Origin of the sequence: Corynebacterium sp. H130, assembly GCF_037572395.1 — a bacterium.
Taxonomy (GTDB): Bacteria; Actinomycetota; Actinomycetes; order Mycobacteriales; family Mycobacteriaceae; genus Corynebacterium.
Genome location: NZ_JBBHLA010000005.1, coordinates 173015 through 230044, shown reverse-complemented (window position 1 = coordinate 230044; position 57030 = coordinate 173015). Strand labels below are relative to the sequence as shown.

The 57030-nt window shown below is 58.5% G+C and carries 54 protein-coding genes and 3 tRNA genes (1 of these 57 running past the window's edge); 17 read left to right on the top strand and 40 right to left on the bottom strand.

All coding sequences use genetic code 11. The features are described 5' to 3' along the window. Positions 1 to 141: 141 nt before the first annotated feature. The 3 genes from WG939_RS10930 to WG939_RS10920 all read right to left on the bottom strand — a co-directional run bounded on the left by WG939_RS10930 (position 142) and on the right by WG939_RS10920 (position 1895). Positions 142 to 405, bottom strand: a complete 264-nt coding sequence (locus tag WG939_RS10930; RefSeq protein ID WP_339985679.1) for a hypothetical protein — start codon at positions 403 to 405, stop codon at positions 142 to 144. A 76-nt stretch (positions 406 to 481) separates the two neighbouring features. Further along, the gene (locus tag WG939_RS10925) at positions 482 to 1219 is read right to left on the bottom strand and encodes a DDE-type integrase/transposase/recombinase (protein WP_339985788.1); all 738 of its coding nucleotides are present in this window, start codon (positions 1217 to 1219) and stop codon (positions 482 to 484) included. A gap of 367 nt (positions 1220 to 1586) precedes the next feature. Further along, positions 1587 to 1895 carry a hypothetical protein gene (locus tag WG939_RS10920; RefSeq protein ID WP_339985677.1) on the bottom strand — a complete coding sequence of 103 codons (309 nt, stop codon included), beginning with the start codon at positions 1893 to 1895 and terminating at the stop codon, positions 1587 to 1589. Positions 1896 to 2171: 276 nt separating this feature from the next. On the opposite strand from WG939_RS10920, the gene WG939_RS10915 reads away from it, so the two are divergent. The 5 genes from WG939_RS10915 (at position 2172) to WG939_RS10895 (ending at position 5731) form a co-directional block, all read left to right on the top strand. Beyond that, a complete protein-coding gene (locus WG939_RS10915) occupies positions 2172 to 3062 on the top strand; it encodes an ABC transporter substrate-binding protein (RefSeq protein ID WP_339985674.1) in 891 nt (296 codons plus the stop codon). Positions 3063 to 3076: 14 nt separating this feature from the next. Beyond that, positions 3077 to 3982, top strand: coding sequence for an amino acid ABC transporter permease (locus WG939_RS10910; protein ID WP_339985672.1), 906 nt, complete (start codon positions 3077 to 3079; stop codon positions 3980 to 3982). Positions 3983 to 3986: 4 nt separating this feature from the next. After that, positions 3987 to 4751 carry an amino acid ABC transporter ATP-binding protein gene (locus WG939_RS10905; RefSeq protein WP_339985670.1) on the top strand — a complete coding sequence of 255 codons (765 nt, stop codon included), beginning with the start codon at positions 3987 to 3989 and terminating at the stop codon, positions 4749 to 4751. Between the two features lie 114 nt (positions 4752 to 4865). Beyond that, entirely contained in the window at positions 4866 to 5390 is a 525-nt protein-coding gene (locus WG939_RS10900) for a TetR/AcrR family transcriptional regulator (RefSeq protein ID WP_339985668.1), read from the top strand. Then, positions 5387 to 5731 (top strand): DoxX family protein, encoded by a 345-nt coding sequence (locus WG939_RS10895; protein WP_339985666.1) that lies wholly within the window; start codon positions 5387 to 5389, stop codon positions 5729 to 5731. Before WG939_RS10900 ends, WG939_RS10895 begins: the two co-directional genes overlap by 4 nt. A gap of 71 nt (positions 5732 to 5802) precedes the next feature. On the opposite strand, the gene WG939_RS10890 is transcribed toward WG939_RS10895, so the two are convergent. The 8 genes from WG939_RS10890 to WG939_RS10855 are packed head-to-tail and all read right to left on the bottom strand — an operon-like array spanning position 5803 to position 13092. Further along, on the bottom strand, positions 5803 to 6543 hold the full coding sequence (locus WG939_RS10890) for a sulfite exporter TauE/SafE family protein (protein WP_339985664.1): 741 nt from the start codon (positions 6541 to 6543) through the stop codon (positions 5803 to 5805). A gap of 11 nt (positions 6544 to 6554) precedes the next feature. After that, positions 6555 to 7028: a pantetheine-phosphate adenylyltransferase gene (gene coaD / locus WG939_RS10885; RefSeq protein WP_339985662.1), complete on the bottom strand. Its 474-nt coding sequence runs from the start codon at positions 7026 to 7028 to the stop codon at positions 6555 to 6557. Further along, positions 7019 to 7597, bottom strand: coding sequence for a 16S rRNA (guanine(966)-N(2))-methyltransferase RsmD (gene rsmD / locus WG939_RS10880; protein ID WP_339985659.1), 579 nt, complete (start codon positions 7595 to 7597; stop codon positions 7019 to 7021). The genes coaD and rsmD overlap by 10 nt, the downstream gene beginning before the upstream one ends. Next, the gene (locus WG939_RS10875) at positions 7594 to 7806 is read right to left on the bottom strand and encodes a biotin/lipoyl-containing protein (protein WP_339985657.1); all 213 of its coding nucleotides are present in this window, start codon (positions 7804 to 7806) and stop codon (positions 7594 to 7596) included. The genes rsmD and WG939_RS10875 overlap by 4 nt, the downstream gene beginning before the upstream one ends. Positions 7807 to 7815: 9 nt before the next feature. Beyond that, complete coding sequence (locus tag WG939_RS10870) at positions 7816 to 9930, bottom strand: ATP-dependent DNA helicase RecG (RefSeq protein ID WP_339985655.1); 2115 nt, start codon at positions 9928 to 9930, stop codon at positions 7816 to 7818. Between the two features lie 2 nt (positions 9931 to 9932). Then, positions 9933 to 11489, bottom strand: coding sequence for a DAK2 domain-containing protein (locus tag WG939_RS10865; RefSeq protein WP_339985653.1), 1557 nt, complete (start codon positions 11487 to 11489; stop codon positions 9933 to 9935). Between the two features lie 11 nt (positions 11490 to 11500). Next, positions 11501 to 12130 (bottom strand): uracil-DNA glycosylase, encoded by a 630-nt coding sequence (locus WG939_RS10860; protein ID WP_339985651.1) that lies wholly within the window; start codon positions 12128 to 12130, stop codon positions 11501 to 11503. Positions 12131 to 12132: 2 nt separating this feature from the next. After that, entirely contained in the window at positions 12133 to 13092 is a 960-nt protein-coding gene (locus WG939_RS10855; protein WP_339985649.1) for a thiamine-phosphate kinase, read from the bottom strand. Between the two features lie 41 nt (positions 13093 to 13133). Here WG939_RS10855 and WG939_RS10850 point away from each other — a divergent pair, with 41 nt between their 5' ends. Beyond that, entirely contained in the window at positions 13134 to 14063 is a 930-nt protein-coding gene (locus tag WG939_RS10850; RefSeq protein WP_339985647.1) for a DUF3515 domain-containing protein, read from the top strand. Between the two features lie 263 nt (positions 14064 to 14326). On the opposite strand, the gene WG939_RS10845 is transcribed toward WG939_RS10850, so the two are convergent. Together WG939_RS10845 and WG939_RS10840 are read right to left on the bottom strand one after the other, a co-directional pair. After that, positions 14327 to 15397 (bottom strand): D-alanine--D-alanine ligase family protein, encoded by a 1071-nt coding sequence (locus WG939_RS10845; protein ID WP_445227903.1) that lies wholly within the window; start codon positions 15395 to 15397, stop codon positions 14327 to 14329. Between the two features lie 13 nt (positions 15398 to 15410). Continuing rightward, complete coding sequence (locus WG939_RS10840; RefSeq protein ID WP_445227902.1) at positions 15411 to 16391, bottom strand: NAD(P)H-dependent glycerol-3-phosphate dehydrogenase; 981 nt, start codon at positions 16389 to 16391, stop codon at positions 15411 to 15413. Positions 16392 to 16556: 165 nt separating this feature from the next. On the opposite strand from WG939_RS10840, the gene WG939_RS10835 reads away from it, so the two are divergent. Further along, on the top strand, positions 16557 to 17567 hold the full coding sequence (locus WG939_RS10835; RefSeq protein ID WP_339985642.1) for an NUDIX hydrolase: 1011 nt from the start codon (positions 16557 to 16559) through the stop codon (positions 17565 to 17567). A 13-nt stretch (positions 17568 to 17580) separates the two neighbouring features. Here WG939_RS10835 and leuD read toward each other — a convergent pair whose 3' ends face one another. Continuing rightward, positions 17581 to 18168 (bottom strand): 3-isopropylmalate dehydratase small subunit, encoded by a 588-nt coding sequence (gene leuD, locus WG939_RS10830; RefSeq protein WP_339985640.1) that lies wholly within the window; start codon positions 18166 to 18168, stop codon positions 17581 to 17583. Between the two features lie 9 nt (positions 18169 to 18177). Continuing rightward, the gene (gene leuC, locus WG939_RS10825) at positions 18178 to 19596 is read right to left on the bottom strand and encodes a 3-isopropylmalate dehydratase large subunit (protein ID WP_339985638.1); all 1419 of its coding nucleotides are present in this window, start codon (positions 19594 to 19596) and stop codon (positions 18178 to 18180) included. 82 nt (positions 19597 to 19678) lie between these two features. Between leuC and WG939_RS10820 the strand changes: the two genes are divergently transcribed. The 3 genes from WG939_RS10820 to WG939_RS10810 all read left to right on the top strand — a co-directional run bounded on the left by WG939_RS10820 (position 19679) and on the right by WG939_RS10810 (position 22354). Continuing rightward, positions 19679 to 20392, top strand: a complete 714-nt coding sequence (locus tag WG939_RS10820; protein WP_339985636.1) for an IclR family transcriptional regulator — start codon at positions 19679 to 19681, stop codon at positions 20390 to 20392. 76 nt (positions 20393 to 20468) lie between these two features. Then, a complete protein-coding gene (locus WG939_RS10815) occupies positions 20469 to 21650 on the top strand; it encodes a WHG domain-containing protein (RefSeq protein ID WP_339985634.1) in 1182 nt (393 codons plus the stop codon). An 11-nt stretch (positions 21651 to 21661) separates the two neighbouring features. After that, positions 21662 to 22354, top strand: coding sequence for an NAD-dependent deacylase (locus WG939_RS10810; protein WP_339985632.1), 693 nt, complete (start codon positions 21662 to 21664; stop codon positions 22352 to 22354). A 445-nt stretch (positions 22355 to 22799) separates the two neighbouring features. Here the strand turns inward: WG939_RS10810 and WG939_RS10805 are convergent. After that, a tRNA-Glu gene (locus tag WG939_RS10805) sits at positions 22800 to 22872 on the bottom strand. 683 nt (positions 22873 to 23555) lie between these two features. Here WG939_RS10805 and WG939_RS10800 point away from each other — a divergent pair. After that, a complete protein-coding gene (locus tag WG939_RS10800) occupies positions 23556 to 24077 on the top strand; it encodes a hypothetical protein (RefSeq protein ID WP_339985630.1) in 522 nt (173 codons plus the stop codon). Here the strand turns inward: WG939_RS10800 and WG939_RS10795 are convergent. From WG939_RS10795 to gltX, 4 genes are all read right to left on the bottom strand, one after another. Then, positions 24074 to 25267: an NAD(P)/FAD-dependent oxidoreductase gene (locus WG939_RS10795; protein WP_445227908.1), complete on the bottom strand. Its 1194-nt coding sequence runs from the start codon at positions 25265 to 25267 to the stop codon at positions 24074 to 24076. The genes WG939_RS10800 and WG939_RS10795 overlap by 4 nt on opposite strands. A gap of 149 nt (positions 25268 to 25416) precedes the next feature. Further along, positions 25417 to 25489, bottom strand: a tRNA-Glu gene (locus WG939_RS10790). Between the two features lie 37 nt (positions 25490 to 25526). After that, positions 25527 to 25598: transfer RNA gene (locus WG939_RS10785), tRNA-Gln, on the bottom strand. A gap of 373 nt (positions 25599 to 25971) precedes the next feature. Beyond that, complete coding sequence (gene gltX / locus WG939_RS10780; RefSeq protein WP_339985626.1) at positions 25972 to 27444, bottom strand: glutamate--tRNA ligase; 1473 nt, start codon at positions 27442 to 27444, stop codon at positions 25972 to 25974. Positions 27445 to 27479: 35 nt separating this feature from the next. On the opposite strand from gltX, the gene WG939_RS10775 reads away from it, so the two are divergent. Further along, positions 27480 to 28583: an isochorismate synthase gene (locus WG939_RS10775; protein WP_339985623.1), complete on the top strand. Its 1104-nt coding sequence runs from the start codon at positions 27480 to 27482 to the stop codon at positions 28581 to 28583. On the opposite strand, the gene WG939_RS10770 is transcribed toward WG939_RS10775, so the two are convergent. The 11 genes from WG939_RS10770 to WG939_RS10720 all read right to left on the bottom strand — a co-directional run bounded on the left by WG939_RS10770 (position 28552) and on the right by WG939_RS10720 (position 41897). Beyond that, a complete protein-coding gene (locus WG939_RS10770) occupies positions 28552 to 29112 on the bottom strand; it encodes a class I SAM-dependent methyltransferase (RefSeq protein WP_339985621.1) in 561 nt (186 codons plus the stop codon). The genes WG939_RS10775 and WG939_RS10770 overlap by 32 nt on opposite strands. Before the next feature lie 321 nt (positions 29113 to 29433). Next, positions 29434 to 30225, bottom strand: a complete 792-nt coding sequence (locus WG939_RS10765) for a fumarylacetoacetate hydrolase family protein (protein WP_339985619.1) — start codon at positions 30223 to 30225, stop codon at positions 29434 to 29436. A gap of 18 nt (positions 30226 to 30243) precedes the next feature. Continuing rightward, positions 30244 to 30819, bottom strand: coding sequence for a 3'-5' exonuclease (locus WG939_RS10760; RefSeq protein WP_339985617.1), 576 nt, complete (start codon positions 30817 to 30819; stop codon positions 30244 to 30246). Further along, positions 30816 to 32666: a DUF294 nucleotidyltransferase-like domain-containing protein gene (locus WG939_RS10755; RefSeq protein ID WP_339985614.1), complete on the bottom strand. Its 1851-nt coding sequence runs from the start codon at positions 32664 to 32666 to the stop codon at positions 30816 to 30818. Before WG939_RS10755 ends, WG939_RS10760 begins: the two co-directional genes overlap by 4 nt. A gap of 9 nt (positions 32667 to 32675) precedes the next feature. After that, complete coding sequence (locus tag WG939_RS10750) at positions 32676 to 33683, bottom strand: 3-isopropylmalate dehydrogenase (RefSeq protein WP_339985784.1); 1008 nt, start codon at positions 33681 to 33683, stop codon at positions 32676 to 32678. A 50-nt stretch (positions 33684 to 33733) separates the two neighbouring features. Continuing rightward, complete coding sequence (locus WG939_RS10745; protein ID WP_339985612.1) at positions 33734 to 34780, bottom strand: GTP-binding protein; 1047 nt, start codon at positions 34778 to 34780, stop codon at positions 33734 to 33736. A gap of 251 nt (positions 34781 to 35031) precedes the next feature. Beyond that, a complete protein-coding gene (gene serA / locus WG939_RS10740; RefSeq protein ID WP_339985610.1) occupies positions 35032 to 36624 on the bottom strand; it encodes a phosphoglycerate dehydrogenase in 1593 nt (530 codons plus the stop codon). Positions 36625 to 36801: 177 nt separating this feature from the next. After that, the gene (locus WG939_RS10735) at positions 36802 to 38349 is read right to left on the bottom strand and encodes an MBL fold metallo-hydrolase (RefSeq protein ID WP_445227907.1); all 1548 of its coding nucleotides are present in this window, start codon (positions 38347 to 38349) and stop codon (positions 36802 to 36804) included. A gap of 141 nt (positions 38350 to 38490) precedes the next feature. Beyond that, on the bottom strand, positions 38491 to 39495 hold the full coding sequence (gene ilvC / locus WG939_RS10730; RefSeq protein ID WP_339985607.1) for a ketol-acid reductoisomerase: 1005 nt from the start codon (positions 39493 to 39495) through the stop codon (positions 38491 to 38493). A 27-nt stretch (positions 39496 to 39522) separates the two neighbouring features. Then, the gene (ilvN, locus tag WG939_RS10725) at positions 39523 to 40041 is read right to left on the bottom strand and encodes an acetolactate synthase small subunit (RefSeq protein WP_339985605.1); all 519 of its coding nucleotides are present in this window, start codon (positions 40039 to 40041) and stop codon (positions 39523 to 39525) included. Continuing rightward, positions 40041 to 41897 (bottom strand): acetolactate synthase large subunit, encoded by a 1857-nt coding sequence (locus WG939_RS10720; RefSeq protein ID WP_339985603.1) that lies wholly within the window; start codon positions 41895 to 41897, stop codon positions 40041 to 40043. Before WG939_RS10720 ends, ilvN begins: the two co-directional genes overlap by 1 nt. A 454-nt stretch (positions 41898 to 42351) precedes the next feature. On the opposite strand from WG939_RS10720, the gene WG939_RS10715 reads away from it, so the two are divergent. Genes WG939_RS10715 through WG939_RS10705 form a run of 3 tightly spaced genes read left to right on the top strand, consistent with a single transcriptional unit; the run spans position 42352 to position 46003 of the window. After that, positions 42352 to 42846 carry a PH domain-containing protein gene (locus WG939_RS10715; protein ID WP_339985601.1) on the top strand — a complete coding sequence of 165 codons (495 nt, stop codon included), beginning with the start codon at positions 42352 to 42354 and terminating at the stop codon, positions 42844 to 42846. A gap of 53 nt (positions 42847 to 42899) precedes the next feature. Then, complete coding sequence (gene ilvD / locus WG939_RS10710) at positions 42900 to 44741, top strand: dihydroxy-acid dehydratase (RefSeq protein WP_339985599.1); 1842 nt, start codon at positions 42900 to 42902, stop codon at positions 44739 to 44741. A gap of 11 nt (positions 44742 to 44752) precedes the next feature. Continuing rightward, entirely contained in the window at positions 44753 to 46003 is a 1251-nt protein-coding gene (locus WG939_RS10705) for a glycosyltransferase family 87 protein (protein WP_339985597.1), read from the top strand. Here WG939_RS10705 and WG939_RS10700 read toward each other — a convergent pair. Further along, complete coding sequence (locus tag WG939_RS10700; protein ID WP_339985595.1) at positions 45987 to 46850, bottom strand: DoxX family protein; 864 nt, start codon at positions 46848 to 46850, stop codon at positions 45987 to 45989. The two genes, WG939_RS10705 and WG939_RS10700, sit on opposite strands and share 17 nt — an antisense overlap. A gap of 79 nt (positions 46851 to 46929) precedes the next feature. Beyond that, the gene (locus tag WG939_RS10695; protein ID WP_339985592.1) at positions 46930 to 47799 is read right to left on the bottom strand and encodes a LysR family transcriptional regulator ArgP; all 870 of its coding nucleotides are present in this window, start codon (positions 47797 to 47799) and stop codon (positions 46930 to 46932) included. Positions 47800 to 47916: 117 nt separating this feature from the next. Between WG939_RS10695 and WG939_RS10690 the strand changes: the two genes are divergently transcribed. Then, positions 47917 to 48576, top strand: coding sequence for a LysE/ArgO family amino acid transporter (locus tag WG939_RS10690; RefSeq protein WP_339985590.1), 660 nt, complete (start codon positions 47917 to 47919; stop codon positions 48574 to 48576). Between the two features lie 54 nt (positions 48577 to 48630). On the opposite strand, the gene WG939_RS10685 is transcribed toward WG939_RS10690, so the two are convergent. The 5 genes from WG939_RS10685 to WG939_RS10665 form a co-directional block, all read right to left on the bottom strand. Next, positions 48631 to 49587, bottom strand: coding sequence for an LPXTG cell wall anchor domain-containing protein (locus tag WG939_RS10685; protein ID WP_339985588.1), 957 nt, complete (start codon positions 49585 to 49587; stop codon positions 48631 to 48633). Positions 49588 to 49821: 234 nt separating this feature from the next. After that, complete coding sequence (locus WG939_RS10680; protein WP_339985586.1) at positions 49822 to 50787, bottom strand: hypothetical protein; 966 nt, start codon at positions 50785 to 50787, stop codon at positions 49822 to 49824. Between the two features lie 76 nt (positions 50788 to 50863). After that, positions 50864 to 52357 (bottom strand): Asp-tRNA(Asn)/Glu-tRNA(Gln) amidotransferase subunit GatB, encoded by a 1494-nt coding sequence (gatB, locus tag WG939_RS10675; RefSeq protein ID WP_339985584.1) that lies wholly within the window; start codon positions 52355 to 52357, stop codon positions 50864 to 50866. 711 nt (positions 52358 to 53068) lie between these two features. Further along, positions 53069 to 54100, bottom strand: a complete 1032-nt coding sequence (locus WG939_RS10670) for a 6-phosphofructokinase (RefSeq protein ID WP_339985582.1) — start codon at positions 54098 to 54100, stop codon at positions 53069 to 53071. A 48-nt stretch (positions 54101 to 54148) separates the two neighbouring features. After that, positions 54149 to 55492: a DHA2 family efflux MFS transporter permease subunit gene (locus WG939_RS10665; RefSeq protein ID WP_339985580.1), complete on the bottom strand. Its 1344-nt coding sequence runs from the start codon at positions 55490 to 55492 to the stop codon at positions 54149 to 54151. Positions 55493 to 55521: 29 nt separating this feature from the next. Between WG939_RS10665 and WG939_RS10660 the strand changes: the two genes are divergently transcribed. Further along, on the top strand, positions 55522 to 55848 hold the full coding sequence (locus tag WG939_RS10660; protein WP_339985578.1) for a hypothetical protein: 327 nt from the start codon (positions 55522 to 55524) through the stop codon (positions 55846 to 55848). Here WG939_RS10660 and WG939_RS10655 read toward each other — a convergent pair. Next, the gene (locus WG939_RS10655) at positions 55834 to 56679 is read right to left on the bottom strand and encodes an ABC transporter substrate-binding protein (protein WP_339985576.1); all 846 of its coding nucleotides are present in this window, start codon (positions 56677 to 56679) and stop codon (positions 55834 to 55836) included. The two genes, WG939_RS10660 and WG939_RS10655, sit on opposite strands and share 15 nt — an antisense overlap. Before the next feature lie 112 nt (positions 56680 to 56791). Then, positions 56792 to 57030, bottom strand: the final stretch of a protein-coding gene (locus tag WG939_RS10650) for an ABC transporter ATP-binding protein (RefSeq protein WP_339985573.1). It continues 499 nt past the right edge of the window; 239 of the gene's 738 nt are visible here — the last part of the coding sequence; the start codon falls outside the window, past its right edge; its stop codon occupies positions 56792 to 56794.

Below are 57030 nucleotides of genomic sequence, written 5' to 3'. Positions count from 1 at the left end.
GAGTTTATCGATGAACATGGGGTTGACACCCATGTGGGACCCGACTCGCACTGGTTCACCCCGGCGTCGAAGAACGCCCCGCCCAATCATCGTTTATGCCCCGCAGCAGTAGGCCGCGCAGGGAAAGAATGAGTAGAACGCTTAGTTCTTCCCGCGTGGTGAGCAATCGTTTTGTGCCCCTGCCGGATCATTTGCTTCATACACTTCCCGCAGGGTATGGCCCTTGACGGTGAAGCCGACGAAGATGTCTTCCATGTCTTGTAGAGTCAGGGTAAAGTTCTCAATAGTATTCGAGTTGTGCATCGATTCTGCTATTTCGGAGCGTGTAGTCTCATTTGCACCACCAAAACTCTGAAATTCCAGGTGAAGGACAGCTATCTTCCGCCGAGTGCCCTCGTTGCGCATGACACCACCGTAGAAACTTTCCGTGCAAATTCACCAAAGCGGTGGTTGCCAAAGAGTTGTGACCCGTTGATGGGTCTTAAGAGACATCGGCCAGTTGGTGCAGATGTCTGGGTTCTAGTGTAGTGGCGGGTTGTTTGCCGATGTTGATTCCTACTGTGTGTGGTGGTGGGCATAGTCCGTATTTCGATGGTCGACGTTCTGGGTGCTTGGCGTAGTAGGGTGCGTATTTGCTCACTCTGGTATCAAGGATTTCTTCCCAGGATCCATCAAAGACTTGCTGGGGTGTGAACCCATTGAGGCCTCGGTGGCGGTCCTTGAAGTTGTATTCGTTGATGATGTTTCCGATTGTGGCGACAGCGTCGTCCATCGTCGGGTACACCTCGCGCGCCCACCGGTGATGCTTGATCGTGCGGTGCGAGGCCTCTTCAAATGCATTGTCGTTAGACACATTCGGCCTGATTAACGACAATGACACGCCTCGGTAGGCCAGGAGGTCCTTCATGGTGTTGCTGGTCATGACCTTGCCATTGTCGGTATGAACAACCTGGACTTTCTTGCCTGACTTGCCAAGATCATCAATAGCTTTTGCGATCAGGGCATTGGCGAGTTGTTGTTTTTGAACATGCTGGATGGTCCATGCCACGATTTTTCGGGAATATAGATCCAACACCGTGTACAGGTGCAGCCCTTTACCGAAATAGCTTTGTGGCAACCACGTAATATCCCAACACAACACCTGCCCAGGGCCAGTGGCACTGACCTGCGGGATAGGCCGGGGACTACAGGATCTAACGCCTCGTGCACATGGCCTCATGGTTTGCTGCTTCGCGATCCGATAAAACGTACGCAAAGATGCCAACAACTCATCCGGCCCATCAAGATGGTCATAGAAGACCCGGTGCACCGACTTCCCTCGACAATCCCTTCTTCAATGAGCTCGCCGATGGCAGCGGTGTCTTGCTGATCGATCTTCCGCCGATCTGCTGATCGCGTCTGCTGCGACATGCACCTGCGTGGGTGGTGGCGATAACGCCATGTTGTTTTCGCGCACCCAGCAAGCTGCAACGCGCGCCGTTGCGACAGGCCTACGTCAATGAGCTCGTTGATCAACGACGTATCACAAGCAAGGAAATCACTGTGTGCCGCCATGTCACCAGGGGCAAGGCGTCGGCCACCTCGCATTAGTCCTCGGAAAGGCTTTGCAAGGTGGCGATAGCTTTTCCCAAAGCTTCAGCAGCCTCCTGGTTAGCATGGGCTCGCCGGCGTAGCGCCTCGTTCTGCTTTTTCAACTCAGCGTTTTCTTTCAACAGACGCTTGATGTCATTGGCTTCATCGGTGCTCATAACTACAGTCTGACGCGGCCTGAGCCCGGTGTCGATGTCACCAGCGATCATCTGATCCCGCCACTTGTAGATTGTGTTGGGACTAATACCCAAATCGCGGATGTACTGCCCCCGCTGACTATGCTTCAGCGAGTAATACATTGCCACATGAAACCGCTTCTCCTCAGACGAAAACACCCGAGGCGGCTGAGCTGCAACAGTCGGCCCGAAAGGACTCAAAATTGCAATCCTCTCAGTAGTGAGTGGGGCACAACTTCACTGGCAAACGGGGAGGCTACCAATTTTCACGTAAACATGCTACAAGCAAAATACAGTTTGCCCAGCGGAAGAAATCTGCATATATTACTAGGGTATGCAAATTATTCAGTAGGCTGCGTCAACCAGACGATGGAACCGCTGAATAGGCACCCACAAGGACAATCTATGAACGTATTCAGGCGTCGCCTGGCCGGGCTCCTCTCCACGGTAGCCCTGGCGACAACTCTGACCGCCTGCGTCACCAACACCGAATCCGGTAATCCGGAAGGCTGGGAAGAGATCAAACCGGCTGCGGTTCCGGAAATCGAAGCGATGGTCCCTGACCACATCAAACAGCGTGGCACCATTTCCATCGGCACCAACCCGCCGTTCGCTCCAATGGAGTTTAAAGATTCTGACGGCACAATCATCGGCATCGACGTAGACCTTGCCCGCGCAGCAGCCGCTGTCATGGGACTCGAACTCGTCGTGCAGGAGCAGGACTTCAACCTGATTTTGCCGTCGATTAGCGGTGGCACCCTCGACTTCGGCGCGTCCGGTTTTACCGACAACGAGGAACGACGCAAGAATTACGACTTCGTCAATTATCTCAGCGCGGGCATCCAGTGGGCACAGCAGCCTGGCGCCAACATTGACCCAAACAATGCCTGTGGCTTGACTGTCGCGGTGCAAAAGGGCACGGTGTCCGAAACCGACGACGTCGCGATTCGATCTGAAGAATGCGTCAGCCAAGGCAAGCCACCTATCAAGATGCTGTCCTACGAACTAGCAGATCAGGCCTTCACCGCCGTCGTACTCGGCCGTGCCGACGCTGCTTCCGCTGACTCCCCTGTGACCGCTTATGCTGTCACCCGCGCTGACGGCAAACTGGAAAAGACCGGCGAGATCTTTGACGCAGCTGACTACGGCTGGCCGGTTCCAAAGGGCTCCGACCTGGGCCCTGCACTGCAAGCAGCCCTGCAGCACCTCATCAAGACCGGCGACTACGCCAAGACTCTGAAGCCTTGGGGCGTGACCGAAGGCCTCAAGACGCAAGCGACCCTCAACGGCGAATAGAAAGACTTCATTCAATGACCACTCCAGAAATGATTCAGGCGAAGCCGCTTCGCCACCCTGGCCGTTGGGTCGCTGCCGCCATCCTGGCAGCACTTGCGGCCTGGTTCGTCATCAGCGCTGCAGGCAATGACGCCTACGGCTGGGACACCTACCGCCAGTACTTGTTCGATACCCGCATCGCCACCGCAGCATTGCACACCCTTGCCATCACAGTCTTGTCGATGCTCATGGGCGTTGCCCTCGGCGCCTTGCTCGCAGTCTTGCGCATGTCCCCTAACCCAGTCATGCGTGGCGTGTCCTGGCTGTACCTGTGGATTTTCCGTGGCACCCCGGTTTACGTCCAGCTCGTGTTCTGGGGTCTGATCGGCGCGATTTACTCGAGCGTGAACCTTGGTTTCACTGAAATCTCCCTCGAAAACGCATTCAAGAATGCATTCCTTCTCGCCGTCCTCGGCCTCGGATTGAACGAAGCCGCCTACATGGCTGAAATCGTCCGCGCCGGCATCCAGGCCGTTCCGGAAGGCCAGATCGAAGCGTCGAAGGCGCTCGGCATGAGCTGGTGGCAGACCATGCGCCGCACCGTCCTGCCTCAGGCGATGCGCATCATCGTCCCACCAACCGGCAACGAATTCATTTCCTTGCTCAAGACCACTTCGCTGGTCGTCGCCATCCCTTACTCCGGCGAACTTTACGGCCGCGCCATGGACATCTCCAACGCGCTCTTCGAGCCAGTGCCAATGCTGCTCGTCGCCGCCACCTGGTATCTTGCCGTCACTTCCCTGCTGATGGTGATCCAGTCCTACGTCGAGAAGTACTACGACCGCGGCGCCCGTCGCCAACTCACCGCCCGCCAGCTGGCAGCGCTTGCCGACGCCGAAGGCAAGCTTCCTGGCAATGTCGAAATCACCGAGGAGCGCTAAGAACATGACTGATCTGATGATCGACGCCCAGAACATCTACAAGAACTTCGGGCAACTCAGCGTCCTCAAGGGCATTAACCTCCAGGTTCCCCGTGGCTCCGTCACCTGCCTGATCGGCCCATCCGGCTCGGGCAAGTCCACCATCCTTCGCTGCGTCAACCACCTGGAAAAGGTCTCCGGTGGGCGCCTCTACGTTGACGGCGAGCTCATCGGCTACCGCGAGAAGGACGGCGTACTTTACGAAATTTCCGAAAAAGACGCCTCCAAGCAGCGCCAGGGCATCGGCATGGTGTTCCAGCAGTTCAACTTGTTCCCGCACCGCACCGTGATCGAGAACATCATCGAGGCCCCAATCCTGGTCAAGGGCATGCCCGAGGCCGAAGCTCGCGCACTGGCCATGGATCTACTCAAGAAGGTCGGCCTGGAGCACAAGGCAGACGCCTATCCTGTCCAGCTCTCCGGCGGTCAGCAGCAGCGCGTCGCCATCGCACGCGCCGTAGCCATGAAGCCAAAGCTCATGCTTTTCGACGAGCCAACGTCCGCCTTAGACCCAGAGCTCGTCGGCGAAGTTTTGCGCGTCATGCGTGAACTGGCAGCTGACGGCATGACGATGCTGGTCGTCACCCACGAAATGGGCTTCGCCCGCGAAGTAGCCGACCAAATTGTCTTCATGGACGGTGGCGTCGTTGTGGAATCCGGCACCCCTTCGGAAGTGTTGGACAACCCGAAGCACGACCGCACAAAGGCGTTCTTGTCTTCCCTGCTTTAGTATGCTGTCTAATCTCCATATCCATCTGGGGGTTTTCATTATGAATTTGCCCATGCGGATATGGAGATTTTGTGTTTCTTGCGATCCTGAGCAACTCCACCTACAGTAGTGAACATGTTCACTGAACACGTTCACCCAACTCTTCGAGCACACCAACGCCAGCAAACAGAGTCAAAGATTCTCGAAGTTTCACGCGAATTGTTTGATAGCAACGGTTTTTCCGAAACCAGTATCAGAGACATCGCCAAGCAAGCGGGCGTCAGCGTTGGAACCGTCATGAAATGCGGCTCGAAACAATCTCTTCTGATCAGAGTTGTCGAGGACTGGATCAGCGAAATTCACAATGAAATCACCGGATTGAGCCTCACCTCGAGTATTGAATCCTTTCTCGAATTTTTCACCGACCACGACGAGCTCTCCCGTGCATACTGCGCAGCACTCATCAACGAAAGCTCGGATACACTCAGTCGACTGAAGCCATTATTTCTCGACATGGCGGAACGAGAAGGCATGGCTTCCGGCGACGTTCTTTACGACGCCTACCTGGGCATCCTCATCGGCTGGGCAGCGGGGCTGTATTCCACAACGGAAGCCAAGAGCCGAATATCAATCGCAGTGAGGACATTGGAGGCGCGATGAACCCTGTATACATTCCGCTTGCGATCGCACTTCTCGCCGATGCAGCAATGTCAGTAAAACCGATGCGTTTTATTGCCGACTGCCTCAATGGAGTTCGATTCCCCCGGCAATGGTGGTGGGCACTGATTTACATCAAGATCTTGGCAGTAACAGGACTGATAGTTGGCCTATGGGACAATACAATAGGTATTTCAGCTACTACCGGGATTGTGGCCTATTTTCTCGCTGCATCTATCGCCCACTTCAAGGCCAAGTTACTCAATCAAAGCTTCTGGATCAACTGTCTCGGAATGCTGATCTTTTCCGGAGTCACGCTAACACTGGCGCTCAACTTCAGTTAAAAGTCGAATCTCCGTATCCATTTGGGTTTTCCTCTTTAAAGCTCCGATGTGGATATGGAGAATTTGCGTTTCTACAATGCGATAGCGCCGCGAATCAGCGCAGACAGACCGCCACCGGCTGCCAGCAACAGCGCCAACTTGTGCGCCTTATCGCGAGAAATAACCTTGGACAATTGGGTGCCGAGGTAAATACCGATGAACATGCCGAGCAATCCCACCGGCCATATCCATGGTGAAGTTCCGGAAATATCCCCGGCTCCCATGATGGACTTCACCAGGAATGACATGCCGCCGGAGATCACGAACAATGGCTGCAAGGTGGCTGCGAAGGTGCGGTGCTCCCAGCGAGCGGCTTGCGCGTACACCGTGATTACGGGACCGGCGACGGCTGCGAGGGTATTGGTAAAGCCGCCGATTGCGCCAGTGACCAGCATCGGAACGCGGCCACATGGCTCCGGCATGCGCCCTTTGAGTGCAGACACCATAAACAACGCAGCGAGGATCAACGCGCCGAAGATAATCAGCAACAAGGCGTTGGAGACTTGCTTGATCAGCAGCGCTCCAGCGATTGCGCCCAGCACCATCGGCGAACCGATGTAGAGGCAGCGTTTCCAGTCGATATGTTCGCGAACGGTGTACGCGGTCATTGCGGCATTGACCATCGCGAGCACGTTCACCACCATCACGCCGTGGACCGGCCCCATCGCAATTGCGAGGATTGGAGCAGCGATGAGTCCCAGACCCATTCCGGCGACACGTTGTAAGCCGGAACCGAGGGCGACGATGAACAGGATGAGGAGAAGTAGTTCCACGGGTTGTTACATTACCCGCGCAGCTTCTCCTTGATCGCGGTGGTCACTTGATCCGGCAGCAGCCCCTCCAAGGAGCCGCCGTATTTGGCTACTTCTTTGCACAGCGTGGATGAGATGTATCCGAGCTCTGGGTCGGTCATCAGGAAGTTCGTTTCCACCCCGGACAGGCGCTTGTTCATTTGCGCCATCGGCAACTCGTATTCGTAGTCGAGGGAGGAGCGCAAGCCCTTAACCAGTATGGGGATGTCGTGGGCGGTGGTGTAATCGACGAGCAGCCCCGACCAGGAATCCACGCTGACGTTTGGCAGATGGGCCACGACCTCGCGGATCAATTCCACACGCTCGGAAGCTTCAAACAGGCCTGACTTGTTTGGGTTGAACGTCACCAACACTACGACCTCGTCATACAACGACGCGCTGCGCTCAATGATGTTCAGGTGCCCCAGCGTGATGGGGTCGAAGGATCCTGGGCAAGCTACTCGCATACGAGCTCCTTGTGGAAAACGGCCATGTCCATGCGGGCAATACCGTACGTGCGCTTCTTCAGCTTTTGGGTGGTGGGCACGAACCATTCTGGCCACGCCGTTTCAGGCGATTCTACGTGCCTTTCCACGACTACCGCTGCGCCGTCGGCAAGCGCTGGCGTGAGGGCGTGCAGCATCTCGACGACGGACTCGTCGGCAAGCTCGTACGGTGGGTCGATGAGTACCATGTCGAAGTGTTCGCGGGGCGCGCCGGCCAGGTAGGTGGAGGCCTTGGCCTCGACGATGGTGACGCGCGGGTGCTTCACTACCGCGGCGTTGTGACGCATGATTTCGCAGGCTTCGCGGGAGGAATCCACGAGCACGACGGTTTCGGCGCCACGGGAAGCTGCCTCGAGGCCGAGCGCACCGGAGCCGGCGAAGAGGTCAAGGACGTGGGCGTCGTCGAAGCCGAAGCGCACTTGCAGGGAGGAAAACAGTCCCTCACGTGCACGATCAGAAGTTGGACGGGTGCCCTCTGGTGGGACTTTGATCTTGCGGCCGCGGGCCTCTCCGGAAATAATTCTGGTCACTTCTCCCCCAATTCCAGCAGCTCATCGCCACCAATGACGTCTGCGAAGTCCTCGAATGCCAGCTCGCCCACCACGCCCGGCCCCGGCGCGACGACGGGTGCTTCGAGCTTGACGGTTTCGACGAGTGCCAAGGTGTCTCCTGTGGCTACGGTGTCTCCTGCTTTGACAACGTAGCGGACGATCCCTGCGAAGGGCGCACAGATTTTCATGTGTCTAGCTTAACTCTTCTCCAAATAGTCTTGGCCTTCGATTCCCTTTACGAGTTCTTCGGCGAGGGCGCGGTTGCGGGCGACGAGCGCGGCGGCATCGGCGTTGGCTTGGGTGATGATGTGGCTGTCTCCAATGAGGCTGAGGAGTTTGACGCTGCGCCGGGTGCCGGATTGGGCGGTGCCGAGCACGTCGCCTTCTTGCCTGGTGTGCAGGTCAAGTTCGGCTAGTTCAAATCCGTCGGTGGTGGATGCGACTGCTTCGAGGCGCTGGTAGGACGGGGTGCCCATCTCCATGGAGGTGTGAAGTAGACACAGTGATTTGTGGGAGCCTCGGCCGACGCGTCCGCGGAGCTGGTGCAGCTGGGACACCCCAAAGTTATGGGCTTCGCGTATGTACATGACGGTGGCATTGGGGACGTTGATGCCGACTTCGATGACGGTGGTTGCGACAAGCACATTGATCCCACCGGCGGCGAAGTCTGCCATGATGGCGTCTTTTTCCTCGCCGCTCATGCGCCCATGAAGCTTGCCGACGGCCAGTTCCGGGAATACGTGGCGGCTGAGCATCTCGAAGGTTTCCTCGACTCCGCCTTCGCCCTCAATCTTTGGGCACACAACGAAGGCTTGGCGCCCTTGCGCAACTTCTTCCCTGATGCGTTCCCAGGCGCGTGCCACCCAGTCCGGCTTGAACTCGGGTACCACAGTGGTTTGGATTTCCTGACGCCCGCGTGGCAGTTCTTTGAGCGTCGAGATGGCAAGGTCGGCGAAGAACGTCATCGCCACGGTGCGCGGGATCGGCGTTGCCGTCATGACGAGCAGGTGCGGCGTGATGCCCGGTTTGGATTTTCCGCGCAGCTGATCTCGTTGTTCCACGCCAAAGCGGTGTTGCTCGTCTACTACGACGAGTCCGAGGTCGAAGAACTCCACGGTTTCCTGGATGATGGCGTGGGTTCCGATGATGATGTCGGCTTGGCCGGAAACGATGTCCAGGAGGGCTCGTTTCTTTGTCGCGGTGTTCATCGATCCGGTCAATGCCACTACGGAAGTAGGCAGGCCTGCTGCAGCGAGTTGCTCGGGGATGCTGCGCGCGTGTTGGACGGCTAGTACTTCTGTTGGGGCGAGCAGGGCGCATTGCCTGCCGACGTCGATGGCTTGCAGCATGGCGATCAGCGCCACGATTGTCTTGCCGGAGCCTACCTCTCCTTGGAGGAGGCGCTGCATCGGGGTATCGCCTGAGATGTCCTTGGAGATCTCTGCAATGACAGTCTGCTGTCCGTCTGTCAGCGGGAACGGCAGCGCGGACAGGAAGTCATTGCGTAAGCCGTCGCTAAGCTGCGGGCAGGCGGGTGCGTTGTGCGCGGCGGTGTCGGCGTGACGCAGCGCCATGACCAGGGCGATTCCCATCGCCTCGTTGTATTTGATGCGGTCTATCGCGGCCTCGGGACCGGTGCTGTCTGGGAAGTGGATGGCGCGCAGGGCAGTGTCGAAATCGGGCAGGAAACCTGGGAAGCTGTCGAGGGGTTCAGCTATGGGTGGGGTGTGCTCCAGGATGTGCTTGATGGCGCCGAGGAGTCCCCAGGCGGTGTACCCCTTGCGTGCGGGGTAAATCGGTATGTAGTCGAGCTCAGCGAGTAACTCTTCCAGCTCTTCGGCGCTGGCGTAGGCAGATAGGTCGCGCAGGTGCCCAACGGCGCGTTTCGGCTTCTCCCCGGGCTGTGGCATGACGATGAACGCCGGTTGCGACAGCTCGGCGCGACCCCGGAAGTACTTGACTTTGCCGGAGAGCATCACGTTTGCCCCGGTAGTGAGCTGCTTTTCCGCGGCCCAGGAATTGAAGAATGTTGCCTCGACGCTGCCCTGGCCATAGTCCACGGACACCTTGGTGAGCTTCTTGCCTGTCCGTGTGATCACGGTTCCACCACGAATCACGGTACCGATCAGGGTGACCTGGTCCCCCTCCACAGCATTCTCGATGGACACCGCGCTGCCGTGATGCGAATAGGCGCGCGGGAAATGAGTCAGCAGCTCACCGACGGTGCGATAGCCGAATGCCTTGGTGATCTTCCCCGCTTCCTTCTTCGGCAATACCTCACCAAGCGGGCGGCTATCCTCCCATCCCAGCAACGCTATTCAACACCAATCTCAGCTAACTTATCGATCCCCTCCGCTGGGTACACCATGATCTCCACCTCGGAGTGCGACCCCAGCGAAGAACGCAGCTTGTCGACGTCCAACTGGCCCGCCGCCTCATCCGTGAGCAGCAGCGTCACCAGTTCCCCGCCACCCTGCAGCAACCGGAGCACGGTGCGTTCGACAGCGTCTTGAATGCTTTCGGCCACCATGACGAGTTCTGCGCCAGATGAGACAAGCACGTCTCCCTTAGAACACGGTCCCGCCTGGGTGAGCATGGAACGCTCGGCGCGCGCCAACGCTGCGGTGCGCATGGAGCCGGCTGCCTCCGCCATGGCATAGGTGTCAGCAGACAGCGGCTGCCCCGGATCATGCACCGCCAGTGCCGCGATGCCGGAGACCAGGCGCGCAGTAGGAAGAATATTCATGGCTGCGTCGATGGCATGGCTGGCCAGCTCGGCATTAACGAGCTCGCCGTATTCCAAGATGCCATTCGGCAGCAGGATGACTTCGTCCACCTGGGCGCGTCGTACGGTCGCGACGATATCGGAGACAATGTCGTGGTCGGAACGGGAAATGACTGTCGCGCCAGCCTCTTCGTACAGCTGCGCAATTGGGCCGGCAGGCGCGATGGCCAGAATGAGTCGTCGCGGAGCCGGAGGCAGTTCTACCGACGGAAGCACTTCGATGCGCAGGTTGGATACCGTGCCCGCAGCAAACAGCGCCTCGATTACTTCCCCAGCGCGCTTGCTGTGGATGTGCACCTGCCCGCTGGTCTCGCTGTCACGCGCGATGAGCAGGCTAGAACCGAGCTCATCCAAGGTTGCCGTCAGCAGCTCCAGGTCAGAGCCCGCCACATAGGCCATGACTTCGAGTTCGGCCGGGAGGCCGTGGGAGGACGGACTGTGGACCGTGCCTACTTCAGTGGTGGCGGCACCGAACACTTCGTCCGCGAGGGCGTCGAGAAGCAGGACGAAGCCCTGGCCGCCGGCGTCGACAACGCCCGCGTCGCGAAGCACTTCCAGCTGGGATGGAGTCTTTTGCAGCGCCACATGAGCTGCATTAACCGCCACTTCAACGACACTCCCGAGGTCACCTTCTTCGCTGGCGTTGACCGCAGCTACCGTGGCGCGCAGAACGGTGACAACGGTGCCATCGACAGGGTCGACGATGGCGCGTAGCACCATATCCAACGCCACATTCAGGGACTCTCGAAGTGCAACACCATTGAGTTCGCCACCGGCTGCCGTGGTAGCAATGCCCCGAAGTACCTGGCTGAGCACGACGCCAGAATTACCCCTTGCTCCTCGGACGGCGCCTGCTGACAGGGCTGCTGCCACGGTCGCTGCGGACTGTTGTTCAAGATCTTCAAGTTTGTGTGCCTCTGCCAGGGCCGATTCCATCGTGTGAGTCATGTTGGACCCGGTATCGGAATCAGGAACTGGAAAGACGTTGAGAGCATTGATCTCTTCGCAGTGCTGGGTTAGCAACGACACAGCGCGGCTTGCCCATGCGATCAAGCCCCGCCCATCGAGTGTCGTTTTGGCAGACATAGCACTGTAGTTTACAACTCCCACGTCACCGGCTCAGCTCCGGCTGCAACCAAATACTCATTTACCCTCGAAAATGGCCGAGAACCGAAGAATCCCCTGCGTGCGGAAAGCGGTGACGGATGAGCGGATTCAATAACCGGGGTTGATCCCAGGAACGGCTTGATGCTCTGTGCATCGCGTCCCCACAGCACTGCCACCAGTGGCTTGTTTCGGGCAACCAGGGCCTCAATTACGTGCTGAGTGATTGCCTCCCAACCGAGCCCGCGGTGCGAACCCGCCTGCCCAGGAGCTACCGTCAGCACTCTGTTCAGCAGCATCACGCCCTGATCCGCCCAAGGGGATAGGTCACCACAGGTGGGAACCGGCAAGCCGAGATCCTGCGAGTACTCAGCAAAAATGTTGTTCAAACTGCGAGGCAAGGGGCGAACGTCAGGAGCCACGGAAAACGACAAGCCCATCGCATGCCCTGGGGTGGGATAAGGATCCTGCCCCATGATCAGAACCTTCACTTGATCAAACGGAGTCTGGAAGGCCCGGAACACGAACGCCTCCGGAGGAAGGAAGTTATCTCCCACTTTCCCTCGCATGGCGATGCATTCAGTTTTGATGTCGGCAAAGACGGGTTCCCACGATGGATGCATGGCTAGAAGCTTACCCAGCCTGCGGTGGTGGATGGCTCTGCGCCGTCGACAAGCACGCCAAAATTCCCGGCCTTTACAACGCGCCCGATGCGGCGGAACCCACTAGGAACCGCCTGCGCCGTGGTCGCTAGCAGAGTATGATCCTCCCCGCCGCCGAGAATCCAGGCCCAAGGATCTGCGCCTAAAAGCTCGGCTGCTTTGAGTTGCAGCTCGTCGGGTGCGATGGCGTCGGACTCGAGGTCGATGGTGACTTTGGAACGCTCCGCAATGGTGCCAAGGTCTGCGACGAGGCCATCGGAATTGTCCGTCATGGAGGTCGCGCCCGTTGCACGCGCGATCACACCACGGCCTGGAAGCAGCGAGGGACTCAGGAACCCCTGGACTAATGGCTCGAATTCCTCCGGCACCCCCGCACGACCGAACCTGCTAAGCAATGCGAGGCCCGCGGCAGAATAGCCAATCTTTCCTGCTGCGACTACCTGTTGCCCGGGGCGAGCACGATCCAGTGTGAGGGGGGCAGCGGACCCGCCCAGCGAACCGATGGCAGTCACGGACAAGGTGAGATGCTCGCCACCGGTCACGTCGCCACCAACGAGTTCGGCATTGTAAAACGCCACCTGCGTCTCCACGCCACGGGCAATGCCTTCGATGGTGGCCACCGGCGTGCACTCAGGCGCCGACAGCCCCAACACTGCAGCTACCGGGCGCGCGCCCATAGCCTCAATGTCGGCGAAATTCTGCAAAATGGCACGTTGACCGATCTCTTCCGGAGTGGACCAGTCCTGCCGAAAGTGCCGACCCTCCACCAACAAATCCGTGGTGACCACGGTGCGGGAATTGGGGGCCGGATGACCGAGCACAGCGGCATCGTCACCATTGCGGGACGACGGCGCTACCGCCACAATTCGGGCGATGGTCTCGCGCTCGCCGATCTCACCAATTGTCAGTGGTGTGGAACTCAATGGCCATCCTTTGCTGCCTCGCAGGTTAAGCTGTCAATACTATGACCGCGAAAACCCAGGTTAATCGAACTCCCCTGTACATCGCTCTCGCCATGGCAATCGTGCTGGTCCTCGGCGTGCTCATCGGAGCAAAATTAGTGTATTCGAAGGCAGCGCACCAGCCCATCGCGATGGCGGCGCTCAACACCCCGGACGCTACGTCCCCCGAGTGCTCGGCGCTTATCGACGCCCTTCCCCGCGAACTCCTTGGGCACGACCGCGCCACTATTGCTGACCCAGCCCCCGAAGGTGCTGCAGCCTGGTCTTCTAATTCCACGGAGCGCGTCACGCTGCGGTGCGGCGTCACACTCCCGCTGCAGTACACCTCCCTGTCCACGTTGACCTCGGCCGAGGGCGTGGATTGGTTGCAGGTCATCGATGCGACCCCTGGTTCAACCATGCAGACCTGGTATTCCATCGGCACCTTCCCAACGATCGCAGTGACAGCGGATGCTGCCTCCATGAAGAACCGCCCGTCGCCGGTGGTCGGGCTAGCGAGCGCGTTGGGCAAGTTGAAAGAGGCAGAGCCAAAACCGAATCCGATCCCACTGTCGGGATTGGACTCACCGAATTCTGCTGACCAGCAGTGCACCGCGCTGCTGCAAGCCCTTCCGGCCTCCCCTGCCGAAGGATATGCCCATGCACAGCTCGACCTGCCTGGGACCATGGCGTGGACCAAGCAGGGCCACGAACCGATCATTGTTCGTTGTGGCGTGAAGGATCCGGAGAACTACCAGGCAGGCGCTCGTCTGAACCAGGTGGATGATATCCCGTGGTTTGAGGACACGAAACTGGCCAACGGCACGACCGCAGGCACCTACTTTGCGATGGGTCGCTCGGTCAATGTGGTGATGTCGATGCCTAGCGATGCCGGTAATGCCGCCATCACTGCTGTCACCAAGGCAGTTTCTGCCAATACGAAGGCTTCCTAGCCTAAAGCGAATCGTTCCCGTGAAATTGCCGGATCCAAGTGGTTTCCGGCGATTTCACGGGTGTTAAGTAGAGAAATGTGTGTCCGGTCGGTGTGTCGTTGGCCGGACGATTTGTGTCTTTAGCCGAGTTTAGGAACCTGAGTTTCGGAGCGGAAGCGGTCGATTTGCCCTCGGTTGGAGGGAATTCATCCCTAAACTCGGGTTCTTAAACTCAGGCTTCCGGGTTAAACCCTGAGGTCAAGCCTGGGTGAAGTAAAGAGAAGTTAGCCTCGCACGAGTGCACGCTGGATAAGGATGTCCAGCAGCTCTTCGTAGGCAACACCGGAGGCTGCGAACATCTGCGGGTACATCGAAATTGGCGTGAAGCCAGGCAGAGTGTTGATCTCGTTGAGCACCGGCCCCTTGTCGGTGACGAAGAAATCAACACGGGCAAGACCATCACAGTTGAGGGCCTTGAAGGTCTCGATTGCCAAGGACTGCACCAATTCCAACGTTGCTGGAGGCAGCGGAGCTGGGATATCAGCGGTCACGACGTCATCGAGGTACTTGGTGTCGAAACCGTAGAACCCTTCGTCCGAGGAAGAGGTTCCGCGCAGCATGGATGGGTAGGACGCAACCAGCGTGCCATCCGGGTACTGGAGCACACCGCACTCGACCTCGGAGCCGATGATTTCGGCTTCCACGATGACCTTCTTGTCATGCTCAAAAGCGAGCTGGATCGCTGCTGGGAGATCCTCCCAGGAGGCGACGCGGGAAATACCGATGGAGGATCCGCCACGGGCAGGCTTGACGAACACTGGCAGGCCCAGCAGCTCTTTCTCCGCCTCTGTCAGTTCGGTACGGCCACGCAGGATGACCTCGCGACCAATCGGCAGGCCCTCTGCAGCAGCGAGCTTCTTGGTGTACTCCTTGTCCATGCCATTGGACGATGCCAGCACGCCTGGCCCCACAAATGGGATACCGGACAGCTCGAACATGCCTTGGATGGTGCCGTCTTCGCCGAAACGACCGTGCAGCACTGGGAAGATGACGTCCGCGGTGGCGAACAGGCTGCCGTCCTCGTAGCGCAGCTCGCCACGAGTCAGTGGCTCAACAGACAGGGAAAGGCCACGCTTGAAAGCAACGGTCGGCAGTTCTCGACCGGATCGTTGCAGCACCGAAGGGTCGCTTTCGCCGACAGTCCAACGACCGTCTTGGGTAATGCCAACTGGAATGACCTCGTACTTTTCGGGGTCAATGTGGCTCATGATGGCGCCTGCGGAGACGCAGGAGACGGAGTGCTCGGAGCTACGGCCTCCGTAAACGACTGCTACTTTGATGCGAGTATTGGACACGCGGTCAATGATACTACTCAGATTTTTTGGATCGGCCCATCAACGCGGAAATCATGTCGCCTACCGACATATCTTTGTGGCACACCGCGTGAACTGCGTTAGTGATCGGCATATCGATGCCATGGTCGTCGGCAAGCGCCTTGATCGCGGCGGAGGCGATGACGCCCTCCGCTACCTGCCCGTTTGTGGCTGCGCGAGCCTGATCGAGGGTCTGGCCACGACCGAGTCGTTCGCCGAAGGTGCGGTTGCGCGACAGCGGTGAGGAGCAGGTGGCGACGAGGTCGCCGAGGCCCGCAAGCCCCGAAAGCGTCCGAGCATCCGCGCCAAGGGCTACGCCGAGGCGGGTGATTTCCGCGAGTCCGCGGGTGATCAGCGTGGCGCGCGTGTTTTCGCCGAGCCCCATTCCCACGGCCATGCCACAGGCCAGCGCGATGACGTTTTTGCAGGCACCGCCGATTTCGCAGCCGACTACGTCCACGTTGGTGTACGGGCGGAAATACGGTGCGGAGGCTGCTGCTTGAATGAGTTTGGCTCGGTTCTCATCCGGGCACGCAATCACTGTTGCGGCTGGTTGCTCCAGGGCAACTTCCTTGGCAAGGTTCGGTCCGGACAGCACCGCAACGCGGCTTGGATCTGCCTCCGCTACCTCGGCGATCAGTTCCGACATCCGAAGGTGGGTGTCGCGCTCGATACCCTTCGCCAGCGATACCAGCGATGCCTCTTGCGGAATCAGTTCGCGCCAAGCCTCAAGATTCGCGCGCAACGTTTGCGACGGCACCGCGAGCACCACGATGTCCGCTCCATCCAGTGCCTGTGCCGGGTCCGCGGTCGCGCTAATCGACGCCGGAAGGATCAAAGACGGCAGGTACTCGGAGTTCTCGCGAGTGATTTGGATGCGCTGCGCCTGTGCTTCCCTTCGTGCCCACAGAGAGACGGTGTTTCCGGCATCGGCGAAGACTTTCGCGATCGTCGTTCCCCATGAGCCAGCTCCCATGACCGCGACTTTGACCACCGTCGGCCTGCCTTTCCTTGAAGTTGTTGTGAATGCGCCCACTTTGGCGTGCCAAACGTGCAGATCGGCGACGAGTCGACAAAGATGGTGACAAATACTGAGCTTATCTTAAGGGCCAGTGTAGTTAAGTCAGCGAAGGAAGAACCCATGTCTAGAAATCCTGCGAAGCATCGTCATGAGATCGATAAAGATGTGGAAAACGATCTCGCTGTGACGGGCCGATTCCAGCAGATCGTGAGCGATCCAGCCAAGGAGTACAAGCGCTCCACGTTGGCGGCCGGAGCTGTGCTCTGGCGCGGAGACATCACCGATATTGACTCCATTGAGGTCGCCGTCATTCACCGCCCGCACTATGACGACTGGTCCCTGGCAAAGGGCAAAGTTGACCCAGGTGAGTCACTGCCGGTCACCGCTGCCCGCGAAATCGTTGAGGAAACCGGTTACGAGGTGCGCCTCGGCAAGCTGCTCGGCAAGGTGACCTACCCAGTCTTGGACCGCACCAAGGTGGTCTACTACTGGACGGGCGAAGTGCTCGGTGGCGAGTTCACTCCGAACGACGAAGTGGACGAAATCCGCTGGGTGTCCATCCGTGAGGCATTGGATTTGCTTTCCTACGAGGTCGACCGCAGTGTGCTGGCAAAAGCAGAAAAGCGCTTCCGCCTCCCCGCGACCACTCGTATTCTGTACGTTCGCCATGCCAAGGCGCATGATCGTCGTACCTGGTCCGGGGATGACAACCTGCGGCCACTGGATAAGAAGGGGCGTCGACAAGCGGAACTGCTCGCACCGTTGCTGCTCACCTACCGACCAACCGAGGTCTACTCCGCGCTCCCCGACCGCTGCCAGGCCACCGCAGCGCCCATCGCCGACGAGCTCGGCGTCCCGGTGCAGGTGGACGAGCTGCTTGGCGACGACGCCTGGCTCAGTCACATGGCGAAGGCCCAACTCCGCTTCGAGGAACTCGTAGCAAGTGGAGGCACGAAGGTCGTGGTGGCGCAGGGAACGATCATCCCTGACATGATCGCAGCCATGTCCGCCAAGGGGCGCCTGCCACTTGAGGAACTTCCGTGCAAGAAGGGCTCTGTGTGGGTGCTCAGTTTCAATAATGGCGAGCTCACCGGCGCTGACTATTTGGCCAGCGCCCTGCCGGTGAAATAGGAGAACCTGTTTCTTACAGCGTCTTCGGCTTGAAGGAAGCCCGCTTCGCTTCGAAGCCGTTGATGACGTCTTCGTTGCGGAGGGTCAGGCTGATGTCGTCGAGGCCTTCCATGAGGCGCCAGCGGATGTAGTCGTCGATCTCGAATGGCACCACGACGCCATCTGCGGTAATGGTGCGGTCCTCCAGGTTGACGGTCAGTTCCAGTCCTGGGTTTGCCTCCATCATCTTCCACAGCAGTTCCACGTCTTCCTGGGAGCATTGCGCTGCCAGCAGTCCTGCTTTGCCGGAGTTACCTCGGAAAATGTCGGCGAAGCGAGAAGAGATGACCACTCGAAACCCGTAGTCCATGAGCGCCCACACTGCGTGTTCGCGGGAGGAACCAGTACCGAAGTCGGGGCCCGCGACTAGGACAGAGCCATTCTTGTAGGTGTCTTGATTGAGGACGAAAGATGGGTCCTTCCGCCAGGAGGCGAAGAGACCATCTTCGAAGCCGGTGCGGGTAACGCGCTTGAGGAATACCGCTGGGATGATCTGGTCGGTATCCACGTTGGAGGCCTGCAGGGGCACGCCAACTCCGGTGTGGGTGGTGAACTTTTCCATGATTGCTCCTTACAGGTCTGCTGGGCTGGCGAGATGACCGGCAACAGCGGTGGCTGCCGCGACGGCTGGGGACACGAGGTGGGTGCGACCGCCCACGCCCTGACGCCCCTCGAAGTTGCGGTTGGACGTTGAGGCAGAACGCTCCCCTGGTGCGAGCTGATCTGGGTTCATGCCCAGGCACATCGAGCAGCCCGGCGCGCGGAACTCTGCGCCGAAGTCTTCAAAGACCTTGTCCAGGCCTTCTGCTACAGCCTGCTCCCGTACTCGTGCAGAGCCTGGGACGACAAGCATGCGGGTCTCGGCAGCGATGGTGCGGCCACGGACGATCTCCGCTGCGGTGCGCAGGTCTTCGATTCGACCATTGGTGCAGGAGCCCACAAAGACGGTGTCGATCTTGATCTCGCGAAGTGGCTGACCTGGTTCAAGCCCCATGTAGGCGATGGCCTTTTCAGCAGCTGCGCGTTCGCTATCTTCGGCAATGTCTTCTGGGTTCGGCACTGCCGCGGACAGTGGAGCGCCCTGACCTGGGTTGGTCCCCCAGGTGACGAATGGGGTGAGGGCGGAGCCGTCGATATCGACGACGGTGTCGAAGACTGCATCGTCGTCGGTGCGCAGGGACTTCCAATACTCGACGGCTGCGTCCCAGTCAGCACCACTTGGCGCGTGCGGGCGGCCCTTCAGGAACTCGAAGGTGGTCTCATCTGGGGCGATCATGCCGGCGCGGGCTCCAGCTTCGATGGACATGTTGCAAATGGTCATGCGGGCTTCCATCGACAGTTTTTCGATAGCTGAGCCGCGGTATTCGATGATGTGCCCCTGGCCGCCACCGGTGCCGATCTTGGCGATGATCGCCAGAATCAGATCTTTCGCGGACACGCCGTCGGCAAGCTCGCCGGAAACGTTCACCGCCATCGTCTTGAACGGTTTGAGTGGCAGGGTCTGGGTGGCCAGCACGTGCTCGACCTCGGAGGTGCCGATGCCCATCGCGATGGAACCGAACGCGCCGTGGGTTGAGGTATGGGAATCACCGCAGACGACGGTCATGCCGGGTTGGGTCAGTCCCAGCTGCGGTCCCACCACGTGGACGATGCCCTGTTCGATGTCACCCATTGGGTGCAGGCGGATGCCGAACTCCTCAGCATTCCTGCGCAGCGTCTCAACCTGTGTGCGCGAGATCATGTCCTTAATCTCTTGGATCGCGCCGGTGGTGACACCTACAGTAGGGACGTTGTGATCTTCGGTAGCGATGGTCAGATCTGGGCGTCGCACCTGCCGACCTGCGAGGCGGAGTCCATCGAAGGCCTGCGGTGAGGTCACTTCGTGAACGAGGTGGAGGTCAATGTAGATAAGGTCAGGCGCTCCTTCTTCGCCTTTGGTAACGATGTGATCGTTCCATACCTTTTCTGCCAGGGTTAATCCTGTGCCCATTGCGAGCCTCCTACAGCCTCAGTGGTTAAACTAAAACTCAATTCGGATTGAATTCCACATATTGAGATGTTAGTATCATAGCATGGAACATGCTAGCACAAGTGACATTTCCAGCGGCATTAAAGTCCTCGACCGCTCCGTGTTGATTCTGCAGGCCGTTGCCGATGGTCCCCGCTCCCTCGCACAGCTCTGCGAAGACACCGATCTCCCCCGCGCAACAACGCACCGCCTAGCGACGGCACTGGAGGCCCACGAATTCTTAGCCCGTACCGAAGACGGCCGGTGGCGCATCGGACCCGGGCTTGTTTCTTTGAGCTCCGGGCACGGTGACCTACTCATCGAGGCAGCTACGCCACTCATGCACCAGCTCATGGAAGCCACTGGGGAATCCGTCCAGCTCTATCGACTATCCGGCAACACTCGCCTCTGTGTCGCATCCGTCGAGCCCGCATCGGGCCTACACAACACCGTCCCAGTGGGCTCGCGCCTTTCCCTCACCGCGGGTTCCGCAGCGCGCATCTTTGCAGCTTTTAGCCCAGATGACGTGAAGTCCCGCGTATTGAACGAGGCGAAATTCTCCGCTGCAGACCTGGAAGAAGTTCGCAAGAACGGCTGGGCTGCCTCTTTCTCCGAGCGCGAACAGGGCCTCGCTTCCGTATCCGTTCCCGTTTTTAATACCTCCGGCGCAATTGTCGCAGCCCTATCTATTTCCGGACTCGATGCTCGCTTCCCACGCGACGCCGGCGAAAAATGGGGGTCTCTACTCACGAAGGCAGCAGCACAACTCGTGTCATAGGTAATCAAATATATGACCTATAGGCGCAAACTTGGGGTATATTCATCTTCAGGCTTACCCAACCAGGAGTGAACCCGTGCCCCTACCACAAGTAAATTCGCAGCATATCCAGCTGTGTTATGCAGGCGCCTATCTAGGCAGCATCAAGGGCGAGAGTGCAATTACCGTCGAGGCAGCTGCCGCGGAATGCCGCATCGACGTACATGAGGCTCGACGCCTCTTCCCGACCGATGACGCTCTCAGGTCTGCGGTCCGCGAATTCGCTTTTGCACGGTTACGTGAATACGCGCCTGTTACTCCGGGCGCATCCATCGAAGAGCAGATCAACGAGCTGGTCTTTGGCGCCTTCCGCTTGGCCTCCACTGAGGGGCATGCCTACCGCATGATCATCAAGTACCCACCTGCTACGGGTGAATTTCCCGAGGTGTTCACTGAGTTCGCCAAGAATGTTTACGAGCAGAATATTCCCCGCGCGGAGGCCAAGATTCGCGCCATCCTGCTCGGCCTCAATGGCCTGTGCTTCCTCACCGTTTACGGGGTGGCCCGCTCCCTTTCCCCTGTAGTGAAAAACCGTCTATTCGATACCTTTGCGCAGGCAGCGACCCGGCTCATTTACACCGATGACTTCGAAAAGCTTGAGCCTTCGCGCTTCACTCCGGTCGAACCAATTGAGCTCGCTGACCCCGAGCGCACCGCCATCTACGAAGCTGCGATCCTCTCAAGCATTGATCACATCGGTGCAGCCCCCATGCTCAACGACGCTGCCAAGCGCGCAGGCATTCCACTGGGGCGTGCCCACGCGCTTATCGACGGCGATGCTGCCCTCCTTAATGAGACGATCCAATACGCGGAGAACAAACTCGCCCACTACCAGCGCACGCAGTTCGTCGCCCTGCCCGATCAGCGCTCCCGCCTCGACCGCCTCAAGGCGATGGCGCTGGGATATATCGGGTACGCGATTGAAAATCGAGACGAATACGTGGTCGGCTTCCTGTGGGCCAACACCCCGATTGTCCCAAGCAGCCCGCTTCGCGAAGAAAAATCCGACTCCGGCGCAGACGTCTTTGGAGTGTTGCTGAAAATTATCGGAGAGGAATCGCCCAACCCGCTCACCCAATTCGAGTTCGCGTTTCTCGCCTGGTCGCTCGTCTCTGGTATCGCAGACGTCATGTCGAACGGTTTTCTCAGCGACCTCCCAGAGGATCGCAAATGGGCAGCGGCCTCCGAGATGGTGGACGCTTTCTGCAGCGTGTTTTAGGAGAAACAAACATGAGTCCCGTCGAGATTCCGGAAACCGCGCGCGAGCTCGTCGATAAGGCGCGGAACATTGTCGCGTTCACCGGCGCCGGGATGAGCGCCGAGTCGGGACTCCGGACGTACCGTTCGCCAAAGACCGGGCTGTGGGAAAACGTGGATCCTACCGCAATGGCCAGCATCGATGCGTGGGCGAAGGACCCGGAGCCGATGTGGCAGTGGTATTTGGGGCGCCGAGAGGAAGCTGCTACTGCGCAGCCAAATGCGGGACATCGCGCGCTGGCGGGCATTCCGGTTATCACCCAGAACATCGATGATCTGCACGAACGTGGCGGTTCGGAGGAGGTTGTCCATCTGCATGGCAGCTTGTTCGAGTTCCGCTGCACCATCTGTGCGCGCCCTTATCGGGGACCTTTGGGGCCGGAGCTGATCGAGTGTCCACTATGCGAAAACCTCATCCGTCCCGGAGTGGTGTGGTTTGGGGAAATGCTGCCATCCCGCGAATGGAACCGAGCAGAGGAATTAATTCAAAATTGCGATTTGCTGATTGTGGTGGGCACGTCGGGCATCGTCCAGCCTGCGGCTTCCCTTCCCCTTCTTGCACCTCGGGTGCTTGAAATATCTCCTGATGAAACTGTGCTTTCCGCCGCTGCGGACTACTCCTGGCGCACCACAGCGGCTATCGGCTTGCCTCAGTTGTTACACTGAAACTATTAAAATTTTACTCGGCTTTCTAAAGCGCCGATAGGATCGAGCCACTATATATTTTCCGGCTACGACCACCCGCCATCGTCTGCTAACAGCCGGCACTTACATTGCCAGCATCGAAGGCTGTGCCCGCGCGACGCTGCCGGAATCTGCAGCTGAGGCCAGAATTCCTCTTAAAGAGGCATATTCCCTATTTTCTTCACGTGCGGAGTGCGAACGTGAACTCCTCGCGTTTATCGAAAATCGGATGTTGACTTTTGAGTCCTACGATCCCACGGCTTCTGGAAGAATGTGCCGGGTACATCTACGGCGGACTGGGGCCGGAGTATTTCGGCGGTTAAAGCCATAGTCCCATCCGAGAATTCGGAATTAAAATACGGTCAGAACTGACATTCAAAATGAAAAAGGCAGCCAGCGCGTAAGCTCTGACTGCCTTTTCTTTTTGTACCCCGTACGGGATTTGAACCCGTGTTACCGGCGTGAGAGGCCGGCGTCCTAGGCCGCTAGACGAACGGGGCTCGCTCGCTGCGATAGCGACTAGGCAATAGTAAACGCCAGGTTACTTTTTCACCAAATCACACCACTGAGCTGGGATTACAGCTGTTCAAAACAGTGCACTCTATGACACCAAAGTACCCCGCCACCTGGACGGGGTACTTGGTTAATAACGCATCGGCTAGCTCTGACTGAGTCTCACAACTTAAGTCGGCTGCTGTAGTGGAAGTTTCGTTTGCTCCTATTTCTCGGGAACAACGTCCACTGTTTCTCTGCGGGGAAAATTTTGCCGAGTGTGCAATCAGTTAGCCTGATCTGCGGACACTTTCTGCATTCACTTTCCTTCTGCTAGCTCCACCTTCGCGCATTTCGCGCCTTCTCGAAGGTTCGGATTATGGCTGTGCTCGCTGTACAGAAGCGGTGACGGCAGCGTGTCGAAGTCTCTTCGCCTCTACCATGCACTCTCCTATCCATGTCGGTTACTTTGTAAGCCATACAACGTTGTATACCTGCAGCATATGCGTTCATCCCCCATTTGAAAAGCGGTTGTGATAACTTCCATTCCCGAAAGGTTATGACCAGTTTTTCACTTTCCCTTCACATTCCATTCACCCCTACGTAGAATGGTTAAGGCTGCTTTTCGACGACCAATTCTTTACTTTCTTGAGCCTCGATTCGTAACCTATTCCGGGCCTACGCTTAAGACATGAAGCGGCTGATCATTTCTCTCACGGCTGCCACCTTGGTTGCCTGTGGCTCCCCGAGTTCTCCTGAGCCAACAATCGTCACCACGACATTGACAGAGGAGCCTACGGTAGCTGCAGCTCCGGCTCCCGCAACTGAGCCACCTGCCCCTGTGTCTCCACCGCCATCCACGCCTGAAGCTGTCCAGGATGACCTCATGCGCTTCCTGATGACGAACCCTCAACCGGGTACGCCGGTCGTTATTGACGGCATGCAGGCCACAACCTGCATCTACGGCGACGGTTACGGGCTTCATCTTGTCGCAGCGGGCCCAAACACGAGCTGCGAATTCGCCAAAGCCGTGATGGGCGCACAAACTTCGGACCTCAATGCTTCCAGGCAAAACGTACGGGACTACCTCAAGCCCGAGGTCTCCGTCACCAGCCCGGTGACCGGCGAGCAGTACACCATGCGCTGCGTCGCCGAGCCAACCAAACTCATTCGCTGCACCGGTGGCAACGACGCGACTGTCATCCTTTACTAGCGCAGTGGGTCGAAGCGCTTCATCATCGGATCTTGTTCCCCGGTGACGATCTGACGAGCCAGCAGCTTGCCGGTCGCAGGCCCAAGCACCATGCCCCACATGCCATGGCCGCCGGCCACGAACACGTTCGGAGCCTTCGTTTCACCGATCAACGGCAATCCGTCAGGGGTCACCGGGCGCGAGCCCACCCATTGATCCTGCAGGTCCTCGAAATCGAGGCCGCGGAACATCCGCTTCGCGTGGCTAACCATCGCCTGGATACGTCGTGGCTGGAATGGCTCGTCCGGTCCGCGAAACTCCATCGTTCCGGCGATGCGGAAACGACCTTGGTACGGGGTGCAGGCCAGGCGCTCATGAGGCAGATACACCGGATATTTCACCGGTTCCTCAGTGTCCACGGTGAAGGAATATCCGCGGCCTGCCTGCACCATCTGCTTCACACCCAGCGGTTTCGCGAGCTGCGGCAACCACGCGCCCGTCGCAATCACCACCGTATCCGCGGTCAAGAACTCCCCATTGGACAGCTCCACCACGGGAGCCCTCGTTGAGTTCACACTTTCCACCCGCACGCCCGTCTTGATCACGCCACCGCGCTTCTCGACGGCTGTCGCCAGCGCCTCCACAAAAGGTGCCGGCTCAAAGAACCGCTGACCATCTAGCCGGTAGGCCACCGTCGCCCGATCAGACAGCTGAGTTACCAACTCACGGGGATCGGCAAGGCGCTCAAAAGGAATGTCCTGCCCATGACGACGTGCGCCCTCAATTTCCTCCAAGAAGCCCTTGGATTGCTTCTCATCCTCGAAGGCGACCACGAATGGCCCCTCTTGCGTCCATGATTCAACGCCCCCGTCGATTAGTTCATCGAATCCCGCGAGGGCGATGACGTCGATAGGCGTCAGGCCCGCCATCGTGTCGTCCCACGCCTTCTGGTGCGCGCGAGCCATGAACCGGGCACAGAATTCCCAGAGCTTGAGGTCGACGCGTGGCGGGACGGACATGGCGGCGTCGGGATCAAAAAGGGCTTGCGGTCCGTAGGCCCAGAGGGAGGAGTTGGACAGCGGGATCGACTTGCCTGGCGTGAGCCATCCTGCATTTCCCCAGGAAGAGCCCGCTGCCACGCCTGCACGGTCAATCACCGTAATCTCGTGGCCAAACTCCTGCAGGTGCCAAGCCACGGATAGGCCGACCATGCCGGCGCCGACAATTATTGTCTTAGACAATCCCCAACCTCCAGTTAATAGTGTGCTAGTGGTCACACTACCTAAGGTCGGAAATGAATGCCTGCGCATTTGCAGAAAACAAAAACTCCCATCCTTCGAAAAGGATGGGAGCTATTTTGTACCCCGTACGGGATTTGAACCCGTGTTACCGGCGTGAGAGGCCGGCGTCCTAGGCCGCTAGACGAACGGGGCAGGACTACTGTTGTTTTAGCAGTACAGTGAACTGCTGCTGGCCTACCAGGACTCGAACCTAGAATGAGGGTACCAGAAACCCTAGTGTTGCCAATTACACCATAGGCCAATGTTTTCCAGCGATCTGCTCGCTGTGCAACGAGGAATACTATAACCACAAGGGTGCAAGTAGTACAAATCCGCTGGTCATTTGACTGCGATAGCCTCACTACAGACTCCCCTGCTCTCGGAATCATTTCACAACCCGAGGGCCATCTCTTGGCAATGCCTGCTGTTCCAAGAGATCAAGACAACAGCCGGATTTGGTAGAGCAAACTATAGGAAACCGACGAATTCGTCAGTCTGCTTCACCAAATCCGGCAGCGGGGTCTATGCGAACGGCGTCTGTTCCAAGAGATCAAAACAAAAGCCGGATTTGGCAGAGCAAACTGTAGAAAACCGACGAATTCGTCAGTCTGCTTCACCAAATCCGGCAGCGGGGTCTATGCGAACGGCGTCTGCTCCAGCGCCTTCTTCAAGCGGAACAGGGTGGATTCCTTGCCCAGGAGCTCCATGGATTCGAAAAGTGGTGGGGACACAGCTTCACCGGAGATGGCGACGCGGAGCGCGCCGTAGGCCTTGCGTGGCTTGAGCTCCAGGTCCTCGATGAGGGCCTTGGACAGGGCTGCCTCGATAGCCGCCGTGTCAAAAGTCTCCAGCTCGGAGAGTACGGAGATAGCGACCTCGAGAGGCTGCTTCGCATCTTCCTTCAAGTTCTTGCGGGCGGACTTCTCATCCAGGGTCAGATCCTCGTCAGCGGTGAAGAGGAACTTCACCAGGTCCCAGCCCTCGGAGAGGGTCTTGATGCGGGTCTGGGTCTGCTCTGCCAGGAAGGCGAACTTCTCGGCGTCGTAGTCTGCTGGGAAGGAAGTGTATTCCTCCAGGTAGGCGCGGAAGCGCGCTGCGAAATCCTCAGCAGACAACAGGCGGATGTGATCGGCGTTGATGGAGAGCAGCTTCTTCTCATCGAAGCGTGCTGGGTTGGAGAGCACGTCCTTGATGTCGAAGTTCTCCACCAGCTGCTCGACGGAGAAGATGTCCTGGTCGGAGGACAGGGACCAGCCGAGCAGTGCCAGGTAGTTGAGCATGCCTTCTGGGATGATGCCGGCGTCGCGGTGGTTGAACAGGTTGGACTGTGGGTCGCGCTTGGACAGCTTCTTGTTGCCCTCGCCCATCACGAATGGCATGTGTCCGAACTCTGGCGTAAATTCTGCAACTCCGATGCGCTGCAGCGCCGCGTACAGGGCGAGCTGACGCGGGGTGGATGGCAGCAGGTCCTCGCCGCGCAGGACGTGGGTGATGCCCATAAGGGCGTCGTCAACTGGGTTGACCAGGGTGTACAGCGGAGCGCCGTTGGAACGGGCGACCACGTAGTCAGGCTGGGTTTCGGATTTGAAGGTGATCTCACCGCGGACGAGGTCGTTCCAGGTCCAGTCCTGTTCCGGCATGCGCAGACGCCACACTGGCTTGCGCCCCTCGGCCTCAAATGCTGCGATCTGCTCGTCGGTCAGGGTGCGGTCGTAATTGTCGTAGCCGAGCTTCGGGTCGCGGCCGGCGGCCTTGTGGCGCTCTTCCACTTCTTCTGCCGTCGAGTACGCCGGGTAGACCTCTCCGGCGTCGATAAGCTTCTGCAGCACGTCCTTGTAGATGTCCATGCGTTGTGACTGACGGTACGGCTCGTGTGGGCCGCCCTTCACGACACCTTCGTCCCAGTCCATGCCGAGCCACTCGAGGGATTCGATGATCGCCTGGTAGGACTCTTCGGAGTCGCGGGCGGCGTCGGTGTCCTCGATGCGGAAAATGAGCTTGCCGCCGGTGTGGCGAGCGTAAGCCCAGTTAAACAGCGCGGTGCGGACCATGCCGACGTGCGGGGTGCCGGTAGGTGATGGGCAGAAACGTACGCGTACTTCAGTCATGACACACAAGTCTAGTCCAGTAAGCTTGTTGAACTATGAGCAACCCTCGTCCGTCCACCGCCCCCGACTTCCTCCTTTCCCGCACCCACGGCTCGGTGCGCACCCAAGGAAGCTCGAGGACGTTCACGGACCCGGCTGAGGCGATCGCAGCGCTGAAGAACGGCGAGGCAGAGATGGTGGTCGGCGCGATCCCATTCCTGCGCGGTGCCCCGTGCGCGCTCACCGTCCCGGAGACGATCGTGCGCGAGGACGGCCCTCTCGAGCCCCACTCCTACTACCGCATGGGCCCCGGCTCGATCCTGGAGGCCCAGATCACCGGCTTCGACCCCGCTCCTGACGAGCACGTCGAGCGGGTCGCCGCGGCCGTTGCGACGCTGCAAAACACCGCACTGGAAAAGGTAGTGCTCGCCCGCGCCGTGGATATTAGCTTCTCGACGCCGGTGGATCCCCGTCTTGTCGCAGCAAGGCTGATCGACAATTCCCACAACTTCGACGGCTTCATTGCCGATCTGGGGCCTGTTGACCGTGGCTTCCTGGTCGGCAGCTCCCCCGAAGTGCTGATCAAGCTGCAGGGTTCCACCGTGACTGCCTATCCCCTGGCGGGCTCGGCCCCGCGTTCAGCAGACCCGGTGCAGGATCACGTGGCTGGCGAGGACTTGCGTGCCAGCACAAAAGACCTGGCTGAGCACCGCTTCGTGGTCGATCACTTGCTGCGACTGCTGGAACCGGTGTGCTCTACCCTATCGGCACCTTCCGTGCCTGAGCTGACAAAGACCGATGAGATGTGGCATTTGGCCACGCCAATTGTGGGCACGCTCGAAAGGGAGATGAACGCCCTGGAGCTGGCGCTTCTGGTTCACCCAACGCCAGCGATTTGTGGCACCCCGGTGGACGCTGCCGAAGCGCTCATCGAGTCCGTGGAAACCCCACGTGGTTTCTACGCCGGCGCCGTCGGTTGGTGCGACGCCTCCGGAGACGGCGAATACATGGTCGCCATCCGCTGCGCGGAAGTTGCGCCCGATGGGCTCACAGCACGCGCCTGGGCAGGTGGCGGCATCGTCGCATCCTCTAATCCTGAGGCCGAACTGGCGGAGACGGACGCGAAACTTAGGACGATTCTTCGAGCTCTCGGACTGTAGCCTTAAGCAGCAAATCATCCTTGTGATGCTTGCCGTCGCCATGGGAAACGTGGCGTGGCTTCTTAATGATCTCGATGTCCCATTCGTCGCCAAGTAGCTCGGGTGCATTATGAGGCATGAGGTAGTCTTCCGGTTTTTGGTGTCCGGGGAACTCATGATGCAGAAGGATCAAGGTGCCACCCGGTTTCAGAGTCGCCTTAAGTTTGTTACCAGCATCTTTAGCCAGTGGCACGTAGCCTGCAAAAACCAGGTCGAATTGTCCAAGCTCCAGATCTTCAAAGGTGCCCACATGTAACTCAGCCTCGGGGCACGCCGTGCGAGAACGCTCAATCGCAGTCGGAGCAGGATCAACACCAGTTACCTGCCAACCTTGCTCATGCAACCACTTCAGGTCAGCGCCTTCACCACAGCCGATGTCAAGGGCTGCGCCCGGGGTCCAACCTTGGACGGTAGCGACCAGATTTTCGTTAGGATTGCCGCTCCAGACCTGCTCTTTGGAGGCGTAGAGCTCTTCGAAATCGTGGTTCATAGTGTCCTTTCAGTTCAACCGTGAGTTTAGGAACCCGTGTTTCGGGGCCAACAAGTGCCGAAACGAGCCGTGCCACCCCGAAACTCGGGTTCCTAATTGCACGATTGCCAGTTTTGCTTTAGGAGTCGTCGACTCCAGCCTATCTCCGAAGCCACACACCGGGTTTGCTCCCAGGGACAAGCACAAACCCGAGTTTAGGAACCCGTGTTTCGGAGGGAATGGACGTCGAAAAGCAAGAAAACGGGCTGTGCCACCCCGAAACTCGGGTTCCTAAACTCACGAGTCACCGGATAACACGGCCCGCCCAGCTATGACTAAAAGCTACGCCCGCTCGACTGGGTTGCCGAGCTTGCCGATGCCCGGAACTTCGATTTCGATGAAGTCGCCAGGGAACATTTCCTTTGTGCCCGCTGGGGAGCCGGTGGTGACGACGTCGCCTGGGAGCAGGGTCATGGAGGCGGTGATCATTTCCAGGATTTCGCCGAAGGTCTTGATCATCTGGTTGGAGTTGGAGTCCTGCGGCGTGGTGGTTTCGCCGTTTTGGGTCAGGTGCGCCTTGATGTTGATGTTGTCGAACTCGAACTTGGACAGGTCGGTTTCGATCCATGGTCCCATCGGAGCGAAGGTGTCGATGCCTTTTGCACGAGCCCATTGGCCGTCGGAGAACTGCAGGTCACGGGAGGAGACGTCGTTGAGGATCGTGAAGCCAAGGATGTAGTCCTGCCAGTCCTCAGCCTTGACGTTCTTGCATGGGCGGGAAATGACCATGGCTACCTCGCCCTCGAACTCGACCTTGGTGGCGAAATCAGGGATTTTGATGGCAGCGCCTGGGCCCACCACTGCAGTGGAAGGCTTAATGAAGATGGTTGGAGGCAGGGATTCTGCACTCTTCTTAAAGACCTCTGCGACGTGATCTGCGTAGTTGCGACCGAGTGCCACGATCTTGCCTGGAAGCATTGGAGCGAGCAGGCGCACCTCTGACAATGGCCACTCTTTACCGGTAAACGTTGGGGCCTCAAAAGGGTGCCCTGCGATCTGCTTTGCGGTGGTTCCTTCGTCGTCGATGACGCAGAAACACATTCCTTCAGGGGTGGCAATTCGTCCAATTCGCATAGGTGAATCATACACATCTCACGGTTGAAGATTACTTAGGTTGCCTAAGGAATATTTCTTTATCAAACACAAGTACAACTCTGCGCAGGCCAGAGCATCATTCAGCGCATTGTGGTTGGGGTAATCCGGGAGATTATAACGCCGACGCACCCGTGGCAGACGGAGATCTTCGCCACGCGGATAAGTGCCCATTCGTTCCATATGGCGCCTCTCCAAGGCGAAGGTGTCCACCACTTCCGGCTTGAACGCCCGGCCGAGTTCGTGGCGGAGGAACCCTTTTTCGATGGACGCATAGTGAGCAAGCAGCACCCTGTCCCCCAGGGCTTCGGTGAACGCGTCAAGCACAGTGGCTAACGGGGTGCCGGTGGCCAATGTGTCGTCGGTAAGCCCGTGGATGCTGACGGAGGAGGTGACGTCGGCGTCGTTGGCAATAACGAAGTATTGGGCCCCAGAAAGGTCGATGACCGTGCCATTGACCGGGACCCAACCGATCGACAGGATCGAGTCGCGGCCCGGTTTGAGGCCCGTGGTTTCAATGTCCACCGCAAGCAAACGCAGGTCCGCCGTCGCGGGGTTCGGTTTGAACAGTCTCATATGCTGCGCACCGGGAACTTAGTAGCCAGCGCGGTCTGCATGGATTTGATGATCTGGAAGGCGTCGCGTAGGTGCTCGCGATCCAGTTTGCCCAGCTGACCAGGATCGACGTGATAGCTCGCCTTATGCCCCGCTCGAATTTGTTCGGCTTGCCAGCGCAGGGTCATGGTGAAGAGGAACTCGTAGGCGTCGATAAGGTCGCTTGCCCCTTGCTCGGAGACGGCCTTTCCGCGGGCAGCCTGCAGGCGCGCAATGGTGCCGACCTCGGGCGCGCCAGAGGCAAGCGCAAACAGACGCGCCATCTGCACCACCGCGGCAATTCCGCCCTTCTTCACGTCCAACGTGTGCGCGTATTCGCCGGAGCGGTCGAGGACGAACCCGCGGAAGAATCCGAGCGGTGGCTCCCGGCGCGCTGCGAGGGCTGCCAGGTGCGCGTGCATGCGTCCCGCGTTCGTCGCCATCTCGACGGCTGCCGCGTGCACCTCCTCCGCCAGCTCCAGCGAACCGTAGATGCCACGGAAATCAAAGAAGGTTTGGGCATGAAGCAGCGCGTCTGGCTCCGGGGCAGTGATCCAGGTGCGGAAGGTCGAAATCCATTCGGAAACTGTCATGCGCCACGACGGGTTCATCGCCATCATGTCGCCCGGGCAGAGGACTTGGCCTGCAGTGTCAAGTCCCCGGCACACGAATTCAGTCAGCTGGGCAAAGTACTCGCCGTGTTCGGCGTCATCATAGGAATCGGAGAGGACAAGGCAGTTGTCTTGGTCCGAGGCGAGCCCCATTCCGCGGCGGCCTTGGGACCCCACGACCACAAAGCAATACGGGACAGGCGCAGGTCCGAACTTCTCTTCGCCGAGCTGCAGGAGCCTGCGGGCCAAGGCATCGGCCGCGACGGTGAGCAGAGCCGTCACTTCTTCCGCGGAGGCACCACGCTCAATGAAGCGCACTGCCACATCGGCGGCGCTGGAGTACACCTGTCCCAGTTCCTCCGGGGTATTCCGACGCGACAGATCAGCGGTCAGGTAGATCGGGTCGTGCCGCAGCAGGCGCATAATGTCCGCCGAAGCGACAATGCCCACCAAGTTGCCATTATCGACGACCGGAAGGTGATGAATCCCCCGCTCCGCCATGATCAACATGGCTTCAAAAGCTAAAGACTCCGGCGTGGCCGTGATCGGGTTCGGGGTCATGATTGCCTGGACCGGTCGCTGAATATCTCCACCCACCGCTACGAGTTTGCGCAGGTCACGGTCAGTGATGATTCCCTGCAGCCGTGCTTCTGGGGCGATGAGAAGCGAGGAGACGTTTTGTTGCTGCATACGCGCCGCGGCAGCTTGGATGGTTTCCTCCGGGTCGATCTGCGCCGGCGGAGTGATCATGAATTCTTTGAGCGCGGTCCTGAGGACATCTGCGCTGGACGTGTCGCGCAACTTATTGGCGGCGGCGCGGATCCGCGCACTTTGGGTAGCGAAGTGACTGCCGAACAGCGGGTTCGCCTCCGCAACCTCGAGGAAGGCCTCGCGAGGCAGGCGCAGCAGCAAGCTGTCCTCCACGGCAACCATCGTGTAGATGGAGTCGGATTCATCGGGCAGTGTCGAGTAGCCGAATGCCCGGCCGGCTTCTCGCCTGTCGAGCAATACCCCATCCGCGTCGAGTACGTCGACGGCACCAGAGCGGATCACATGCAGGTGGTGGTTCTTCTCCCCTGCGCTAAAAATGACGTCGCCCCGGCGCGCATAGATGATGTCCATGCGCCCGGGCAGCGACTCCAACGTTGCAGAATCGAGTTCGGTAAATGGCGTGTAGGAGCTCAGGAAACGCTGGATTTCCTCAAGTTCAACAGTCATGCCATGAGACTAAACGCTCGCGGCGATCCTGTCTCCGATTTCGGTAGTTTTTACTTCACTGCGGGAAATAACGTCCCGCTCCACTGCCTTCTCGATCCGCACCGCGTTCTCCTCATCGCCGAGGTGCCTGAGCATCATCGCGGCGGACAAAATTGCAGCGCTTGGATCCGCAATCCCCTTGCCCGCAATGTCCGGCGCCGAGCCGTGCACCGGCTCAAACATCGAAGGGTTGGTGCCGGAAGCATCAATGTTTCCGGAAGCCGCCAGGCCAATTCCGCCGGTGACCGCGCCAGCCAGGTCAGTGAGAATGTCGCCGAACAAGTTGTCCGTGACGATGACGTCGTAACGCGCCGGGTCGGTGACCATGTAGATAGTGGCGGCGTCGATGTGGTTGTAGTCGACGGTGACTTCAGGGTATTCCTTCGCCACGTCGTTGACGGTGCGCTGCCACAAGCCACCGGCATTGACCAGCACATTGGTCTTGTGCACCAGGGTTAGATGCTTGCGGCGGCTCATCGCGCGCTCAAAGGCGTCTCGCACCACGCGCTCAACACCGTAGCGGGTGTTCTGGCTGACCTCGCTAGCCACCTCATGCTCGGTGCCTTCGCGCAGGGTGCCACCGTTTCCGCAGTACAGACCTTCAGTCCCCTCGCGCACGACCACGAAGTCAATCTCACCCGGGTTTGCGAGCGGGCTTGTCGACGTCGGGTACAGCTTTGCTGGTCGGAGGTTCACATGGTGGTCCAGCTTGAACCTCAGCTGCAGCAGCAGGCCACGCTCGAGCACACCTGGAGGAACGTCGCCTGGCGCGCCAATCGCTCCGAGGAGGATGGCGTCGTGTTCTTTGAGTGAGGCCAGATCGGCGTCGGTGAGCAGTTCACCATTCTTTAGGTAGCGACGCGCACCAAGGTCATATTCGGTGACCTGGATGTCGTCGCGAACAGCGCGCAAAACTTTCAGAGCTTCAGCGGTGACCTCCGGTCCGATGCCGTCGCCACCAATCACAGCAAGTTTCAACACGTGGGATTCCTCTCTCACTTATTGGGATAGTGAGAGTATAGCAGATGCTATCCCAAAAGCTGCGCCACTTCCCTATCTTGGAGGACAGCCTGCTCAAGCTCGCGTTCCAGCTTTGCCATATCTACCCCCACACCAATCAAGACCAACTCCGACCCGGGCGTTTGCTCGATCTGACCCCACAGAGCAGCTGGCTGAATCATGAGCTGCGGGCCGGCCTGCTGCCAGGACTGGACCGCCTTCAAATCAGAATCCAACCAGCAATAGCCTTTAGACCGAACCAAACCCGTGGTCGCGCGCAGCACCTTTAGCAACCGATCCTTGTTAAATGGCCGATCACTGCGGAACACGGTCGAGGAAATGCCATACTCTTCCGTCTCCGGCGTGTGTGGCTGGATCATTTCGTCATAAAATCCCTCATAGGCGCGCGCCGTTTCCACACTGTAGCGTCGCACATCAAGCACCTGCGCAAAATCAATGTCCCCCATGGTTGCGACGACAATTTCAGCGCGCGGATTCATCGCCTTTACGACGCGCGAAACGCGCTCCACCTCAACAGACCCAGCCACATCAGACTTGGTGAGCACAATCAAATCGGCAAATTCAACCTGGTCAACAAGCAAATCAGCCACGGTGCGCTGATCATCAACATCAGCAGACGGGTCAGCGTCAGCGAGCGCCTGCTTCTTGGCCATGTAGCCAAGGAAGGTCGAAGCATCCACGAGCGTGACCATCGCATTGATATCCGCGTGATCACCGAGACGGAAGCCATTTTCGAAGCGCCAGTCAAAGGTGGCAGCCACCGGCATCGGTTCGGAAATACCAGTCGATTCAATGACGATGTGGTCAAAGTCCCCGGATTCAGCAAGCTCAGAAACGGAATCCACCAAATCCTCACGCAAGGTGCAGCAGATGCAGCCATTGCTGAGCTCCACCATGCGATCTTCACCCCTCACAAGAGTGGCGTCGACATTGACTTCAGAAAAGTCATTCACGATCACCGCGATCTTGCGGCCCTCCTGGTTGGCCAGAAGATTGTTCAGAAGAGTGGTTTTACCGGCCCCAAGAAAGCCGCTGAGAATAGTCACGGGAGTCATGGCGACTAATGATAGCGATTTGCATTAGCGGGTGGCAAGTGGGGGTTACTTGTGGCAAATCTGCACCCGCGAATCCGTCTGGAAGGCACGAAAACCGCAATAACAGGGTGCAAATTCCACGCCAGCAACGAATCTGCACCCTCCAAAGCACCCACACAGCACGAAAACCGCATTACCAGGGTGCAGATTCAACCGCTCAACACAAAAGGCCCGAGCCAACAAGGCTCGGGTCTTTCATTAATCAGGAACTCTTAGTCCAGTTCAAGCTGGAACTTGCGTGCCCCGAGGGACTCGCCAACGCGGTCGAAGAGTTCCGCAGGAACTTCCTGGTCTACTCGCAGCACGAGGATGGCGCCGTTGTTTTCCTTGTCCAGGGACATTGCTGCGGCTTCGATGTTGATGTTCTCGGCACCGAGCAGGGTGCCCACCTTGCCCAGTGCGCCTGGGGCGTCTGGGTAGAACAGGAACAGGTTGTGACCGGTGGCGCGCATGTCGATGCCACGGCGGTTGATGCGCACGATCTTTTCCTGGAACTCAAGACCGGTGAGTGCGCCGACCACGGATGCTTTGGTGCCGTCGGCGGCGAAGGCGCGAACGATCAGGGAAGAACGCTGCGACAGCGACTCGGTGGAGGTGGAAACCTTCAGCTCCACGCCTCGGGTTTCAGCGATCTGTGGCGCGTTCACGAAGGTCACTGGCTGGTCGGTCTGGCCAGAGAAGAGTCCGCGCAGGGCTGCGAGGCCAAGGACGTCTGGAGTCTCGGTGGACAGTTCGCCACAAGCAACAACCTCGATGGAAACTGGAACACCGTCGAGAAGGTGACCTGCGACGAGGCCCAGCTTGCGGGCGAGTTCGAGCCACAGGGCAACCTCTTCGCCAACGCGACCGCCGGATACGTTGACGGCGTCCGCGACGAATTCGCCAGCCAGCGCCTTGAGCACGGATGCTGCAACGTCGGTACCAGCGCGGTCCTGAGCTTCCACAGTGGAAGCGCCAAGGTGCGGAGTAACCACAACTTCAGGACGCCCAAACAGTGGAGAGTCAGTGCATGGTTCGGTGGCGAACACGTCGAAGCCTGCACCGCGGATACGGCCGGCGTCGATGGCGTCGGCAAGCGCTTGCTCGTCGACGAGCCCGCCACGCGCAGCGTTGATGATGATCTGGCCTGGCTTTGCCTTGGCAAGCAGCTCGGCGTTGAACATGCCGGCGGTTTCCTTGGTCTTTGGCAGGTGGATCGTGACGAAGTCCGCGCGAGCCATCAGGTCGTCCAATTCGACGAGCTCAACACCGAGCTGGGCAGCGCGGGCTGGGTTCGCGTATGGATCGTAGGCGATGATGGTGGTCTCGAAAGCTGCCAGGCGCTGTGCAAACAGCTGACCGATGTGACCGAAACCGACAATGCCGATCGTCTTGCCAAAAATTTCCACGCCCTTGAAGGAGGATCGCTTCCACTGGCCCTCGCGGAGAGAGGCGTCGGCGAGTGGAATCTGGCGGGCGGTGGACAGCAACAAGGAAATTGCGTGTTCACATGCGGAGTGAATGTTAGAGGTTGGGGCGTTGCAGACCATGACGCCACGCTCAGTAGCGGCGTCGATGTCCACATTGTCCAGACCCACGCCAGCGCGACCAACGATCTTCAGTTTCGGCGCTGCAGCCAAAACTTCCTTGTCAACGGTGGTTGCGGAACGCACGAGCAGGGCGTCAGCTTCAGGGACGGCAGCGAGCAGTTCAACTCGGTTTGGACCGTCTACCCAACGAACTTCAACGGAATCACCCAGCGCATCAACAGTGGACTGCGCAAGCTTGTCAGCGATAAGAACTACAGGACGGTCATTGAGAGCCACGAGAAACATCTCCTGATGATGGTATTGACCACCTCACGCAGGCACGACCGCGTCGGCGAGAGGTAGGTTGTCGCCGGCACACGTGACGACAACTGACCGTAGTGTAACTTCTACATCCACGAGAGTGAGCCCCTCCCCACGCATATAGGGGTGGTTTTTATACAATCATCCGCATATTTACTGGAAAGTTACCAGCCACGGCTTCGGGTCAGTTTCCATGGTCTGCTCTGGGCTGAACATCGGTTTGTCCTCGTCGTGGAAATTCTTCCAGGCCAGGAATATTCGTGGGTCGAGTCCTGCGCGAACCATGTCCCAGGTCTGCATCTTCTCAGCCTCAGTGCCATGACCATCCACGTGAATAACCATGGCGAGTTCATCGTGATAAGCCAGCTGATCCCGATTCCGGATCATTTGTTCTTGGAACTGGTGCACGATGAGTGGCTTTTGCGGCAGGTTGTTCTCCTTGGTCACGGTGGCCAGCCAATTCGACACCTCGTTTACCTCGGCCGCATCGACATGACCTACGTCCTGCAACGGCTTGCCTTCCGGACCAAGCTTCCACTCCGGATCCAGTGCCAGCCCCACATTTGGGCGCTTCAGCAGCTCTTCGTATCGCTTTGCTTGCTCCAGCAGACTGGCTCGGCCGGGCTGCAAATCCAGGAATACGTAGCCACCCGCTTCCGTCATGGCGTCGACGTAAGGCGTCAGTTCCTCGACAGTCGACTCGTTGGAATAGTCGCCGTCGCCTCCTGGCTGTGAGGCCGCCACTGTGGCGATGATTTCAAACGCAGGAATCACAGGCTCGGGGCTATACGGCTGATATTCGGCCGCCCGTTTCTTCGCCTCGGCAGCAGCTTCCTTCGGAGGCATCTCCCCCATCACGCCCAGCGCTGGCCCGCTCGGATGCCCGTAGAGCGCTACCATGCGTCGGCCTGGGAATACGAGTCCGCCACCGCCAATTTGTTGTGGCGCAGTCTGGGCCGAGCGGATGCGACGAGTCAACTCTTCGCTTGTGCCAAAGTCGTCGCCAAGGGCCAAAATCGGTTGCCCTTCAAGTCCGGCTGTTGCCTTGACGGTCGCGTCGCTGTAGCGCGGGTCAGCATGCTCGAGGACCGTGACGTTGGCACCGAACGCCCTAGCAGTGGCGACGGATGCAACGCTGGACGTGCGCGTGGCGATGATCGGTGGCGCAGCGCCACCGTCCTGTTTTCCTTGCACCGGAAAGTGCTCGGTAACGGTCTTACGCTGGGCCAGCACATTGCCCGGCACGGTGTACTCGATGCGCTTGACCGGATCCACCTTCGCGATATCCGCCACCAGATCATTCGTCGGCACCCGCTCAAACTTCAGCGAGGTGAGCTCGCCCAGCCCCTCCGGTGTTCCTGGGTCAGTCACCACGGTGAGTCCCTGCTGCTCCAGTGGCGTAGCCTCACCCACCATCAGCACGTGGGTGACATTAAGCGCGCCCAAGGCAGCCACGACGTCATCGACGGTCTCTGGCGTCGACGTCATCATCGGCGAGTGGGTGGCAACGCTTATCGACGCCGCGCGTGCCTGCGCAGCCATCTCAGGGCCCGCGATGATCGCGGTGTCAGACTTCTCAAAGATCTTCTGCGCAGCCAACGCCCCGGAACCATCCGGGTCGGAAAGAACTTGGGGCTCCGATCCGAATCGGGGCAGAATCTGCAGACTTTCGTTCTTGTTTTTCAGCTCGGCAGGGCTCATCGCCTGCTCTGTTGTGGCCGAGCAACCTGCGAGAAGGGTCGCGGAAATGAACAGAGGTACAGCAGCTTTTGGCAATAAGATAGCCTGCTCCTTTCGGTGTCCTCCTATCGACACTACAAAGAAGCAGGCTGGTGTGCCAGGTTAGACCAGTGGTTCCTTGACCCAGCTCATGAGCTTGCGCAGGTTAGCGCCGGTTGCCTCGATTGGGTGGTTAGCAGTTTCGGCACGCAGTGCTTCGAGCTCCTTGTTGCCACCTTCGACGTTTGCGACCAAGCGCTTGGTGAAGGTGCCATCCTGAATGTCCTTCAAGATCGCGCGCATGGCTGCCTTGGACTCCTCACCGATCACGCGTGGGCCGGACAGGTAGCCACCGAACTCAGCGGTGTCGGAGATGGAGTAATTCATCGCGGTGAGACCGCCCTCAAACATGAGGTCGACGATCAGCTTCATCTCGTGCATGCACTCGAAGTACGCCATCTCTGGTTCGTAGCCCGCCTCAACGAGGGTGTCGAAGCCAGCCTTGATCAATTCTTCTGCACCACCACACAGGACTGCCTGCTCGCCGAAGAGGTCAGTTTCGGTCTCGTCCTTGAAGGTGGTCTCGATGATGCCGGCACGTCCACCACCAATGGCGGAAGCGTAGGACAGGCACAGCTCCTTGCCCTCGCCCTTTGGATCCTGGTCAACGGCGATGAGGCAAGGAACGCCCTTGCCGTCCTCGAACTGGCGTCGAACCAGGTGACCTGGGCCCTTAGGCGCAACCATGCCGATGGTGACATTAGCTGGTGGGGTGATCAGATCGAAGTGGATGTTCAGGCCGTGGCCGAACAGCAGCGCGTCGCCATCCTTCAGGTTTGGCTCGATGTCCTGCTTGAAGATTGCAGCCTGGGAGGTGTCCGGAGCCAGCAGCATAATGACGTCAGCCCATGCAGCAGCATCTGCGTTGTTCTTAACCTCAAAGCCGGCTTCGCGTGCCTTGTCAGCCGAGTTGGAGCCATTGCGCAGTCCGATAACAACTTCAACGCCGGAGTCACGCAGATTCTGAGCGTGAGCGTGGCCCTGGGAGCCGTAGCCGATGATGGCTACCTTGCGTCCCTGGATCAGGGAGAGGTCGCAGTTGTCGTCGTAGATCATTTCGATTGCCATGGGTAGAAACCTTTCTTTGAATGTGAATTAGAGCTTATTGGGTGCCATCGTCTTCGGACCGCGATTCATCGCAATTTCACCCGAATGTAGTAGTTCTCGAATGCCGAAGGGCTCCAGCACGTCGAGAAGCGCGCCGAGTTTACCGGGAGTTCCCGTTGCTTCAATGACCACCGATTCTGGCGAGACGTCGACAACGCGGGCGCGGAAGATGTTTGCCGCGTCGACGACGTGCGGGCGTGTGCTGGTGTCGGCGCTGACCTTCACCAGCATCAGTGCGCGGGCGACGGTGTTTTCCTCGTCGAGCCGTACCACTTTCAACACCGGGATCAGCTTGTTGAGCTGCTTGGTGATCTGCTCGACAGCTACATCATCCCCGCAGAAAACTATGGTGATGCGGTTAATCCCCTCGTTTTCAGTGCGCGCCGAGGACATCGAATACATACTGAAACCGCGGCGGGCGAACATGCCCGAGATGCGTGCGATGATCGCGTCCTGATCCTGGACCAGGACGCTCAGGACGTGTCGTGTTCCGGTTGGAGCAATCATTACTGTTCCCTTTCGATTACGTCGGCAACGTCACTCGGCCCGTCGGCGGAGTCCTCTTCAAACAGGGGCTGCAGCCCCTTTGCGTACTGGATATCCGAGTTAGAGTGTCCAGCAGCAACCATCGGCCACACTTGGGCATCCTCACCGACGATGAAGTCAATAACGACCGGTCGATCGTTGATTTCGCGCGCTTTTTGGATAGTCGGGAGCACATCTTCGTCACGGGTGACGCGGAACGCTGCACAACCCATGGCTTCTGCCAGGCCCACAAAATCCGGCAGGTAGTTTTCCCGATCGCCGAGATTCGAGTTGGAATGACGGCCGTCATAAAACAGCGTCTGCCACTGGCGTACCATGCCGAGGTTGCCGTTGTTGATGAGCGCAATCTTGATCGGGAAACCCTCGACCGCACAGGTCACCAGCTCCTGGTTCGTCATCTGGAAGCAACCGTCACCGTCGATGGCCCACACTTCCTTGTCAGGGCACGCAGCTTTGGCCCCCATCGCCGCTGGAATGGAGTAACCCATGGTTCCGAGGCCACCTGAGTTCAGCCAGGTGCGCGGATGCTCGAAGTCTAAGAACTGCGCCGACCACATTTGGTGCTGACCGACTCCGGCGCAGTAGATGGCCTCCGGACCAACTTCCTTAGACAACGTGCTGATCACCAATTGCGGCTCGACGATATCTTCGCCTTGCTCTTCATATCCGCGTGGGAAGCGTTCAACCAAGTTATTGAGGTATGACCACCACTGATCCATCGAAGGCACCGGCAAGTTCAGCTTCTGGTAGGTCTCCAGCAGTGCCTCCAGCACCTCAGCTGCGTCGCCAACGATCGGTACGTCCACGGCGCGCACCTTGCCGATTTCCGCTGGATCAATGTCGGCATGAATGACTTTCGCCCCAGGTGCGAAGCTGTCCAGGCGACCCGTGACGCGGTCGTCGAAACGCGCGCCGATGGCGATCAGCAGGTCCGAGCCCTGCATCGCGCCCACCGCGGGTACGCTGCCATGCATTCCAGGCATTCCCATGTGCTGCGGATGAGATTCTGGGAAGGAACCCAAGGCCATGAGGGTGGTGACCACTGGGATACCGGTGAATTCAGCAAAAGCTCGCAGCTGTGCGGAGGCGTTGGCTTTGATAACGCCACCACCGATGTAGAGCACCGGGCGCTCAGCTTCGGAGATCATCCGGACGGCTTCATCGATCTGACGGCCGTGCGGAGTGGTTACCGGACGATAGCCCGGCAAGTTCATCTCAGGTGGCCAGGAGAATTCCATCATGGATTCCTGCACGTCCTTCGGAACGTCCACCAGGACAGGACCGGGGCGGCCTGTCGACGCCAAATGGAACGCCTCCGCGATCGCTGCCGGCACCTCGGATGCATTGGTGACGATGAAGTTGTGCTTGGTGATCGGGATGGTGATGCCACGGATATCCGCTTCCTGGAATGCATCGGTGCCCAGCAGACTTGTGCCCACCTGACCGGTGATCGCAACCAAAGGAACGGAATCGAGCATCGCGTCTGCGATCGGGGTGACCAGGTTTGTCGCTCCCGGCCCGGACGTGGCGATGCAAACACCAACTTTTCCGGATGCCTGGGCGTAACCGGTAGCTGCATGGCCCGCGCCTTGTTCGTGGCGCGCAAGCACGTGGCGCACCTTAGTGGATGAATGGAGCGGGTCATACAGTGGCAGCACCGCTCCTCCCGGAATTCCGAACACGACTTCAGTTCCGAGCTCCTCGAGGGAACGGACGATTGCTTGCGCACCGGTCATTCGTTCCGGCGCTTGGGACTTCGCCCGCTGCGCCAGCATTGCTGGCGAGGGGGCCGAACCGGTTTTCCCTGGCTCTGTCACTTGTTGCTCCTTTGGGTAGCGAGAGGATCACAGGTCGTTAGCTGCCACTGTTTCTTGGACTACCCATCCCTGGGGTGGCGGGCTGGCAATTCGAGAAACGACAAACAATAACGGGGCTAAAATGTCAAAACCCTCGGCCAACACTGTGGTGGGTGTTGTCGAGGGCGCTTGACTTGGGAACGACTTGTAGAAGCGTCGCTACGGCAAGCGCCGTCGCTGTACGAGTACTACAAGTCGAATAATGTGCATGCCTCGATAATACACAGTGGTTTGGGGACGAAAAGGATTTTTGAGAAATTCGTTCCATCTCCACCCCCAAAAGTGTCCCATATATTGAAATATTTGTCCCATTTTTGCCCCCGTATTGAGAAACCACCACCTTTTACCTGGCAAAATTCTTGAGATCGTAACCCCGCCTTCCAACAATTTGCTCCCCCGTGCATAGAATGAGCCCATGAGTTCTGAGAATGTCGCCACGCCTTCCTCGCCACAAGCGACTCAGGCAACCACGTTCAACGCTGATCGCACCCACCTCATCGGCGCCGTAGTCATGGCCCTCATCTCCTTGCTCGCCATCGGAGCCAAGCCTCTGTACCTGTTTTGGATCTTGTTCATCCCTGCCCTGTTTGCATACTGGGTGATCAAATCTAAGACGGTCGTTGACGAGAATGGAATCACCGCACACTACGGTTTTTCCGGACCAAAGAGCGTGGACTGGGACAACTTTGCTGGCATCCGTTTCGGTGGCAGCAAAACTTTCGCTCGGAGCTCCAGCAATGAAGAGTTTTCACTCCCCGGCGTTTCCTTCAACTCCTTGCCCAAGCTGAGCGCAGCATCCCAGGGGCGCATCGTCGATGCCCTGACCGCAGGTCGCGAGGCCGCTGATGACAAGGTCGTCGTTTTCCACAAGGACGGCCGACAGGTCCTCAAACACAAGGACGAACTCTAAAAGGAATTCACCTGCCGCGGGACAAAAACACCTAGTGAAATGAGCAACAGGCCATGATCCCACTTCGTTCCAAAGTAACCACTGTTGGCCGTAATGCTGCTGGTGCCCGCGCGCTTTGGCGTGCCACCGGCATGGGTGATAGTGACTTTGGCAAGCCAATTATCGCGATTGCCAACTCCTACACCCAGTTCGTCCCCGGCCACGTCCACCTCAAGAACGTGGGCGACATCGTTGCCGAAGCCATTAAACAAGCCGGTGGCGTACCCCGCGAGTTTCACACGATCGCCGTTGACGACGGCATCGCCATGGGACACGGCGGCATGCTGTATTCACTCCCATCCCGCGAAATCATCGCAGACTCAGTCGAATACATGGTCAACGCCCATACCGCAGATGCGCTGGTCTGTATTTCCAACTGCGACAAGATCACGCCCGGCATGCTCAACGCTGCGCTGCGACTCAACATTCCAGTCGTCTTCGTCTCCGGCGGCCCAATGGAGGCCGGTAAAGCCGTGGTTGTTGATGGTGTCGCGCATGCACCGACTGACCTCATCACTGCTATTTCCGCTTCCGCCAACGATGCCGTTGATGAAAGTGGCCTTACCGAGGTCGAGCGATCCGCCTGCCCAACCTGCGGCTCCTGCTCCGGCATGTTCACCGCTAACTCCATGAATTGCCTGACGGAAGCGCTCGGCTTGTCCTTGCCAGGCAACGGTTCAACCCTGGCTACCCACGAGGCGCGGCGCGCACTTTTCGAGCAAGCTGGCACCACGATCGTTGAGCTCGCTAAGCGTTACTACGGCGACGGCAACGAAAGCGTCCTACCACGCAACATTGCTACGAAGGCTGCCTTCGAAAACGCCATGGCTTTGGACATGGCCATGGGTGGTTCGACCAACACGGTGCTCCACATCCTGGCAGCAGCCCAGGAAGGTGAGGTCGACTTTGACCTGGCTGACATCGATGCACTTTCCCGCAAGGTGGGCTGTCTATCCAAGGTTTCGCCGAACTCGGACTACCACATGGAAGATGTACACCGCGCCGGCGGAATCCCAGCAATCTTGGGCGAGCTCTACCGTGGTGGCCTGCTCAATGAAGACGTCCACTCAGTCCACTCGACGTCACTCAAGCAGTGGCTGGAAGAATGGGACATCCGCTCCGAGAACCCTAGCGAGAAGGCAGTCGCGCTCTTCCACGCCGCACCTGGTGGCGTGCGCACCACCGAGCCGTTTTCCACCAATAATCAATGGGACACCCTTGACACCGACGCCGCCAATGGTTGCATCCGCGACGTTGAACATGCCTACACCAAGGACGGCGGGTTGGCTGTTCTGCGAGGCAACATCGCCCCGGACGGAGCCATCATCAAGGCTGCGGGCATCGATGAGGAATTGTGGCATTTCGAAGGTCCTGCCCGCGTAGTGGAGTCCCAAGAAGAAGCTGTCTCGGTCATCTTGAACAAGACGATCCAGCCGGGCGAGGTCCTCGTGGTTCGCTACGAAGGTCCTTCCGGTGGACCAGGCATGCAAGAGATGCTGCACCCAACTGCCTTCCTCAAGGGCGCAGGCCTGGGTAAAAAGTGCGCTCTCATTACGGATGGACGCTTCTCTGGAGGGTCCTCGGGGCTTTCCGTCGGCCACATCTCCCCAGAGGCTGCTCACGGCGGCATCATCGGCCTGATCGAGGATGGCGACATCATCACCATTGACGTGCATGAACGCCTGTTGGAAGTCAAGGTGAACGCGGACGAACTGCAGCGCCGTCGCGAAGCGATGGAAGCCAGCGACGCACCATGGCAACCACGAGGTCGCGAGCGCTTGGTGAGCAAGGCGCTGCGGGCGTATGCAAGGTTGGCAACTTCCGCCGACAAGGGCGCGGTGCGCAAGGTGGACTAAAGTGGGTCAGCATGACGTTGACCCACAACGAATCAATCACTGTATCCTTAAGCCCAAAGGTCCTATGGACCATCTGCCTCACCGCACTCGCCTCTGGTTTCTGGCAGGTTTACCAGTCCTTTGGCAAGTGGGATTTCTTGTTGGACATGGAGGTCTACCGGGCCGGAGCGCGAGCGTTTCTGGACAATGCGCCTCTCTACGAGCATTCCTTTGATGTCAAGGGCGTCGTGCTCCCCTTCATCTACCCACCGTTTGGCGCAGCAACGCTCGCACCCTTTGCGATGGTGGATAGCCAAACGGCTGCCCTTGCGGTCCTCGGGATGTCCGCGCTCCTGACATTCCTGTGTTTGTGGGTGATAGCGCGCGCACTTATCACTGATCGGTTTCACGCCTTCGTTTTTGCTTGCGTGATGTGGCCTCTCGCCTTGCTATCCGAGCCGCACACCATGAACGCCAGCTTCGGCCAGATCAATGTGCTGGTGATGGCGCTGTGCGTGTTCGACGTGGTTCCGCGTAAACGCTGGTTGCCACAAGGCACCTTGATTGGTCTGGCCGCCGCCATCAAGCTCACTCCGGTCGCGCTGTGCTTGTTTTTCCTGCTCAAGCGAGACTTCAAGGCGATCGGCTGGGCGGCGCTTTCTGGCGCTGTGGTCACCGCAATCACCGCATGTTTCCGCTGGACAGCCACGAAAGAGTTCTTCACCGACACTGTGTTCAAGATGAATTCGACCAACGAAGCCGGCGTAAATACTGCCTACCTGACCAACCAGTCCATCAAGGGCATGCTCTCCCGCTGGGCACCTTCTGAGCAGTCAGCGCAGGCGCATCAAGCAATAATCGACGGGCTGTGGCTGGTGTTCGTGATCATCGCCGTAGTGGCGATCTCCTGGCTCATGGTGGTCATGATCAAACGCAACATGCTTGTCGACGCCGCCCTAGCCAACGCCGGCTTGATGCTGATCATCTCCCCTATTTCTTGGTCTCACCACTGGGTCTGGATGCCACTATTCGCCATGGTGCTCATCTATCGCTGGTTCACAACACCAAAAAATCCAGTGCTGCTTGGAATCTGCGCTGGAGCCACGTGGCTATTTTGCTTGCAGATCAAACCGCACTGGATTTTCGGGGATCTCAACGCTGAAATGTATCACCTCAGCGTTGTGGAAAAGTTTGTACTTTCCGGTTATTTGTGGCTGATGGTGTTCATCGTCATCAGCCTGTTTATCGTGCTACGCCAGACGAAAACTAGCCCAGCGGATTAACACCGGCCAGGAACCACCACATGGCCACTGCGCCCGCAATGCCGATGATGGCCCAAATCCACGAGGATGCGAGCGGGCGCTGGGCCCAGCTGCGGGCAACGTCGAAGGAGATCTTGCCAGGACCCGTAAACTGCAGGCCCAGCGCAAGGACAGCCAAGAGAATCGGCAGGATAACCGAATCTCCAGGGTTCATCGCGTTGAGGCCATCAGCCTGCGCGATTGCGTTAACTGCGCCGAAGCCGGTGACTGCGGTCGCGATGGACGCCGCAACGGGGGTAAGCAGACCGAATACCAGGAATACGCCCGCGAGCAGCTGCATCGTCGGAATCGCAATTGCCAGGATATCGCCCATGGCGTAATTGCTGAACTGTTCGCGCAAACCGTCGATTCCTGGCGCGCCACCAAGCTCGAAGAAGGTCTGTGCGGCCTGGAAGGTGAGCAACCCACCGACCACAAGTCGGATGATCATCAAACCGAAGTCAATGGTGCCACGGCGGGCATCAGCAAATGACTGGACCTCGGGCTTATCGACGGCTGCCGCTGCAACCACTGGTTCTTCATAAGCCACTGGTGCTGGGGCTTCATAAGCGGTTGGCGCGGTGGCCTGGTAGTCCTTCGGAGCGTCAAAGGATGCGGTTGGCTCCGGATCAGCACTGACTTTGTACAGGTTTTGGGTTGGCTCTGGCTGACTCATGGCTTCCTCCGGCGTTGGGTCGATACTTTGGGGAGCTGACCTGCCATAACGTTCGTAAAACTTACCTAAGCCCTTGGAATCATAGGTTGGCACGTTATCGAGGTCGTCGAGATCAGCTGGTTGCAAGCGGTCGGGGTTGGAATTGTTGGTCATGCCACAAGACTAGGCCAGCACTACCGCTATCCCATCGACAAACACGGCAAGATGTCACGACGATTCGATAACAGTGTCTTTACCCGAGGTGCTTACGCGCCGCTTCCACCACAGAGGCGGTGAGCCCTTCGAGCATGGACGATTGCAGTCGCCAGTGCTGCCAATACAGTGGAACGTCCACGTAGGTTTCATCGAGTGGGACCAGTTCACCTGACTCGAGGAAAGGCTTGCTTTGCAGGTCAGCCAGGTATGCCCAACCGAGTCCACACCGTACGGCTTCCAAGAATGCCTCGGAGGAAGGGATCTGGCTGACACGACGTTCGCGTGGCCGCTCCGGCAGGCGACCCCGCCAGTCCGATTCTTGTAGAGCATCGTTAGGCCCATATCGGAGAACCGGCATGTCAGCCCAGTTGATACCCTCGTCGGTTGTGTAGGCAGCCTTGAGCTGTGGGGATGCGACCGGACGGTAACGCATGATTCCTAGTTCACGCACCTCACAGCCGGACACTGGGTTAGCTTCAGTGGTCACGGCGCCGAGGCAGTCTCCGCGACGCAGCAGGGTAAGAGAGTGCGCTTCATCCTCAATGCGCAGCTGCAGCGTTGCGTGCTTCCACTGGGCAACATCGGCGAATACTGAAGTGAACCAGGTGGCGAGGGAGTCTGCGTTGATCGCTACCGAGAGTGGCACGCGCGAGATGCTGCGCTCGAGCGCTACGTCAGTCTCGGCTTGCAGCAGCGCCATTCTTCTGGCAGCCTGGGCGAGGATCTCACCTGCATCTGTTGCAGCGACGGGGCTCGTGCGGCGAATGAGGACTCGGCCGACATCAGATTCCAGCGCCTTAATGCGTTGGCTGACTGCACTTGGAGTAATGCGCAATGCGTCGGCTGCGCCTTCAAAACTGCCTTCATCAAGCACAGCAAGCAGCGTGGTGAGATGATTTTGGTTCATGAAGTAATTCTAACCCACCTTTAGTGAACACTAGACACTACCCCGTTTAAGTGAATATTAGCCAAACAAAGCGAGCTTAATTTTGCTTAATAGGGAAAGTTGGTCACAATAGAAACCATGAGCGTTGTTTTCAGTGGTCTCCTCATCGGATTGTCCCTCATCGTGGCAATCGGCCCGCAAAATGCCTTGATCATCCGACAAGGCATGAAACGAGAACACGTCATTCCCATTTTGGTCGTTTGCCTGCTTTCCGACGTGCTCCTCATTCTCGGCGGCACACTCGGCGTCGGCGTCCTCATCGAGCGGGCTCCCCTATTCCTCACTGCCCTGAAATGGTGTGGCGCAGCTTATCTTGCCTACTTTGCCTACACCTGCTTCAAGGATGCAGCTAAGGCGCCGGAAGAGCCGGCGATCGTGGAGGATCTGGAGCCTGTGGCGTCGACAAGCGGCACCACCATGGTCGTAACGGCACCTGCACGCACCAAAACAGCCTGGTACAAGCCAGTTCTCACCGCTCTAGCCTTTACGTGGCTTAATCCTTCGGCTTATATCGATGCGCTCATCATGCTTGGCGGAATTGCCAATCAGCATGGTGAAGTTTTGCGTTGGCATTTTGCAGCTGGTGCCCTTCTTGCCAGCACCATTTGGTTCCCCACCATCGGTTTTCTTTCCGTTAAGGGCGCGGCTGTTCTGCAGCGCCCCAATGTTTGGCGTGGCGTGAATTTCACGATTGGCTGCGTGATGGTTTACATGACAATCCGCATTCTCATGCACTAGGAACGCAAAAGTCCGGCTCTTTAAACAAGAGCCGGACTTTCTTTCTCAGAGCGCTTACTTGGTTACGAACTTGCGGCGAGCAACAAAGCCAGCCACAGCGATCAGAGCGAGCAGGATGCCAGCGATAGCGCGGGCTGCGGTGTTGTCACCGGTTGCAGCGAGAACGCCACGCTTGCCAGCGCCAGCAACGTCACCGTGCTTGGCATCCTTACCCTTGGCAGCAACCTCGCCTTCAAGGCCACCCTTGCCCTCAGCCTTGTGTTCCTTCTTCACTTCTTCCTTCTTGGTCTCCTTCTTTTCAGAAGAACCAGCGGAGGAACCATTGGAGGAACCCTGGCCGTCAGAGGAGAGCATGCTACCGAAGGACAGTGCTGCCAGTGCAAGGCCACCGAAGCCAAGAGCGGCTTCCCAGTTGATGTCGGCCTTGGAGATGGCAGATGAACCTGCGGTGATCTCGTCAGAGGAAGAAGCCGGCTCAGCAGTTGGAGTAACAGCGGTGGAATCGGCCTTGGAGGAAGAACCTGCGGTCAGGTTTTCCACGATCTTGTTGGCGGAAGAGCCTGCTTCAGCAGTCGCAGATGCGGATGCAGACGTGCTAGTTGGAGCCGAAGAGACGGTGGTAGCCGCGGTGGTCGCGGTAGCAGAGGTGGTCTCCTTGACAGAGATGCCATCAGCGAGCACAGACGACAGAGCCGAGGAGCCGGAGGTAGCCTTTGCGTCAGCCGCATTGGTGCCCTGCTCAGCAGCTTCAATCTTTGCAAGTTCAGCGTCAACACGAACCTTGAGCTGGACCAGCTTCAGCAGATCCTGAGCTTCAATGGCTGCGCGGATTTCGGCCTGCAGTTCTGGGGAAAGCTTGGAGAACTGCTGCAGGGAGCCAGCAATGCCTTCGATAGAGTAAGAGAAAGAAGAACCGTTCGTGGTGGATTCAGCCTGGGCAGCTGGGAGTACAGCGAGAGTCATCGCGCCAGCAACTGCCAGGGCAGTAACGGAAGTAGCAATACGCTTCATAGCTTTTCCTTTAAAAGTCTTCAAATTTGGAGTTGAATTCTGGCGCGCTGTCACAGCTCAGCCACACTGCGAACCAAGGCTCACACATTGACATCATCTACCAATCACACCACTTTGGAAACTTTAATCACTTCAGTCACTTTGTTCACTTTTGTCACACTATCCACAAACTGCAGGTAGTCGGCTGTAAATGACTAAAAACACCCACCCCCAAATAGGGGCAGGTGCTGGGTTTTAAGGAATGACCAGTGGCGGCAGCGGAGGCAAAACCGGTGGTGGAGGCGGTGGTGGTAATGGCGGAAGAGGTGGCAACGGTGGCAGTGCCGGCGGTGGCGGTTCAACTGGTGCCGGAGCAGGCGCCGGCGCCGGTGCGGGAGCCGGTGCGGGAGCCGGTGCGGGCGCTGCTGGGGGTTGTGAAGCAGGCAGTGGCGCTCGAGGAGCCGAGGTAGACGGTTTTGTAGTCGTTGGCGTGGGCGTAGGCGACGGAGTCGATGTCGTAGGACGCGGGGTTGCGGAAGGCGTCAGAGATTCGGTGTTGGCGCCGGAGGTCGTCGACAAGCCCGGGGCCTCTTCTCCCCCAGCGACTCCCTCGAATTGCCAGCCGACGACGGCGTTACGGATCGAATCTGCGAGCGGGTTTGCTGGCTGGATGCAGCTGATGGTGAGTAGTCGCCCTGGCATCGCTTCCGTGCCCCAGATTGAGGTGTCGTCGACGAGGGTTTCCTTCTGTGGCGAGTGGAAATCAGTGGCACGGTAAACCAACCAACGGCCTTCAGAGGCGGCGGTGCGGATGTAGAGTTTCGCGCCTTCGCGGATTGTGTGTTGGTCGTTCTTACCGTCGTAAAGGTTGTTGAAAACGGCAGGGACGCCGGCACCCGTGTGTCCGGCGACCACGACAAGATCCGGCGAATTCGTGCCCGGAAGCGTGTATGGACGCTCCGGATCCGTGTAAACGCAGGCGTTATTCATCGTTTTCGGGTCGATGGCGCCCTTCTTTACCCGGCAGGGCTCCTCATCGAATGAGGCACGGATGTTCACCTCGGGGATGACAATCTCGAGGGCTGCACTCGGATTGATCATCGGAATGTCGGTGGTTTGCACCTGCCCGGACGTGACCTCTTGTGGGATCTCCACGTCCTTAGAGCAACCGGACGCCAGCAGCGCCACTGTGCACAGCGCTGCAACAGTTTTCCGATTCATCGCGTCCCGCCCTTTCCGTTTGTCGGAAATAGTAGCAAGGCTTATCGACGTCATCGGCGACCCCACACGGTGCGCGTTACTTACACTTCTGTGCAATCAGCTTGTTGACGGTGGCAGGATCAGCCTTGCCACGCGTCGCCTTCATGACAGCACCAACAATCGCGCCGGCTGCCTTCATGTTGCCACCCTTGATCTTTTCGACGACATCTGGGTTGGCAGCAAGAGCCTCGTCAACAGCCTTTTCGACTGCACCGTCATCCTGCATGACCTCCAGGCCACGCTTTTTCACGACCTCATCCACGTCGCCTTCACCCGCAAGCACACCGTCGACGGCCTGGCGTCCAAGCTTGTTGGTGAGCTTGCCTTCCTTGATCAAGGCAACAACGCGAGCAACATGAGCCGGGGTGATGGCGAGCTGCTCCAGCTCAACATCGGCTTCCTTTGCCTTCTGCGCAAGGTAGGAAACCCACCAAGAACGTGCCTCGTCAGGGGTGGTGCCTTCTTCGACGGTCTGGATGATCAATTCCAGGGCGCCGGCGTTCACTAGGTCGCGCATCTCGGCGTCGGAAAGCTGCCACTCTTCCTGGATGCGGGCCTTGCGTACCCATGGCAACTCAGGCAGGGTTGCGCGGATCTCCTCAACCCACTCGCGTGGCGCGATAACTGGAGGAAGGTCTGGATCGTTGAAGTAACGGTAGTCCTCAGCGGTCTCCTTTGGACGTCCCTTTGAGGTAGAACCGTCGGACTCCTGGTAGTGGCGGGTCTCCTGTACGATTTCGCCACCGTCTTCAAGGACGGCGGCTTGACGCATCATCTCGTAACGGACAGCCTGCTCCACGGACTTGAGCGAGTTGATGTTCTTCGTTTCGGTACGGGTGCCGTACTCGGTGGTTCCCACTGGGCGCAAGGAAAGGTTGGAGTCCACGCGCATCGAGCCCTGGTCCATGCGGGCGTCGGAAACGCCCAGTGCCTTGACCAAGTCGCGCAGTGCGGAGACATATGCGCGGGCGACCTCAGGGGCGCGCTCGCCGGCACCCTCGATTGGCTTGGTCACGATCTCGATGAGTGGGACGCCAGCGCGGTTGACATCCACCAGAGAGGAGGTTGCGCCGTGGATACGACCTTCGGAACCGCCCAGGTGGGTCAGCTTCGCGGTGTCTTCCTCCATGTGCGCGCGCTCGATCTCGACGCGCCAGGTCTCGCCATCGTCGAGGACAACGTCCAGGTAGCCGTCGTACGCGATTGGCTCATCGTACTGAGAGATCTGGTAGTTCTTCGGCTGATCTGGGTAGAAGTAATTCTTGCGGGCGAAGCGAGAAGACTCGGCGATCGAGCAGTTCAGTGCGAGGCCAATCTTGATGGCCCACTCCACGCCCTTCTTGTTAACTACGGGCAGTGCGCCCGGAAGACCGAGACTCACTGGATCGACATTGGTATTTGGGTCAGCGCCAAAGTGCGCGGAGCTGGCGGAGAACATCTTGGTTTCCGTAGCCAACTCAACGTGAACTTCCATGCCCATTACCGGGTCATACTTGGTCAGTACTTCGTCGAAATCCATGAGGTCAGTCATGGTTATCTAGTGTACTAAGTTCCGTCTCGCTTGGGTGCAGTTGGGCTGAGCATTCCGAATGCGGAGTTGGTGTCAGCCTCCCCTGTTTGACGAAAATGTTTGGACGAGAATCCCAGGACTATCAAATGAGGCCTCATCTCCTACCTCGAATCCTCGTCAAAACAACTTCGTCAAAACCAAAATCGGCGTATAAACGCGAGTCAAAGCAAATCCAAACACTAAGCAAGGGCCGTCTCTCCCTGTTTGACGAAGGCGTTTGGACGAGAATCCCAGGACCACCGATTTAGGCCCTACCGCCCACCTCGAATCCTCGTCAAAACAACTTCGTCAAAACCAAAATCGGCATATATACGCGAGTCAAAGCAAATCCAAACACTAAGCAAGGGCCGTCTCTCCCTGTTTGACGAAGGCGTTTGGACGAGAATCCCAGGACCACCGACTTAGGCCCTACCGCCCACCTCGAATCCTCGTCAAAACAACTTCGTCAAAACCAAAATCGGCATATAAACGCGAGTCAAAGCAAATCCAAACACTAAGCAAGGGCCGCCTCTCCCAGTTTGACGAAGACGTTTGGACGAGAATCCCAGGACCACCGACTTAGGCCCTACCGCCCACCTCGAATCCTCGTCAAAACAACTTCGTCAAAACCGAATAGGCACAACTAAACCCCCTAAGGAACTACTTCCCTCAGGGGGTTAGATGCTTAAGGGGTTAGCCGAACAGCGCGCGGGCAGTTTCGTAGCGCTTCAGTGGCACCTGCTTGAGGGTTCCGACTGCTTCTTCAAGATCGATCAGCTCGATGTGCTCGCCGTGGAGTGCCACGCACTTGCCGCGCTCACCGCGGTGGACCGCACGTGCTGCCTGCACACCGTAACGGGTAGCCAGCACACGGTCGAAGGCAGTTGGGGTGCCACCACGCTGGATGTGGCCGAGCACCGTGGTTCGAACGTCGTGGCCGAGTCGCTTGTGGATCTCGTCAGCGATGACCTGGCCGATGCCGTTGAAGGTCTTGTGTCCGAACTCGTCCTCGCTGCCAAGATCGAATTCCAGGGTGCCTTCCTGTGGCAGTGCGCCTTCGGCGACGACGATAATGCCGTATTTCTCGCCCATCTGGAAGCGGCGCTCCATCTGCTTTGCGATCGCCTCGATGTTGAACGGGACCTCAGGAATCACGATGTGGTGCGCACCGCCGGCCATGCCAGCGTGCAGCGCGATCCAACCAACGTGGCGGCCCATGACCTCCACGATCATCACGCGGTTGTGGGACTCAGCCGTGGTGTGCAGGCGGTCGATAGCGTCGGTGGCCACTGCAACGGCAGTATCGAAGCCGAAGGTGTAGTCGGTGCCGTTAACGTCATTGTCAATGGTCTTTGGCACGCCGATCACTGGGATGCCGTTATCGGAGAGCCACTTGGCGCCTTTCAGGGTGCCTTCGCCGCCGATAGCGATGAGGGCGTCGACACCTGCATCCTCCAGGTTTGCCTTGATGGTATCGAGGCCAGACTTGAACTTGTCTGGGTGCAGACGACCGGTACCAAGGATCGTGCCACCCTTCAGCAGGATCTTGTCGATGTCAGCGTCGTCGTAAAGCTGTACGCGACGATCTTCCATCAGGCCGACCCAGCCGTCTTCGTAACCAATCACGTTGGAGCCGAACTCGGACGAAGAAGTGCGGACAATACCGCGAATAACAGCATTCAGGCCTGGGCAGTCGCCACCGGAAGTAAGAGTCGCAATACGCATGTATCTCATAGTAGTCAGGTCCACGAAAGCTGTCCGGACGAGAGCCCGTTAGGCCCGGAACCTGGACACACTAACCAGTCCGCAACACAGCACGAGCGCGGGCACAATCATCGACAACCCCATTGCGTTGGCGAGGCTTGTGTGGTGCACAAATACCTGCATTGCTGCGCCGATTGCCGCCGACCCCACCACAGCACCGACCTGCCGAGACGTGTTGTACACCCCCGACGCAGCCCCAAGCTTGTCGACGTCCAAGTCTCGCATCGTGGTCGTCGCATTCGGAGACCACACGAGCGCATTACCGACACCCAATAATGCTGACCCAAACAGCATCCACGCCACCGGAACGGACTCACGCATGATCACCACATGGACGAGCATCGCCACTGCCATGAATCCAAAACCCCACATGGACAGCACGCGGGGGTGGGTCCTGTCAGCAAGCCGACCTACGAAGGGGGCCAACACTCCGGAGAGCACCGCCATTGGAACCAGCATCATGCCGGCAGCTTCGGCGCTGAGGCCCTTGCCTTGCTGCAAGAACATCATGATGGGCAGCATGGTGCCGGCCACAGCGAAACCCATGGTGAAGATGGAGAAGGTGCCGTGGAAGAAGTTGCGATCGTGAAAGACATCGAGGGGCAACAACGGATGTTGAGCCTTGGTTTGTTGCCATAGAAAGACTCCCACCAGCAGCATTCCGCATAGCAGTCCCGCGACGAGCCACCACGCCCAGGAGAAGTTTGGCCCCTCTTGAAGAGCGAAAATTACCAGGAACATCGCAGGGATGATGGTGATGACACTAGCGGCGTCGATACGCGTAGCAGTGGCGCCGAGATCGGGCACCCACGCGATGACCATCGCGATGCACACGATGCCGACTGGAACATTGATGAAGAAGATCCACTGCCAGCCAACCGTTCCGACCAATAAGCCACCGAGCACCGGACCGACCAACGTAGCCAGGCCTGCGACTGCGCCCCACACTCCCATCGCTGCGCCACGCTTGTCGCGCGGAAACACGCGGTTGATCACGCTCATCGACTGTGGGGTGAGCATCGACGCGCCAATTCCCTGGCACAGTCTCGCAATGATCAACCACACGACGCTCGGGGCTAAACCGCAAGCCAGCGAGCTCAGCGTAAAGACCACCATGCCGGCGATATACATGTTGCGCTGCCCGAACCTGTCCCCTAATCGACCGGTGACCAGCAGCGGAACAGCGTAGGCAAGCAGGTAAATCGACGTCACCCACACCGCAGCGCCTAGATCGGCGCCCAACTCGGCCTGCAGCGCCGGGGTGGCGACAGCGACGATCGTCTGATCGAGCAGGATCATGAAAAAGCCGGTGCACAGCGCCGTGAGCGCCTTCCATGGATTGGTTTGAGTCACCGGCTCAATTTACACGTATGCTCCAAAGCATGGGTAACGCAATTGATATCAAGAAGGCAACAGAAGTAAATACTGCATCGATCATCGGTGTCGGTTTGATCGGCGGCTGGCTCACCGCCCGCGAAACGGGTATCCGCCCGCTTGGTGGCGTCGTTCTCGCGGCCGCTGGTGTGTGGGCAGCCCGCTCGTGGTACGCCAAGCGCGGCGCCTTGACGACGGCTGCGCTCACCGCCACGTACCTCGGAGCCTTCGGCGCATCCCACCCACTGGCAAAGAAGATTGGTGCCTGGCCATCAGTCATCGCAGTGACGACTGTGGCTTCGGGCGCAGCGTGCGTGTTGTCAGATATCCGCTAGTTTGGCGTGCAGCTGCTCAGCTGCATCAATGTTGAGCGGGCCAGATGTCCACAGCGCGTAGGGCAAGTTGATGAAGTTCTCTTCTTTCACTGCGCGGAGGTTCTTAGCCGCAGGGTGACTCTTCAGCACCTCTACTTTGTCGGCGTATTCCTGGCCGGGGTAATCGACAAAAGCGATGACATCTGGATCCTCAGCGATGATCTTGTCCCAGCTGACGGTGGTCCAGGTGTCATCGATATCGGCTGTGGCATTGACGCCACCGGCAGCGTCGATAATGGCTTGTGGCCCGCCAAGCTTGCCTGATGTGAAGATCGTGTCGGTCCCGGAATCGAAGACAAACACTTTCTTCCCTGTTGCGGATTTCGCCAATTCAGCTTTGCGAGCCTCGATGTCGGAGATCACGTGCTCGGCTTCCTCGGGGTCTCCGGCCAGCTTGGCAATATTACGCAGGTCCTCGTTTACCGCCTGCCACGGGTCCATGGTCCCGCGGGAGCCACCGGCGTTTCGGCAGGATTCTGAAAGTACGTAGGTCTCAATCCCATGGCTCTCCAGGCTTTCCGGGAGTACGTTTTTGGATTCGGATAGACCGTAGCCCCAGCCCGCAAAATACAGATCCGGCTGCCCCGCAATGATCTCCTCGAGCGAAGGGTATTGTTGGTTCGCTTCATGGAGTTTGCTGACTCGGTCGCCGTATTTTTCTTCGAGGACTTTCTTGTCTCGCGAAAGGCTGCTCACTGTGGTGATCTTGTCCCCGGCGCCGGCAGCAATAGCCGTGGCGATGAGCGAACCATCGTTGACCCACAACTTTTCCGGCTTCTTGAACTGCTTCACTTCTCCACAATTTGTGATTTCAACGTCTCCATCAGCCGCTTGAGGGGCGGAGCATCCAGCCAGAACCAGACTCGCTACCACAGCTGGAATAATGGTTTTCTTCATGTCTTCCCTAACTTTCAAAAACTAAGTGAGCAGTGCGCGCCCCAGCAGGCTTGACGACGATCGCAGTGACACCAAAGGCCAACGCGATGTTCTCCGGGGTGAGTACCTCTTCAGACTTCCCCGCTGCCAGCACTCTTCCTTCATGGAGCAGCACAGTGGTTTCAAAATGCGACAGCGCTAGGTCGAGATCGTGAACTGTCGCAATGACCTGGCGATTCATCCGTTGCAAGATAGCCAGTACGTCCA

Excerpts from the sequence above, each read along its gene's own strand:
- ilvN (WP_339985605.1), bottom strand. The coding sequence starts at position 40,041 with ATGATTGCTCCAACCGGAACACGACACGTCCTGAGCGTCCTGGTCCAG.
- WG939_RS10910 (WP_339985672.1), top strand. The coding sequence starts at position 3,077 with ATGACCACTCCAGAAATGATTCAGGCGAAGCCGCTTCGCCACCCTGGC.
- WG939_RS10820 (WP_339985636.1), top strand. The coding sequence starts at position 19,679 with ATGGAACATGCTAGCACAAGTGACATTTCCAGCGGCATTAAAGTCCTC.
- ilvD (WP_339985599.1), top strand. The coding sequence starts at position 42,900 with ATGATCCCACTTCGTTCCAAAGTAACCACTGTTGGCCGTAATGCTGCT.
- leuD (WP_339985640.1), bottom strand. The coding sequence starts at position 18,168 with ATGGAAAAGTTCACCACCCACACCGGAGTTGGCGTGCCCCTGCAGGCC.
- WG939_RS10860 (WP_339985651.1), bottom strand. The coding sequence starts at position 12,130 with ATGCATCCATCGTGGGAACCCGTCTTTGCCGACATCAAAACTGAATGC.
- WG939_RS10735 (WP_445227907.1), bottom strand. The coding sequence starts at position 38,349 with ATGAGCCCTGCCGAGCTGAAAAACAAGAACGAAAGTCTGCAGATTCTG.
- WG939_RS10895 (WP_339985666.1), top strand. The coding sequence starts at position 5,387 with ATGAACCCTGTATACATTCCGCTTGCGATCGCACTTCTCGCCGATGCA.
- WG939_RS10695 (WP_339985592.1), bottom strand. The coding sequence starts at position 47,799 with ATGAACCAAAATCATCTCACCACGCTGCTTGCTGTGCTTGATGAAGGC.
- ilvC (WP_339985607.1), bottom strand. The coding sequence starts at position 39,495 with ATGGCAATCGAAATGATCTACGACGACAACTGCGACCTCTCCCTGATC.
- WG939_RS10660 (WP_339985578.1), top strand. The coding sequence starts at position 55,522 with ATGGGTAACGCAATTGATATCAAGAAGGCAACAGAAGTAAATACTGCA.
- WG939_RS10770 (WP_339985621.1), bottom strand. The coding sequence starts at position 29,112 with ATGAACCACGATTTCGAAGAGCTCTACGCCTCCAAAGAGCAGGTCTGG.
- WG939_RS10800 (WP_339985630.1), top strand. The coding sequence starts at position 23,556 with ATGAAGCGGCTGATCATTTCTCTCACGGCTGCCACCTTGGTTGCCTGT.
- WG939_RS10915 (WP_339985674.1), top strand. The coding sequence starts at position 2,172 with ATGAACGTATTCAGGCGTCGCCTGGCCGGGCTCCTCTCCACGGTAGCC.
- coaD (WP_339985662.1), bottom strand. The coding sequence starts at position 7,028 with ATGCGAGTAGCTTGCCCAGGATCCTTCGACCCCATCACGCTGGGGCAC.
- WG939_RS10865 (WP_339985653.1), bottom strand. The coding sequence starts at position 11,489 with ATGTCTGCCAAAACGACACTCGATGGGCGGGGCTTGATCGCATGGGCA.
- leuC (WP_339985638.1), bottom strand. The coding sequence starts at position 19,596 with ATGGGCACAGGATTAACCCTGGCAGAAAAGGTATGGAACGATCACATC.
- WG939_RS10765 (WP_339985619.1), bottom strand. The coding sequence starts at position 30,225 with ATGCGAATTGGACGAATTGCCACCCCTGAAGGAATGTGTTTCTGCGTC.
- WG939_RS10715 (WP_339985601.1), top strand. The coding sequence starts at position 42,352 with ATGAGTTCTGAGAATGTCGCCACGCCTTCCTCGCCACAAGCGACTCAG.
- WG939_RS10930 (WP_339985679.1), bottom strand. The coding sequence starts at position 405 with ATGCGCAACGAGGGCACTCGGCGGAAGATAGCTGTCCTTCACCTGGAA.
- WG939_RS10680 (WP_339985586.1), bottom strand. The coding sequence starts at position 50,787 with ATGAATCGGAAAACTGTTGCAGCGCTGTGCACAGTGGCGCTGCTGGCG.
- WG939_RS10925 (WP_339985788.1), bottom strand. The coding sequence starts at position 1,219 with ATGAGGCCATGTGCACGAGGCGTTAGATCCTGTAGTCCCCGGCCTATC.
- gatB (WP_339985584.1), bottom strand. The coding sequence starts at position 52,357 with ATGACTGACCTCATGGATTTCGACGAAGTACTGACCAAGTATGACCCG.
- WG939_RS10775 (WP_339985623.1), top strand. The coding sequence starts at position 27,480 with ATGAGCAACCCTCGTCCGTCCACCGCCCCCGACTTCCTCCTTTCCCGC.
- WG939_RS10705 (WP_339985597.1), top strand. The coding sequence starts at position 44,753 with ATGACGTTGACCCACAACGAATCAATCACTGTATCCTTAAGCCCAAAG.
- WG939_RS10900 (WP_339985668.1), top strand. The coding sequence starts at position 4,866 with ATGTTCACTGAACACGTTCACCCAACTCTTCGAGCACACCAACGCCAG.
- WG939_RS10840 (WP_445227902.1), bottom strand. The coding sequence starts at position 16,391 with ATGGGAGCTGGCTCATGGGGAACGACGATCGCGAAAGTCTTCGCCGAT.
- WG939_RS10875 (WP_339985657.1), bottom strand. The coding sequence starts at position 7,806 with ATGAAAATCTGTGCGCCCTTCGCAGGGATCGTCCGCTACGTTGTCAAA.
- WG939_RS10670 (WP_339985582.1), bottom strand. The coding sequence starts at position 54,100 with ATGCGTATTGCGACTCTTACTTCCGGTGGCGACTGCCCAGGCCTGAAT.
- WG939_RS10685 (WP_339985588.1), bottom strand. The coding sequence starts at position 49,587 with ATGAAGCGTATTGCTACTTCCGTTACTGCCCTGGCAGTTGCTGGCGCG.
- WG939_RS10700 (WP_339985595.1), bottom strand. The coding sequence starts at position 46,850 with ATGACCAACAATTCCAACCCCGACCGCTTGCAACCAGCTGATCTCGAC.
- WG939_RS10835 (WP_339985642.1), top strand. The coding sequence starts at position 16,557 with ATGTCTAGAAATCCTGCGAAGCATCGTCATGAGATCGATAAAGATGTG.
- WG939_RS10795 (WP_445227908.1), bottom strand. The coding sequence starts at position 25,267 with ATGGTCGGCCTATCCGTGGCTTGGCACCTGCAGGAGTTTGGCCACGAG.
- WG939_RS10760 (WP_339985617.1), bottom strand. The coding sequence starts at position 30,819 with ATGAGACTGTTCAAACCGAACCCCGCGACGGCGGACCTGCGTTTGCTT.
- WG939_RS10905 (WP_339985670.1), top strand. The coding sequence starts at position 3,987 with ATGACTGATCTGATGATCGACGCCCAGAACATCTACAAGAACTTCGGG.
- WG939_RS10850 (WP_339985647.1), top strand. The coding sequence starts at position 13,134 with ATGACCGCGAAAACCCAGGTTAATCGAACTCCCCTGTACATCGCTCTC.
- WG939_RS10755 (WP_339985614.1), bottom strand. The coding sequence starts at position 32,666 with ATGACTGTTGAACTTGAGGAAATCCAGCGTTTCCTGAGCTCCTACACG.
- WG939_RS10810 (WP_339985632.1), top strand. The coding sequence starts at position 21,662 with ATGAGTCCCGTCGAGATTCCGGAAACCGCGCGCGAGCTCGTCGATAAG.
- WG939_RS10745 (WP_339985612.1), bottom strand. The coding sequence starts at position 34,780 with ATGACTCCCGTGACTATTCTCAGCGGCTTTCTTGGGGCCGGTAAAACC.
- gltX (WP_339985626.1), bottom strand. The coding sequence starts at position 27,444 with ATGACTGAAGTACGCGTACGTTTCTGCCCATCACCTACCGGCACCCCG.
- WG939_RS10690 (WP_339985590.1), top strand. The coding sequence starts at position 47,917 with ATGAGCGTTGTTTTCAGTGGTCTCCTCATCGGATTGTCCCTCATCGTG.